This window comes from Dehalobacter sp. TeCB1 (assembly GCF_001707455.1).
GTDB lineage: Bacteria > Bacillota > Desulfitobacteriia > Desulfitobacteriales > Syntrophobotulaceae > Dehalobacter > Dehalobacter restrictus.
Map to the genome: position 1 here is coordinate 1 of NZ_MCHF01000022.1, position 57,671 is coordinate 57,671.

The following is a 57,671-nucleotide window of genomic DNA, read 5'->3' on the forward strand; positions in this document are numbered from 1 at the left end:
TTTACGGCAAACGCTGGGACATAGAAGTTTTCTTCAAAGTATGCAAGTCGTATTTGGCTCTGGCTAAAGAATACCAAGGACGAAACTATGATGCTCAGGTAGCCGCAACATCCATCGTATTTCTAAGATACATTATGTTAGCAGTTGAAAGCAGAAATACTCAGGATGATAGGACAATTGGAGAACTATTTTACTATTACAGTGATGAAATGGAAGATCTCAAACTTTCTCAAGCATTAGTATTGTTAATCGACACTCTCAGGCGTGTTCTAAGCAATTTTCCTGTCATAAGCCAGGAATTAGCCAATATGATTATGGATACTTTTCTTAGCACTATTCCACGGTCTTTCAAAGAACGATTGTTGTTTGCAACCTGATGTGTCAGAAAAATCATGGCTTTAACCATTATTTAATGGTGGGAAAGTTGAGTCATTTATTTAAAATACGCTCTACTTATACTTATTTATTATTGATGGAGGCACCATCCGCACGCGAGAATGAATACGTATTTGATTCTGAAATAACATTATTGAGGCTGTCGATCATCTTTAAAAGAAGCTTGACCGGCTCAGTCTCATTCTGGATTGATTTGGGCAAAGTGGCTGTTAAGACAGTATTACTTACATACTTCGTTTTAACCGGGGTATCATCAATATAAATCTGATAATCCGGTAGGAAGTTTTCTCCTTGAACCTGAATCACATCTTCACTCAGGCGAAGGACCTTTTCGATCTTGGGAAAACGTTCTCCAAGCAGGTACAAAGCATTCTGAACTGGTTTATCCCGTGGTTCCAGCTCATAGGCATACGCATTGCCAATCAGCGAATCATATTGCAGCATTTCATAGTCTGCAGATTCTGTTTCGGTGATTTTTTCATTCTGCTGATAAAGCGCAGCGGTCATAACGTCCGACCCTTTTTCATATAAGGAATAAAGAAAATCCGTCAGGGTATTTCCTTCTTTTTTGCTTTTTTCCAGAATGTAAGGCCCCAAAAAGCTCGAGGAAATACGGATATTTTCTTTATCTTTCGGGCTCGAGAAATTATCCCAGATGATAAAGGGCACCGTATATTTGTTTAAATAATCACTGTAATTATTCCGGTCCTGAAAAAAGTCAGCCTCTTTGTATACTTCCGAGCTATTGCCAAGCAAGGGCAAATGATCTCCGTAAAAAACGACAATCGTTGGTTCGTCAATCTTCTTCAGACCTTCAATCAAAGCTTTCAGGGACTGATCGACATCGGAAATTGTATTCACGTAGTTCTCCAGCAAGGTTTTACTTTTAGCCGAAAAGTTACCCTGGACCTGAATCGTATTTCCGGCATTAGGTTTCTCCGCATAGGGTCCATGAGCCTGCATCGAAATCGCATAGATGAAATCGGGTTTATCATTCTGTCCAAGCTGCTGCAGAATCTTCTTCGTAAGCTCCGTATCGCGGATATAAGTTCCTTTCTTCTCAGGATCTGTAAAAAATTCCTTGCTGATAAATTTGTCAAATCCCATCTCTTCGAAAACAATATTGCGGCGGTAAAACCAGTTATGGTAAGTATGAATTGCCGTAGCCTCATAGCCCTGCTTTTTGTAAATCGCGGGCAGGGCATCCATATCCCTGGTTGCGTACTGGACATACGGAATGATCCCTGCCGGGAGAAACTGGCAGGAATATCCTGTTAGAACCTCAAACTCTGTATTCACCGTTCCTCCGGCAAAGACAGGAACAACCATCTTTCCGCCTGAATAATTTTTTTGCAGATAATGAAAATACGGAATTGGATCTTCGCTGAAGCTTACTTCTTTCATCAGCGTCGGATCCCAGAAAGCTTCACTTTGCACATAGATGACATTTGGGGTGAAATCCGGATCAACCGTGTAATCAGTTTTGGTCTGAGTAATAATCTTTTCAATTTTTTCTTTTTGGTAAGAAGCCGGAGCATCATCCGAATAGGCTTTATAATTCATCATAAAGCCGATAATCAAGCCATTTTCTTCATAATTGGACTGCTGGCTCCAGTTTACAAGCCGACAGTTGAAGGTCTTTTGCATAGAAGTATGGGCAACCAGATTAAACAGCAAGAGAAAAGACAGTACCGCAATGGGGACTTTTTGAGCCGAAAGGTACTCTTCTCTTGGTATGTAACGAATGATCATGATGATCGCAGCGATGAGCAAAATCACGAGTCCCAACATAAAAGCGATCGGCATATCCTGAAAGCTCTGGGAAATATTCGCGGCTTCCTTCCCAAGGTTTAAATCCCAGGGCAGCAAAGGCTCTCCTCTTAGGAGTAGTTTTTCCCTGCTGACCAGTGCAATAAAGGAAAGGCCGGTTAGAATGACTACTGCAATGGACAGGTACAAACGCCGGGGCAAAAGATAAAAAGCATTAATCAGTCCAAACAGCATGGCATACGTGGCAATGAATTGATTCGGATAGTGTACGGACCAGACCAGCGTATCGGCGAGACTTCCGCGTGAGACCGTCTCAAACAATATTAAAACCATTAACGGAATTATAGCCAGAAATTTAGAATTAGACACTTTCTCCTCCATAGAATTCCTCATAAATTTTAAAGAGGATGTCCGTTGGACATCCTCTTCCCGCTTTGCCGTTAGACATCTGGTTTTCTGACCCTGCACATGCAGGTGGGAACCTGGACAGATCTTTCCATCTTCTTTTTACAAAGCATGATGTACACAAGCTGCCACTACTCAGTTCCCGAGAAAAAAATAGGATCAAAACCATGATAGTCCATACAAACAGAGCAGCATCATAGCTATTATAACACCGGGGTGAAGAAAAATCCTCTAGAAACAACTGGAAAACCAATATGTTTTAGCGATGCACTCTATCTTCTAAATCAGCAAGTCTGTCCAAAATCACAGAGATCGTCATCTCCTGGGTACGCACCCTCTGCCGCAGCTGTTCGACGAGACTGGACATATTCTTGATTTGATGCAGTGTCCCTGGATTCACCGTTCCATCATCCACTAAAGCAAGCGTTCTTGTTCTATTAGCGGGATCTTTTGAATTGGAATTCAATTTATTTAAGTACCTGATCTTGCCGTATCGGGTATTTCTGCCCTGGTTAATTTCAATAACCTTGTCGTCTTCCAGCACTTTCAGCGCTTTTTTCAGGGTAATACTTGCTACTCCTGTTTCACGTTGTATTTCGGAATAGGCAATCTCAAACTGATCTTCTTCATGTTTCTTGGACACCTTCTCGAAAAATTCCAAGAACTTATTGTACGTCTTATCTTTCAGCTTCAATGTTATTCATCCTTCCAAGCAAAAATAAAACAACCAAATAGTTTATTGTATTATATCATAAATTAATGATTATTTTCACTTAAATTGTAAAAATATATTAATTTTTTAAGAATAATATTAAGCCTGCTAAACTATTTCGAAAAATCAATAAATTATTTGTCTGTTAGGTCAGCTTGCTTAAGACCTCTTGCTTCATGGAAAAAGAATGTTTGTCGGAAGGAAACGCTCTGTCTTTGACTTCCTCGCAATATTTTTGAACAGCATCAACGATCAGGGGTTCAATCATTGCGTATTGTTTGACGAAAGTCGGTACAGTCTTGTCTGAAGCGCCAATCATGTCATGAATAACCAGGACCTGGCCGTCGCATTGATTCCCAGCACCGATGCCAATGGTCGGCACGGATATCGACTGTGTGATCTTTGCCGCGAGTAGCGCCGGTATTGCTTCCAGGACCAGCATAAAAACACCGGCTTGAGCCAGCATCCCGGCATCACGCAAAAGTTTGGAAGCGCTGTGTATTTCTGTTCCCTGGACTTTATATCCGCCCAGCAGGCCGGCCGTTTGAGGCGTTAAACCAATGTGCCCGACAACAGGAATCCCGGCTTTGGTCAGAAAGCTGACAATCTCGCGGTATTCCTCCCCGCCCTCGAGTTTAACAGCGTCAGCTCCGCCCTCCTGCATCAGCCTTCCGGCATTGCGCAACGCATCTTCAGGCCTCGCATAGGTCAGATAAGGCATATCCACAATCATGAAAGTATTTGGAGCACCCCGGCGGACAGCTTTGGCATGATGCAGCATATCCTCCATTGTCACTGGAACGGTTGAGTCATATCCTAAGACGACCATCCCAAGCGAATCACCCACAAGGATTACATCGACGCCGGCTTTTTCCATGATTCGTGCCGTTGGAAAATCATAGGCTGTCAGCATCGTGATCTTATTTTCCTGTTCGCTCATCTTTTTAAAATCTGGAATCATTTTTTTCATCGTGATCGCCTTCTCCCTAAACCTTCTTTATTTCAAACTTTGTCTAAGCTTTTAAGTCATAAGTTATATGGGCCAAGCATATGGTGTACAGAAATTGGAGAAAAGGGAGGCTGCCGTATGTCAAAATCGTTTCAGCTGTCGTTAGTTACCAAAGGTATAGCGCTGGCCATCGTCATTTCATTTCTGCTGACCGTTGTTCTGAGTCTGGTCTACTTTTTTACTTCGGTGCAGGAATCTTTCCTTTACTCACTGCTCGCTGCCGGAATTGGAGTACTCATCGCCAGTTTTTACATTGCGTATCAATCCGGAGCAAGAGGACTTCTGTACGGACTGGCTGTCGGAATCGGTTTTTTTGTGGTCACTATATTGATTTATTACATTTTCTATGCGGGTGATCCTTCTTGGAAAATACTGCTCGAGAAAGTCCTGATTAGTCCCATAGCGGGTGCGATCGGTGGGAGTATCGGAGCCGTGATGAAGAAATAACGCGGTCCATGTAGTGCGTTAAACCACTCTCCTGAACTATTCACCCTCCAGAACATGCTGTTGGGTGAAAAAACGGGACAAGTACGGCTGTTTCCCACTATACTGCTGGGTGTATACTCCTTGACTCTTTCCACCTAGGCCCTTGGCCTATCGCCCCCAGCTGGGGGTTTTCTTTTTTTTATCTGGCGAGCGCAAATTTGTTGATCCAGTTGACGATAATACGGTCTCCCTGATTCAGCTCGGTCGTAAAATGAGCTTCACTGCCATTGACCTGCATTTCCAGTTTTCCGCCCGAAATTGAGTTTTCAGCAAGATTGATATACGGAAATAGTTCCGACAAAATGGGCTTGCGCGAAAAACCTTCCACTCTGATTTCCATACCGTCTTCAATAGGCTCATCTTCCTGAATGACCCTTCCTTTGCAGTAGATCTTTGCTTCAAACGGCGGTAAACTGAACGCTTCTCCGTTAACCGTAAAAATCATCGGTTCGGCTTCCAGCGCCAAATCCCTGATCAATATTTTTTTTTCAAGAATATCGATACGGTCGTTGTTATTAATAACACAATCAATGGTTACAGCGTGACCATTGACGATAATCTCCAGATCCGATACCAGTTCCCGGGGCTGGTTGTTGACTTTGATTTTCTTTTTGTTGATTTTATTGATATTAATGCCTTTCATGGCCAGTAAATCATAGAGCGTTTCATTCATTTTTACAAGCAGGCTGCAGCCATCCTCAAGCCAGTCTTCTTCATTTGCCGGTTTATTGTTCAGATAGATGAACGGATTGAATTCCTCTTCCTTGCCATCCCAGATAATCTTCTTCGCTGTGGGCCGGGAAATGACATCTTTGACCTGCGCTTTGGCATCTTCTCCGGAATGACCCGGCCTAAAGGTGACCATGTCACCCTGACTAAGCCTCTGATCCAGCTTGGCCGACTGGCCATTGACTGTAATCACCGCTGGACTTCCCAACTCTCCTTTAATAACCTGAATCTCACCGTTTAGCTTATAGATCAGCGCCGATCCCGGACGTCCAAAAAACGTTTTCGGCTGGATGCCTGCTGCGAGAAGCCCTTCCGCCACTGTAGCAAGCTGCAGTTCAAACAACGGAATATTCGTGTTATTCACATTGACTGCATAATAATGGAGACCTTTATTATCCAGCGCGGAAATTGCAATTCCTATCGGCGTAATGACATCCGAACCAAACAAATCTTCTTCCTGGCCGGAGACCGCGGACAACCTTTCCCTGACTTGAATGCCGATTCTACCCCGGGAAAGATTAATCACCTTTGACAAAATATCTCCCATTAAAGGAGTAAGGCTACCTCCCCCGACCATGATCACAGCCTGGGGCGAACAGCTGTTATTCAGCAGCAGGATTTCTCCGCCGATCCTTTCGGCAATCACCTGAACGGTCGGTTTAATGACATCCAGTATTTCCTGACGTGTGACGGAGGACCTGGCACCGAAGAAATTGACGATGTCAATCAGGCTGTTTGGATTTGGATCGTTCCCGTTCAGCTGTTTTTTAATCCTTTCGCCTTCCTGAAAATCGACCAGATAATTGGAACAGATTGCTTCTGTGACCTCATCGCCGGCCATGGGCACCATTCCATAAGCAAAGAAAGTGCCTTCCTTGGTAAACGCAATATCTGCAGTCCCTGCCCCGATATCCACGAGGGCCAGATTAAGTCTTCTCATATCTCCGGGAATTGCGGCCAGTCCGGCGGCAATCGGTTCCAGCGTCAAACTGGCCATCTCAAGTCCCGCCCTTGCTAAAACTGCAATAAGGCCATCGACAACCGTTCTCGGTAAAAACGAAGAAATAACCGTAATTTCTGCTTTTTTCCCTCTCTGCCCGACCAGCGTTGTAATCTGCTGGTCTTCGAGCAGCTGCTTCACCGTACTGTATCCGACACAGTAGAATAGGATATTATCTGTCTCTTCAGCTGAGATTTTCTTCATGGCCTTTTGGACAGCTTCCATTTCCATGGCCAGGACTTCTTCCTGTTCCCAGTGTGTCGGCAGAACTTCCTCTCTCGTGACCGTCGCTGTTTCGGTACAAAGCGCCCTGCCTGCTGCAGCCACAGCCACTTTTGTCAATTTGCAGTTTAGTTTATGCTCAAGTTCATGCTTTACAAATGACACGGCTTTAGCGACTTCGTTCACATCGTGAACCTGTCCGTCATACATGGCTCTTTGCGTATGTTCGGTTCGCGCACTGGCTATGACTTCATATCCCGATACACTCTTTTGCACCACAAGTCCAATAACGACCCTGGTGCCGATATCAAGGGCAAAAACAGTCTCCACTTCTCTTCCCACCTCGCAAAGTTATATATCGTTAAATAGCCAGCTCGTTAGCCAGCTCATAGAGTTTACGGTTAAACATTTTCTTTTCCTTAAAAGCAAGTTCCAGTGGCCTGTCCACAATCTCATTTTGAAAATGTGAGATCATCACCTCAGATTTTCCCTCCATCAGTGCCTCAATGGCCTTGCCGCCCATCATTGCTCCGAGCAAAGAATCGGCTGCCGAGGGTGCTCCTCCGCGTTGAATGTGGCCGAGAATCGTCACTCGGTTTTCCAATCCGGAATAATTCTTTAAGCCTGAAGCAATTTCACGGATATCCCCTGCTCCTTCAGCACAAATAATAATACTGTGATTTTTTCCTCTCCGATATCCCCGCAGCAGTTTCTCACTAATTTCTTGAAGATCAAAAGGGATTTCGGGCGTCAGGATCGATTCGGCGCCAATCGCGAGTCCTGAGTGGAGGGCAATATCCCCGCAGTTTCTGCCCATGACTTCGACAAGAAAAGTCCGTTCATGGGACGAAGCGGTGTCTCTTAATTTGCTTACAGCCTCGACAACGGTGTTCACCGCCGTATCAAAGCCAATTGTTGAATCTGTTCCGGCAATGTCATTGTCAATCGTACCGGGCACGCCAATGACTTTGATACCCAATTCAGCAAGTTTTTTTGCTCCGCGGTAAGAACCGTCTCCGCCGATGACCACGAGTGCTTCGATTCCTTTGGCCTTTAGCTGGTCCGCGGCCAGACGTTGGCCTTCAGCCGTAAACATTTCTTCACATCTGGCAGTTTTCAGAATCGTTCCGCCGCGATGCACAATATCTGCAACTGAGCCCAGCTCCATTTCTTTTATTTCACCGCGCAGAAGCCCATCATAACCATGGAAAACCCCATATACCCGGAGATCATGGTAAATGCCCTTGCGAACAATCGCCCGTATCGCGGTGTTCATTCCGGGAGCATCCCCTCCGCTGGTTAAAACTGCAACCTTGCTATCCGCGCCCATAAGATCTCTCCTTTTCAGCATTATACAGTTTTTTACATAAAGTTTCAAACAACACCTGTTTTCTCTCCCGTATCTTTTCAGACTGATTTGTCAGACTGCCGGTGTTTTTTCGAAAATAGGATGCAATATCGCGATAGGGGTACTGAAATATCTCATGCAGCAGGAGATACACCATCTGCCTTGCTTCCACAATCTCCCCTTTTTTCGTACTTCCCAGGACTTTGTCTTTTTCCAAACCGCAGTATTCACAAACGATAGAAACGACGAGATTGGCCTGTTCTCCGATGCCGGGAAGGTGAAATAATTTTTCGGACTGAGGTACATGGATTTTCTCCTCCGCAAAGTTTGTCGGCTGAATGTCTTTTTTTAGCTGTTCAGCGATCTTTACAGCCTGCTTCATATTTTTAATACCGGAAAGAAGCGCCGGCTGGCAGGGCCGGATCTCCTGAAACAAATCTCCGGTAAGACGATATGCGATGAAATGCTCGAGCTCCTCGGCTGCCGGGTCCTTTAAATAGAGGAAAAATCCGCTTTTAAGCCTTGATGCAAACCGCTGGTTCAAAAAGTCAAAGTTGGGTGTACTGCCCTGATATGTAATGACCGTCTTTCCGCCTTGAGCCAGAATGGTATCTACTGTATGGAACAGTTCTTCAAGCGTTTTCTTCTTTCCTTGCAGCACATTAATATTATCAAGCAGGAAAAGGTCATTGGAACGCACAGAACGGCGAAAGCTGTTAAGGCTGCCATTTTGGGCCGCAAACGCAAATTTCTTAGAGAATTTATCCGCATCGATCAGGACAATCTTCACCTTTTGCGGTTTCATCTTTTGCAGGATACAATTCAGTAGCTGAGTCTTGCCCAGTCCTTCCTGGCCGGCAATTATCGTAACCGGGGGCGCCTTTTGTACTTCATAATTCTCTATGTATTGAAAAGCTAATTGGTTGAACTGGCTGATAAACACTGTTTAGAATACCCCCTGCGAGAAAACTTACTCACCAATTTTTTATGTTAGTGTCATGGAGGGCCACAGTTCCGCTTTAGGCGGAGCAGGATAGCTACCATAATTCAGCAACGCGGTACCAGGGAAGAATAAGGGTTAAGGAATATATCCCTAACCCTTGCCTAGGTTGACAATTTTAGCCATCTATCATTACACGTGCTCTGGCTAATATATTTCGAGATATCTGTCGATTTCCCATTTATGCACGGCGATGCGGAAGCTGTCATATTCTTCGGTCTTTGCTGCAACAAATCGGGAATAGATGTGCTCGCCAAGGGCATCTTTGATGACTTCATCATTGCTTAATAGCGTTAAAGCCTCTTTGAGATCTCCGGGAAGCGAGTCAATCCCCATCTCTTTTCTTTGCCTGTCATCCATGGCAAAAATATTCAAATCAACGGCTTCGGGCGGGTTAAGTTTCCGTTTGACCCCATCCAGTCCGGCCTTAATCTGGACCGCTAAAGCCAGATAAGGATTGCAGGAAGGATCCGGGCTTCTTAATTCAATACGGGTTGAAGAACCCCTCTTGGCCGGAATACGTATCAACGGACTCCGGTTGCGGCCCGACCAGGCAATATAGCAGGGTGCTTCATAGCCCGGAACGAGCCTTTTATACGAATTGACCGTAGGATTGGTAATCGCTGTGAAAGCCTTGGCATGCTCCATAATGCCGGCAATATAATGATACGCTTCGCTCGAAAGGTTCATCGGTCCTTCCGGATCATAGAAAACGTTTTTGCCATTTTTGAATAAGGACTGGTTGACATGCATTCCAGAACCATTGATCCCAAAGATCGGTTTCGGCATAAATGTCGCATGCAGTCCGTGCCGCTGGGCAATCGTCCGGACGACAAATCTGAAGGTGACCATTTTATCAGCCATTTCCAAGGCATCGGCATATTTGAAGTCAATCTCATGCTGTCCGGGAGCAACTTCATGATGGGAGGCTTCAATTTCAAAATTCATCTGTTCCAGCGCCAGAACCATATCTCTTCTGGCACTCTCCCCTAAATCAACCGGTGTCATGTCAAAATAACCGGCTTTATCATGGGTAATCAGGGTCGGTCTGCCCTCAGTATCGACATGGAACAGGAAAAACTCCAGCTCCGGTCCTATGTAACATTTGAAACCCATTTCTGAGGCTTCTGCCAGTACTTTTTTTAGTGTATTGCGGGGGCAACCGTTGAATGGCGTCCCGTCAGGATTATAGACATCACAGATGAGTCTCGCTACCCCACCTTCAGCAGGCCTCCACGGGAAGACGACAAATGTGTCAGGGTCGGGTCTCAGGTACATGTCCGACTCCTCAATACGCACAAAGCCTTCAATGGAAGAACCGTCAAACATCATTTCTCCGTCCAGGGCTTTCTCAAGTTGTTCTACCGGAATAGAGACATTCTTTAATACTCCGAAAATATCGGTAAACTGAAGTCTCATGAATTTTACGCCCTTTTCATACGCCTCTCGCAAGACATCTTCTTTCGTATAATTCAATTCTCAGCGCTCCCTTCAATTGTTTAAAATTTTTACTCCTACAATACCATGTCAACCATAAATCTTATATTTTAAATTTTATGGTTGACATGGTTCTAAATACTTTTTCAATGCTGGGTGAATATATAACAACTGACGGCTTTCCGTAACCGCAGAAAATCTTTGAATATCTTTCCCGTCAAATTGCTGCGAAAAAAACAGTTTAATCGTCGTCCTTTCGTCGTTTGTCCGCAATTCCACCTTATCAGGATAAAATAAGTAATTATACAGTTCATCGCGCCAGCTAAGCTGTAAATTTCCTGTGGAGATCTTGATAATACCAAATTTTTCCACGAGGATGTCCCCTATTCCGGAGAAACCCTGGGTGATATTCTCAGCTTCCACCGCCATCTGACCGGACTTAAATTTCAGGGACAGGATATGCTCAAGAATAAACCTGGCCGGCAAGGAGATTTCCTCTATCATCATCGCATACGCTTTGATTTCATCCTCCCACTGGCGAATTTTTTCGGCATAGGCCGACTTGATCTCCGTTAAATTTTGGGTTTCTTTTTCTAAAAGACAATAAATCCGTTCAAAGCTTTCAAGCAGAACCTGATCATGATGATTCAAGTGAACATCTCCACCTTATTTTGGCTTATAATCTATTCTAACCTATTCCCAATTTTTTTCACAGTCCTTTTTCGGTATATCAGAAAGTATAATTACATTCTGAAAGTTCTAAGCGATTTTACCGATAAAATCGGGAGGTCTTTTTGTGATATCTGATAGTCTGGGACAAATCCTGAATCAGCAGCTCAATTTCTTTTGTTTCATCCTGCAGCGACCTGGCGTACACCAGCGCGATCCAGCCGCAGCGTAGCGCTTCCATATTTTTGCCTTTCTTCATCAAAAGATTGGCAAGCTTTAACATCGCTTCTCCTTTCGGCAATTCCGGCTCGTCATAAAACCTTTTGCCGAGCAGTTTGTACAGATTCTCCTGAAATAAAGTATCCTCATAGCGGATAAGATATGTTAATTCCTCGCTGATTTCGCCGATCTTGGAGCTGTCACCAAAGAACTGAAAATACTTCAGAGCTTCCAGATACTGTTTTTTCGCCTCCGAGTAGTCCTGTTTCATAATCAACAGGATGGCCAGACTGTAATAGCGCACAGCAAAGCCGAATTCGCTTCCTTGATGGTATTGAATGGACAACTCAAGGCTGCTGATTGCTTCATCCAGCAATTTCAAACATTGAAGAAGATTACTTAACATGAAATAACTTTCACTGACTTCAGGATCACGGCCGTTTTTCAAATACAGCGCGACAACTCTCTGCTGCAAAAGCAGGGCTTCCGGCAACCTGTCTTTTTCAAAGTACAAGAAGGCGATATATTGCAGCGCATTAGCCAGAGAAACTTGTTCGCCTAACCTGGCATAGATCTTCGCGGCATGATAAAATCTTTTCTGCGCCGCAATTCTCTGCGCCTGACTGTAATAGATTTCTCCCAAACAGAGGTTGATCTCTGCCTCCCCACTCAGATAACCATGTTTCCGGCAGAGATTCTCGGCATGCAGAAAATTCTCTTCTGCAGCCTGCCACTCTTTAATTTTTATATAAACCTGGCCCAGATCGGAGTACAAGGCCGCTAAACGCAGGGATGATGCTTCTCCCGGATAGTCCCTGATAGCCTGCTTATATAAATAAATGGCTTTGGCATTCTTCCCCTGGCTGAAATAAACACTCGCCAGTCCGGCCCTGGCTTCAGCAATCCCCTTATTGTTATGCAGCTGTTTGCAGTAGACCAGTGCCCTTCGGAATCCAGCTTCGGCATCATTAAATTTGTTATTTTTCACCTGGACCGTTGCTAGCAAGCGCTGGGAAAAAGCGATAATCACCGGCATTTCCAGCGCTTCAGCCTCGAGAAGGCTTATCTGCAGACTTTTTTCAGCTTCTTCAGTGTTTCCTTCACCCAAGCATTTGATTCCATTTTCCAGATACTTCCTCCATACTTCCAGTGTGGTCTCCATGGTATCCCTCCTGAATTTTCATCAAAATATATGAATTTTCTTCACAATACCTGAATTTTCTTTACAATATATGAGTTGGGGCAACTTCATTTGGTCTATAATATGCTATACTGAATCTAAGGGAGCAAATCGGTGCTATGAATGTTTTTGCTCTTGAAAAAATGAAGTAAATCATCCTGCAGGAGGGATTGTAATGAGCACAAAAAGCCCATCTTCAAAAAATATTCTCTGGATCATCGCCAAAGTCCTGATTTTCATACTCTGCATTTATCTGGCCTACCTGGTATTAAAACCGCTGCTCGGCATCATCCTGAGTATCGGCTTTTGGATTATCAAGGTTGCCGTGGCCATTTTCATTTCTTTATTGGTATTACACCTGCTCCTCAGAATCATTTTCAAGGTCGATCTGCTGGAAATCATTTTTGGGGTTCGCTGGCCAAAATAATGCCACCGCGATACACGGTGGATAATATCGGACATTTAAACTTTAAATATAAAAGGAGGCGTCTTTATCGACACCTTCTTTTATATTTAACATGATTTACGGCTCCCCGGAATAATCATGGTTCTAAGGGGGGATAAACAATGAGCGTCTTTGTGGTGAACAGAAAAAAGCTGGCGGTGGGGACCGTGATCCTGATGCTGATTGCGGTTTTGGCCGTAAACAAAGAACAGGTTGTATCCGTTGTTACCGGAAATTCAAAGCCGATTTACTCCGTCAAGACCGAAACAAAGCAGGTTGCGCTTACTTTTGATATCAGCTGGGGCGAAGAAAATGTGCAGCCGATTTTGGATATCCTAAAAAAAGAAAATATCAAGGCCACTTTCTTTCTTTCATCTCCGTGGGCCGAAACAAAACCGGAGCTAGTCAAGCGCATTGCCGCGGACGGCCACGAAATTGGCTCCCACGGGCGGCGTCATGTTGATTTGAACACCTTGACAGCTGATGCCCTCATGAAAGAACTCGATACTTCCAAAGAAGTCCTGGAACGTTTAAGCGGCCAGAAAATCAACCTGCTGCGCGCTCCGAACGGGGCCTATGACAACCAGGTCATCTCGATCGCAAACGAGAGAGGCTACAAAGTCATCCAATGGAGCGTTGATTCCCTGGATTGGAAAAGACCCGGAGCCGACGCAATCATCAATTATGTGATGAACGGGCGCTCCAAAAATAAAGGAGCCTCCCCCGGCGACATTATCCTTTTCCACGCTTCTGATTCCGCGCCGGATACGCCCGAGGCGCTCCCCACTGTTTTGAAAATGCTCAAAGAGAAGAACTATGAAATTGTGACAGTCGGCAAGATGCTCAGCAATGCCCAGGAGAGCTGTCCACCCGGTTCAAGCCTGTAATGAGCACTTGTATCGCGTTCTCAATTTACTCGCTAAATCTGCCGACATAATCCTCTTTATATTACAAGACTAGTATGTTAGGGCTAGTCTCCTTAATGGATGGCCGGCACCAAGCGGAGCATGGATTGCGCAGCGCGGCTTTTTGTGCCACGGATGGCACAATAGCCGAAAGCGGCCATCCATTAGGGAGACTAACCCGAACAAAACAAACGTTTCTGTGTTGACGGGATTTACAAATCGCTTTACTAATGCCCTTTCCAACTTTGGAACCCTTCGCCGACGACCTCTGAAACATCGCCGATGGCCACAAAAGCATCCGGGTCATATTTGTGGACTATTTCTTTGACCTGGGTCAGTTGTGCTCTATTTACGATACTGTAGACCACTCTCTTTTGAAAGCGCGAATAAGCCCCTTCAGCTTGAAGATACGTTACACCTCTGCCGACGAGATGGATGATATCCTCAGCAATCTCGTCCGGCTTTTCTGTGACGACCATGACGCTCTTGGAATAATCCAACCCGACCTGGACGAGATCTATCACTTTGGTAGCGATAAACATATAAATCATTGCATACATGGCCATTTCCGGGCTAAAGATCAGTGCAGCTCCGATAAAGACAACCGCATCGAGGATTAGGATGATCTGCCCGACACTGAATTGTATTCTTTTATTCAACACGATCGCCAGGATATCGGTGCCGCCTAATGAGCCGCGACAGCGAAAGATGATGCCCATTCCGATACCGGATATAACACCCCCGAAAATAGAGGCCAGCAGCGTATCTGTTGTTATCGGAGCCAAAACATCTGTAAACTTCAGCGCAGCAGATAATGTCCCTACGCCCAGGATACTCCAATATAACAGCTGTCTGCCGACTGACTTGTAGCCGAGAATGAATAACGGAATATTCAGAAGGGCCACCAGAATGCTTATATTCCATTGAAACAGATAATGCAGCAGAATCACAATTCCTGTGACTCCGCCGTCAGCAATCTGGTTGGGCAGGATCAATGTATTAATGCTGACAGCTACAATCACTGCGCCTATAATGATTCCAAAAAATCTTTTGAGAAAATGCCATGGTATTTTTTTCAGATTCATGTTTTACCTCAAATTAATCTGGTCATCCAATTAATCTGGTCATCCAAGCTTTCTCCGACAATTTGCTCTTAGCTCTCTTTAACATTATTCTTGACAAAAAGAATTCTATTTAGTAAAGTAATGAAGCAGTTTTATTGCGCTCGTAGCTCAGGGGATAGAGTGACGGTTTCCGAGGCCGCAGGTCGTTGGTTCGAATCCAACCGGGCGCACCATTAGAAAAAATAGACATTGCAAGTTCTTGCAGTGTTTTTTTAGTATCATATATTTTTCACGGCATTTTATTGTTCTCAAGCATAAAAACAGATAAATCGTTAAACCTACTATATAAAAAGGAGGATTTAACGATGAATATTCTAGAAAAAGCGACCGCCAAAAGCAATTCCATTGTTCAAAATATAATTGATCACGAACCTGTTAATTATATTGAGGCGGGTTTGCAGTATCAGATTGTCTTGATGGGTCGTTTTCAAGCCTCAATTATTACCACCCTGTATAATCATGCTGAAGATCCGGAGCTCAGAGTACTGCTTAAAGATGCACGCGATTCACTGGTAGAAAGAACTGTCAAAATGAGTGAAGATTTTTTACGATCCGAGGATGTCAAGCTGCCAACCATACAGTTTCCCGAACGGTCCCTGGAAGAATACCAGGACATCCCAGACCACTTGCACTTCAGTGATATGGAAATTGCGCTGCTGCTGCTGGAAATGAGCGCTTCCAGCCAAATGGCCTTATTGACAGCCATTAATCAAAGCTATCACCTGGAAATTGGGAATCGTCTCCGCAAGGAGCTGAACATGGGATTTGATTGGGCTTACCGGCTGGAGCAGCTGATGCTCCAAAGAAACTGGCTTCCCAAAATTGCAAAAATCGTTCATTAACAACAACGTAAAATTCATTTTTTAGTATTCCATATACATTTAATATGCCAGCCTCAAAGAGACTGGCATTCCTTATATTTTGTGTCCTTTTCAGAATTTAATAACACTTACTCCGGAAAATATAATTGGAAAGCCGCAATGATGTCTTGCTGAACCAACTCCGGCTCCTTTTCCCCATTGATTTCAACAACCGGTTCCCCATTTTTTTGCCACTGTTTGTACAGCTTCTGGTAATTATCTGCAACGTGCCGCAGCGTCTCACTGTTTTCAAATATTTCAGTCTGGAATCTGCCTGCCGCTATTCTCTTGAGCGATGTTTCCGGGCTTACCTTAATGAAAAGTGTAAGGTCCGGTTTTACCGCATATTGGTTGATTTCTCCAATCCAGGACTCATCATTTTTCATTCCCTGATACGCAAACGAAGACCATATATATCTGTCACAGATCACATAGTTTCCCTGCTCCAGAGCAGGAATGACCAGATTGTTGTTGTGATCAAGCCGGTCGGCAGCAAACAGCAACGCCAGACAGTTGTCATTCACGCCGTTGATCCGGCCTGAAAGTACCTGGCAGATCGTTGTCCCGAGCGGACCCTGGCTTGGTTCTCTGGTTAGAATGGTTTTTACTCCGCGTACTGTTTCAAGATATACCTTCAGACGCTCAATCTGCGTTCCTTTGCCTGATCCATCGATGCCTTCGAGCACAATGAACTTTCCTTTCACCTGCACGATCTTTTCAACTCCTTCAGGATTCATTGTAATCTATTTCAGCGCAAATAAAAAGATGCCTCCTCTCTGAGACATCTTTATACACTGAGTGTTCGTTTGTTCGTTTGTTCGTTTGATCGTTCGTTCGTTCATTTATCCAACCTTACTCATCACCCGAAGCTTATCAGCGAGCAGTGCAATGAATTCAGAATTAGTAGGTTTTTGACGTTCTATGTTCATCGAATATCCGAAGATCCGCTTCAGCGTTTCCATATGTCCGCGTTCCCAGGCCAGCTCAATGGCATGTCTGATGCCTCTTTCCACCCTGCTGGGAGCCGTATTGTATTTCTTAGCAATTGCCGGGTACAGTTCTTTGGTTACCGCCCCGAGTAAAGAAACATCTTCGATTACCATGAGTATTGCATCCCTGATGTATTGATATCCTTTGACATGAGCTGGAATACCGAGTTGGTGCATCATTGTCGTTACTTCTACGTTGATATTGACCCCTCTTCCGACCGACGTAACAGAGGAACAAGTCTGCAGCAGCGGTGGATTTGTGATTTCCAGATCCTGCGTCAGCGTCCTGATGCGTTTTCCCAGAATTTCCAGGTCAAATGGTTTCAGGATAAAATAATCAACCCCCATGACCATGGCCTGATGCGTCAGTGTTTCATGCCCGAAAGCCGTTAATAATATGACTTTGGGTTTCCTGACTGATGTTCTGGCATTGATTCTTTCCAGGACTTCCAAACCATCAAGATTCGGCATAACAAGATCCATAATAACGAGATCCGGGTCATGTTTTTGAATCAAATCCCAAGCTTCAAGTCCATTGTAGGCTACGCCAGCAAGCTCAAAGCTATCATCCTTTGAAATGTAATCCTGAAGGATCTGACATAGATTTCGATTATCCTCTGCTACAATAATCTTTACCTTTTTTGACATCTCTACATTTCCCCGCTTTATCATATTTTTCCCGGTTCGTTTTCCGGTAGTATCATTATAAATCAGCGGAGATGTCGAATTCTTAAAAAATAAGGAACACTTTCTAATTTTGGCATTTATTGCAAAGGCCTGTCCCATCTGCAAAAAGCGATATTTGAGAATTATTTTTTTTCGTTAAAATAAGCCAAATTATTTTTCGTCCTACATATTGTCCCGAACTTCAAGAGAATTTCAGTGTAAATATTAAAGTTTTGTCTTGTTCTGACGAGTTACCGTATCTGCATGATGTTTCAGCTGATGATAATTGCTTCCGTCGGACAACCGTCGGCTGCTTCCTGCGCTGATTCTTCAAGAACCTCCGGGACCTGTTCCTGAAGCGTCACAGCCAATCCGTCATCATCCATTTCAAAAATGTCCGGGCAGATTGCAGGACATGCTCCGCATCCAATACAGGCTTCTTTTTCTACATAGGCAATCATGTTGTTCACCCCAAACTTTTTTTGTCAATCGTCGATTGTATTGTTCCCGAGGTGACTAAAGATATGCAGATTTTCAGATTTTCTATTCGTGACTCATCTCTACGATTTTCAGACCATCGTTTTGTTGTTCTACTATAATGTGGTAAGTAAGTACTTTTCTTTGATCAATGGATGACCCCGTCGTAATTTCAACCAAATAACTATTTTGCGCAGAAGTGTTTTGAATCTCCACGTTTTGAACACTTAAAAATGGATTATCCTGAAACATCTGCTGCAGTATGCTATTCGTAGCTTCAGCCTGTCCTGATGCCAGAGCCGAAGCAAGATCAAATTGCCTGTAATCAAGCTTTTCCCAATAATCTTCAATCACTGCCTTCGGATTTGCATAACTTTGCCCATTGGCTATTGCTGAAACTGCAGTATTCGGATTCTGCCACCAGACAATGACGCCAATAAAAAAAATACTGCAGACAAGTATAAAAAAATAACGGTTCAATAACATAATTTCCCTCCTAGACCTTTTACTATAATATAGGAGGGAAATTGGAAATTCATGACACCCGGTAATTATTTGTTGAAGATTTTTTTCAGAAGATTAAGTACGGACTGAGGCAGCTTGATATAGTACATTTTCATAGGATTTTTCCTCCTTCCAGCACTGCTGTCTTGAGAATAATTTATGCGGCAGCCTGATTTTATACGACGTGGTAATTTTTAACAGCATCTTCAAGCTGTTTGACTAGTTCGATTTCCTCCGCAGTTTTTGCCGTGAAATAAAGTTTTCCTACGATTGACGTCAGCATTTTCAAAACATCTTCAAATGTCAGTTTATCTGTGAGCGCCAATTTTTCACTTGTTTCAATCATGGCAATTCCAAATTGATGTCCGACACCGTCTTTCATCATCTTCGTACAGGATTTTCCCAACAGTTTCATGACAAGTGCAGCTTCCTGCGTATCGAGCTGCCGTACGGCATCAATGGTGGTATAAAATCCCTGGACGATCCTGACGCCAACATTGGACCAATCTACCGGCTGAGCCATTTCCATTCCTCCTCAAAAAATAACCTGTGCCTTACTATATGCACTGGTTAGATGAGGGGTGAAATCAGTTCCTGAATATTCTGCGTCTTTACGCTCTTGAATTGCCGATTACGGGTACCTGAACCGATGAAACCTTTTGGAGGACGCGCTCCGAACTTCCCTGATAGAAAGAAGTAATCGGCAGGGCCTGCAGAAAATATCGGCCATACCTTTTTTTAATAATCCGGTCATCCAGAACAATCACGACGCCTTTATCCTCTCTCGTTCGAATCAAACGTCCAAAGCCCTGCTTGAAGCGGATAATTGCTTCAGGCAAATTTAACGCATAAAACGGATCAAGTCCCTGACTTTCCAACAGGCGGGCCTTCGCTTCCAGAATGGGCGTATCCGGCGGCCAAAACGGCAGTCTGACCATGATAACACAGCGCAGCATGTCCCCGGGAAGATCGATGCCTTCCCAAAAGCTGTTCGTTCCAAGCAGGACACTGCTGTTGTTCTGCATAAACTCCTGCAGAAGGTCTTCCCTGGTGCCGTCAATCCCCTGGGCCAGCACATTCAGGTGCTGGCAGCATTCTTCATTCCCCAACAAGTGGTATACCCGCTGCAAATACCGGTGGGAAGTAAATAATACCAGTGTACCTCCATTCATCTCTTCGGCAATTCTCCCAATAAATGAAGCAGTCTTTTCTGCGAGCCTATCCTCCGGTAGATTTACAGGTAAATCATTGACGACACAGAAAACCATTTGTTTTTCATAATCAAACGGTGAATCCAGCTTCAGGCTGATATAGCGTTCTACTCCGATATCCCTGGTCAAATACGTAAAATCCTCACCGACACTTAAGGTGGCAGAAGTTAAAACCGTGCAATTATTTTTTCTGAATATTTTTTTATTTAATAACGGAGCAACATTGATCAGCGTGTTTTTTAAATAGACTGTGTTGCTTTTTTCGAGATAGGTTACACGTTCTTCCTCACTTTTACTAACGATCTTGCCAAATCCGTCAACGATTTGGGCAATATCACTTTTTATTCTGCTAATCTCATATCTGGTTTCTTCCAACTGCTCACTTTCAAGGGCCAGAAAGGTATTAATTCTATCCAGCACCTCCACAATACCTTTAAACCTGATGATCAGATTTTCCGAGGCCAGCAGGATCATCTGCAGGATATCTTCGCCAACCTTTTCAGGGTCTAAGCGAAAACTCAACTGTCGGCCAAGCACGCTTTGCAGCATGCTGAAAAGTTCTTGGGCCTGATCCGCAGCCGCCCTGCAGCGATCCGGAATCTCTTCAAGATTGCTTTTAAAATAGGTCCAGTTAAAGGCAGGGAAGACCTCTGCCCAAACAGCATGATTTCTTTTCAGATAAGCGAATAGATTGCCTTTCCCACCATAGATATTGTCCGTCAGCCGCAGCATCTGTTCGAGGCAAATTTCAAATCCAAGTTGCTTGAGCGCAGTCTGGTAAATATTATGCGCTTCATCAATGATAAGATTGCTGTATTCCGGCAGAATCTTATAATTCGTTTTGATATCGGCAAGGAGCAAGGAGTGATTAATCACAAGAACATCAGCAGCCTCGGCTCTCTTCCTGGCATTATAAAGGTAACAACGTGAAGTAAAAGAACACTCTCCGGGTTGACAGGCCGGATTATCCGCGCCAAATTTTCGATAAGTCGGAACGAAGCTTTGATTATTCGGCAGTTCTCCAAAATCCCCGGTTTTCGTTTCAGAAGCCCAGGAAAAGAATGCGGCCTGCCGGAGTTGTTCATCATGGGTTGTATAATCCGTAAACAGCGATTCCTGATAAAGGCATTTCAGACATAAATAATTGCTCTTACCCTTAAGCAGTGCTGTTTCAAATGGAAAAGGCAGGATTTTCTGCAGCAGCGGAAGGTCTTTGCTGAAGAGCTGCTCCTGCAAAGTGATGGTGTGGGTCGCAACAATCACCTTCTGCTGATGCCTTTTGGACCACCAGAGTGCCGGAATCAGATATGCAAGCGTTTTCCCTGTTCCTGTACCGGCTTCAATCACAACATCTGTCGCTTCGGTAAACCCTTTTAGGATCTCAGCGGCCATGACGGTTTGAATCTCTCTGTTTTCAAACCCTGGAATATTGCTGGCGAGTAAGCCGTCCTGGCCAAAACACTGCACAGCCCAAGCCGGCGAATCAGGAATTTTAGCCAAATCATCCGAACCGGGGCTAAAAAGATTTTGTACCGTCTCTCCCCGGTAAGGTGCAATACGGATGGGCCTGTCCGGATACGTTCGCACGATTTCCTTTTTCAATTCGATTAGCACAGGCTGACAGGAAAGGCCCTTTGTATATTCTTCCAACTTGCTCAAGAAGCCCAAATCAGCCTTCAACCCCTTTTTCCAGCACTGCAGAAGCAGGTCATGGGTCAGCCGGACCTTTTTTTGGGCCGCAGATATAAACCTGTGATGTTTCTTTATCTTAAGTTTATCGGTTATTTCCTCTAAGCTTTGCTGGCTGACTGTCGGGAAAAACACTGCGGCAAGTTCCTGAACCTCAATCACGTTCTGGTTCAGATTAATTTCAAAATATTTTTTTAAATCTGGCAGGACTTTCTTCTGCTCATAAACAAATATAAGGGCATCATGGGTAAAATCTTCAAGACTTTTTTTATGCTGTTCCATCCTACCTGGGGCTTCGCCTTCGCTCTGGAACGAAAACAACAGATATTTTGGAAATACCCCTTTTCCCAAGCGCAGAGCTGCCAAGTATCCACGTTCTGAGGGAGTTCCCGGACGTATTAGAGATAGGATGACACAAGTCTGATTCAATCAGCCAAGCTCCCTTCAAAAAAAATATACGCACTTAACAATAAATCATAACATTCCTAATAAACTAAATACAGAGAAGATTCATAAAGAAAACTTGACTGGTGCCAAATCAATCAAATCATACAAATTTTAGGAGGAAAAGAATGAAGCCAATCTATTTGCGAACGGATTTCCCCGACGGCCGCTCTCACATCCTGATCCGAGATCTTGCCTCAGTGAATACAGAACTGCATCACTTTATTCTATTTTTGACCAACAAGGGGAAGCTCTGGATCGATGTTTTTTGGCCGCATGACGAGGAATCCGAAAAGTATACGGTCAGTATCTCCGAAGAAAAATTCTGGCATACTTTCCGGGAATGGCGTCTGCATGGACTTGTGCTGGGCAGCAATGAACGCGTGGCCGAAATATTTGCCCAAAGGCATTTAAATAAAAGGACTAAGCCAAAATCAGTTTAAGGCGTATCCTTTTTCGTCCCCTTCATTTTGTCCAAGCGATAAATAAAAGCCAGTACTTCAGCAACCGCCTGATAAAGCTCAGGCGGTATTTCTTTGGACATCTCTACCTGCATCAAGGCTTCTACAAGGGTGTCGTCATTTTGGACCGGAATGCCCTGCTCTTCAGCCAATTCGATTATTTTTTTGGCCATATACCCTTCGCCTTTGGCGACAATCCTCGGAGCACCAACATGATCATAGGCCAGAGCAGCAGCTTTTTTCATATTTTGTTTTTTACTACTTGGACTTTCCCTTTTCATCCTTTGATATCCACCCCTGAAAAGTTCTTTCCGGCCAGGAAATGCGCAAACTGGGGAAATTCATCGTAGGTCTTCAGCGATATTTTTTCTAAAGATAAGCCAATATCCGCGAAGCCCTGCTTGATTTGATCATAGATATCTTCAATGAGTGGATTCAGCTCCTCGCGATGATCATTTAAGAGGCAGATATGTAGTTTGTTGTCGTAAAGCGTAAGGTCGGCTCCGAGCTGGTCAAGGTGTTCCGTCTCGACCTGCAGCGCCAGATGGCAGTGTTCAATATCCATCTTATGGCCTTTGCGGGAACTCTCCACGGCAAGCAAACAATTATATATCTCATTGTTATTTTGCAGCGGGATATGCATAAGAAAATATGCGGCATTTTCTTTATTCCCGGTCTGGATCCAGATCTGCTGTCCGGTAATCTCATCCAGAAAGCCCTTCAGCGCGCTTTTTTCAGGAGAGGCAGAATCTTCAGCCAGCGCGTTTAAGAGCATTGTTTTTACATTTTCCGTTTGTTCTGCTTCCTGACCGGCATTATTTTTTAATTTAAACAGCAGCTGATTCTCGTGCTCGAGACCCAGGCTTTTGAAATAATGCAGGATATTTTCAAACTGCTCACCGCTGGTATCCTCCCACTTCGGGATAATCTTCCAAAGCAGGTCTGCAAGCGTGCTGAGCGGGGATTTCTGATCTACTGGACTTTGACTCGTTGAACTTTGATTTATTGAGCTCTGATTTGCAGAATTTTGATCCGATAGCATCGTTTTAAGAACACTGCTGTTTTGCTGATTCAGATATTTTGCCAAGATGACAGAGATCTCAGGAGTTAGGTTAATTCCCCTGTTTAGAATCGTTGTGATCTGCTCCGGGGTCAACCGAAGAGCTTGCCTGGCTGCCTGGCTGGATACCTGTCCTGCGCCGGCATTTGTCTCCTGCGGCGCTGTTCCGAAAGCTGTCTTGCTTAATAAATTACCCTGGTTTTTTCCTTCCCGCAAAATCGTCCACAGCTTATCAGCGGCCTGGTATAGTATTTCAGGCGGAGCACTCTTGCTGCCTGCTGCCGTGTTCTGATTGACCATGCTGTTGACCAGAAAGTCCGCTTCATCGGCTGAAAGGCCAAATCCTTTGGTTATCATTGAAGACAGTTGTTCCGCAGACAAGCTGCTCAACTGGCCGGTGCTCTGACTAACCCGGCTCAAAACAACGCCTTCCGTATTGACCTCTTTGACAACCGCCAGAAATCTTTCACCTTCCAGAAACTGCGGTTCCAGCTGGGCTTTAATTTTTTGCCCGGCAATGGAGATCAGTCCTTCCTGGTTCCCATTTCTGCTGATAATTTCCACCGGAAGAAGCTGTCCGGTTTTCAATTGTGTAAAATCTATCAAAGGAGAAATCTTGCCAATGCTCTGGATATTGTTTATGATCATTAGAGACTCCCTCGCAAAAAAATCTACCATAATAAAATGATAAACAAAAATTATCGTAGTCTAGAATTAAAGGAATGATTGTGTTGAGTATTTTTGAAACGATTATGCTGCTATGTTTTGGTTCGGCCTGGCCTTTTTCGATCTACTCGTCCTACAAAGCCGGAACAGCAAAAGGAAAAAGCCTGTTTTTCCTGGTTGTATTACTTATCGGCTATTTATCCGGCATCCTGCACAAGATGATTTATTCGTTCGATTATGTCATTATACTATATATCCTGAATTTTTGCCTGATCGCAGTTGATACGGGGCTTTATTTTAGGAATAAACGGTTGGATGCATTAAGGAATTTTGAATAATCCGGGGGAAGTCTGCATACCACAATACCCGCGTGCCATGGATGGCTCAATCCTTAAAAAGTCCGCGCTTCGCATCGTGCTCCGCTCGCAGCGGAACTGTGGCACACAGACTGATCTCATGCTTAAAGCACGTTTGTTATGTAATATCCCGTTCATTTATATAGTAGAATATTGAATGTCTTAATTGTAGGTTACCAACGTCTTATTTGGATAATAAGACAAAAATAAATATCAATAGGAGATATTGTGATGAATAATGAATTTAAGTTAGTGGAACCTGAGCAGTTAACGGATAACTCCTTTAAACTGGTCGGAAAGGACTGGATGCTGATCACAGCGGGAAATATAGAAAAGTATAATACGATGACGGCCAGTTGGGGTGGATTCGGAGTCTTGTGGAATAAAAAGGTATGCTTCTGTTTTGTCCGGCCTTCGCGTTATACCTATCAGTTTATGGAAGAAAACGATACTTTCACGCTTTCGTTTTTTGAAGAAGACTATCGAAAGGCTTTATCTTTCTGTGGAGCAAATTCCGGAAGAGATGTGGACAAAGCTTCCGCTACCGGGATTACACCCGTTGAAAGCATGTCCGGATCCGTCTATTTTGAAGAAGCAAGGCTCGTTCTGGAATGCAAGAAGCTGTATTATCAAGATTTAGACCCAAGTCATTTTCTTGATCCCGCGATTGAAAGTAATTATAAGCAAAATGATTATCACCGTGTTTATGTCGGCGAAATCATTCAGTGCTATGCTAAATAACAAGCTGCTGGCATAAAAAACTTAAATATTGTTGACTTACACAGCGACGTGAGCCAAATTGAAAGACGCCTCATTTTTTGAGGCGCCTTTAATCATACGGATCTTATTTTATTTGCTTACATCTTCGCTTCAATGGCTTTAACCAGATCCGGTTTTCCTCTGAAGCCGACGATCTTATCAACGATTTCACCGTTTTTAATCAGCAGCAGTGTCGGGATACTCATTACGCCGTATTTCTCGGCGATTTCTCCCTGCTCATCCACATTTAATTTGCCGATGGTTACTTTACCGGCATATTCATCTGCCAGTTCTTCCACTACAGGAGCTATCATTCTGCAAGGTCCGCACCAGGCAGCCCAAAAATCGGCCAATACCAGCTGGCTTGAACTGAGTACGTCACTCTGCCAGTTTCCGGCTGTAAACGTTTTGACATTAACACCTGCCATCTTAAATCCCTCCATTTCTTAACATCACCATAGAAAAATTCGTTTGTTTGTCCGTATGATTAATGGACAAACCGGTTCATCATATCAATCAGATCATCCAGGGCTTTATCATTTTCCGCTTCAAGCGCACCTTTCAAGCAGGTTCTGGAGTGCTCTTCAAAAATCATAATGCCAACTTTATTAATTGCTGCTTTGACTGCCGCAACCTGAACCAGAATATCAGAACAGCATTTTTCTTCATCAAGCATACGCTGCAACCCTTTGACCTGTCCCTCAATCCGTTTCAATCTGATCATGATATCGTTTCCCGGCCCACTTTTTTTCTTTGGTTCCATCTTACCCCTCGCCTCTATACCCCATAGGGGTATGTTCTAAGATTATTATATGGTCAGTCTGGTTATTCTGTCAAGAGGCTTTGCAGGATATTTCTGGACATTTCAGGATATTCAAAGATATTACATAGGCTTTGCCGGATATGAAATATATTATGCCTGTTTTTTATGAATAATAAACCGGCAAAGCCCTTATCGAAAGTTCTTTTAATAAGATAAGATGAATTAAATTAATAGTTAATTATGATAAATGATTAATTAGAAGGCTGTTTTGCTTTCAGGTCCAGTTTAATATGAAGCTCTTTGAGTTGGCTGTCCACGACCGGTGAAGGCGCCTGGGTCAGCAGACATGAAGCACTCTGGGTCTTCGGAAATGCGATGACATCGCGGATATTGTCCCGTCCGGAAAGAATCATCGTAAGTCTATCCAGCCCAAACGCAATTCCCCCATGGGGTGGTGTGCCATATTCGAACGCTTCAAGCAGATAGCCAAATTTTTCTTTGGCCTCTTCACTGCTCAAACCAATCAGGTCAAAGATTTTTTCCTGAACATCCCTTTGGTGAATCCGGATGCTTCCTCCGCCGAGTTCCATTCCGTTCAGGACCATGTCATAAGCCTTTGCTCTTACCTTCAGCGGATCGGAATCCAGGAGGGCAATATCTTCATTCATCGGACTGGTAAACATATGGTGAATCGCCACATAGCGTTTTTCTTCTTCATCATATTCAAAGAGCGGGAATTCCGTAACCCAAAGACAGTTAATCATATCTTCCCGAATAAGCTCCATTCGTTTAGCCAGCTCTAGTCTTAAGTTTCCAAGCGCATTATGAACGACGGCTTCCTTATCGGCAACGAAAAATAGGATGTCTCCGGTTTCTGCTTCCATCGCAGCCAACAGTGCGTTAATCTCCTGTTCGGTGAAGAACTTCAGAATCGGTGATTTCATTCCTTCAGGATCCATCACGATGTAGGCAAGCCCTTTTGCACCGTAAATGCTGACAAATTTGGTTAGCGCGTCAATTTCCCGCCTCGGCATACCGGCACAGCCTTTGGCGCAGATTCCTTTAACTCTGCCGCCCTTTGCGACAACGTCGGCAAATACTTTAAATCCGGAATCTTTGACAACCGGAGCCACATCAATCAGTTCCATGGTAAAGCGGGTATCCGGCTTGTCCGAACCATAGCGTTCCATCGCCTCCTGATAGGTCAGCCGCGGAATGGGAAGCGGAATCTCAATACCTTTGACTTCCCTGAATATCTTAGCAATCAGGTTCTCCATCATCGGCAAAAGGTCTTCAATCTCAATAAAGGACATCTCCAAATCGAGCTGGGTAAATTCCGGCTGGCGATCCGCACGCAAGTCTTCATCGCGGAAACAGCGGGCGATCTGAAAATATTTTTCCATGCCAGCGACCATCAACAACTGTTTAAAGATCTGCGGTGATTGGGGCAGCCCATAAAATGTTCCCTGATTCACGCGGCTGGGCACGAGATAGTCTCTGGCCCCTTCCGGTGTTGACTTAGCCAGAATTGGCGTTTCAATTTCCAGGAACCCCTCACTGTCCAGAAAATCACGCATGATTTTCGTGACCTGGTGTCTGATCTTAAAGATGTTCTGCATTTCGGTCCGGCGGAGATCAAGATAGCGGTGTTTCAGCCTGACACTTTCATCGACATCCACATTGTCCTGGATATAGAAAGGCGGAGTTTTCGCTTTATTGAGTATTTCCAGGTTTTCAATCACAACTTCAATTTCTCCGGTAACCATATTCGGATTTTCTGAACCTTCAGGTCTCACCCGAACGAGACCTTCGGCCTTTATCACATACTCCGAGCGGAGTTTTTCAGCCTGATTAAAAGCGTTTGCAGGCATATCCGGATTGAAGACAATCTGGACGATACCGGACCTGTCGCGCAAATCAACGAAAATGACGCCTCCATGGTCTCTTCTGGTCTGAACCCAACCCAACAACTTTACTTTTTCGCCTGCATTTTTCCTGTTCAGCGTACCCGCTCCGATTCTTTCTGCTAACATGGACATCCTCCTACATTTCACATTTCGTATGATTCAACAAAAAAGCTTTGATTTGATCCAGCGGGATTTCCTGCTGTTCTCCCAACCGCATATCGCGGACGATCACCATTTTCCGGGCAAGCTCATCGTCACCCAATATTAGTACATAGCGGGCTTGTTCCCTGTCTGCATATTTAAGCTGACCTTTAAGCCCTTTTCCAAGAAGGTCCATGACTGCCGGCATCCCGGCCTGCCGCAGATCACCTAAAAGTCTGAACCCTTCCTGTCTGGCCGCCTCACCCAGCGCTGCAATCACGACCGGCGCTTCAACCTCAGGCAACATTTCAACACTCTGCTTTTCCATGACACTCAGAATACGTTCCAGTCCCATGGCAAAACCAATTCCCGGTGTGGCCGGACCGCCAATTTCCTGGACAAGACCGTCATAACGCCCGCCACCACAAATCGCGTTCTGGGCGCCGATACCTTCAGCTGTGACTTCAAAGGCTGTTTTTTGATAATAATCCAGCCCGCGAACCATTCTGGGATTAATCCGGTAGGCAATCCCAGCGATATTTAAATATTCCTGAGTCTTCGCGAAATGTTCCGCACAGTCTACGCAGAGCGTATCCAGGGTCGTCGGAGCATTTTCCGTCAGCTTTTGACAGGAACTGTTCTTACAGTCTAAAATCCGCATCGGATTTTTGGTAAAGCGGTTCTGGCAATCCGGACAAAGATCATCCTTGCGTTCCTGCAGGAACTCTTGCAGCCTAATCCTGTGCTCAGCCCGGCACGTTGGACAGCCCACGGAATTGATCTCAACCACGAGTCCCTTAAGGCCGATCCTGCCAAAAAAATCCCAGATCAGACAGATGATTTCAGCATCGACAAGTGGATCCTCTCCACCGAGCACCTCTGCTCCGAACTGGTGGAACTGCCGGAAGCGTCCGGCCTGGGACTTCTCATAGCGGAACATCGGGCCGAGGTAATACATTTTGACCGGCTGCTGCAGCGCATAAAGCTTGTTCTCGGTATACGCCCTGCAGACGGAAGCCGTCCCTTCAGGACGCAGTGTGATGGATCTCTGCCCTTTGTCCATAAAGGTATACATTTCTTTATTGACAATATCCGTTGTCTCTCCGACGCCGCGCTGAAAAAGTTCGGTCGCCTCAAAGACCGGTGTTCTGATTTCTTTATATCCATACTCGGAACAAATCTTCCGGATTTGTTCTTCGAGAAACTGCCACTTTTCTATGGTACCCGGAATGATATCCTGTGTACCTTTCGGCCGTTGAATCGACATGATCATTTCCTCCTGCACAACGGTAGATCACCAGATCATCCGGCGTGTCCAATCTAAAAAATAAGCTTATCTATTATAACACAATTATCCTTCAGTCTCATCAGGATTCTGTATTTTTTCATAAAACAGGCAAAAAATCTGTTAATGATTGCTTTATTTTTTGGTGGACCTGCATCAGTTGGTCCTCATAACACTGCAGGTCCAGCGGATGATAGATATTCTCATGGCCGGAACCCCTCTTCCGTATTTTGCTGACACTGCCTGCGCCAAGACCAATGATATTTTGCTGTTCTTCGATCACCGCAATATTATAGCGGCATTCTTTGCCCTGCAGGGCATAGCCGATATTCTCAAGGTTACCGGCAATATACTTTTGTCGGTACAGATAATACGGAATATATCCGCGCTGTTGAATCCTGCGATGGACTTCGCGCTGAATATCCTGCCAGTCTATAGCATCTTCACGGTTTGAAGCCGAATGGTTCTCCCAGGCCGCAGAGCCTCGTTTCAGCGCCAGGGCATGGACGGTAATGTTATCCGGTTGCAAAGCCAGTACTTTTTCCACACTGTCCAGGACTTCCTCAGATCCTTCACCCGGCAGTCCAAGGATCAAATCCATATTGATCACCCAGTCGGAAACATCTCTGGCTAGAAGAAAACATTCCCGGATATCGGCGGCCGTATGCCTGCGTCCAATCACGGGCAGGGTTGCCTCCTGCATGGTCTGAGGGTTAACGCTTATCCGGCTCACCCCAAAATTCTTCATGACTGTCAGTTTGGTATAGTCAATCGTATCTGGTCTACCGGCCTCAACAGAATATTCACACCGCTCAGCCTGTGGAATCTCGTCACGGATGGTTTCCAGCAGCATCTGCAGGTCGGCAGCGCTTAGCACCGTCGGTGTACCACCGCCGATATAAAGGCTATCGGCCTTCATACCCAGTCCCCGCATCATTTCCCCGGTTAGTTTGACTTCCTTCTTCAGAGCTTTCAGATACCGGCAAAGCTGTTCGCTTTGCTTCCCAGCCAGGGAGTTGGACGGAAACGAGCAGTAGAAACAGCGGGACGGACAAAAGGGTATCGCAAGATAAACGCCGGCAAAATGCTCGGCTTCTTTCATCGTTTGACGGAAAGGCTGCTGAACCTGTTCGATCTGGTGAAGCAGGCTCACCTTTTCCTGGTCAACGAGGTAAAGTTCTCGCAGGATTTTATTCTTTTGTCCTTCGTCATATCCGAGATCGGTCATTTTGCCGATGATTTTACCAGGCCGTATCCCGGTCAGACTTCCCCATGGAAGCTTTTTTCCGGTATATTCGGATAAAAATGTACATAATCCTCTCTTTAAAATGATCTGGGACAGCGGTTCTTTGCCGGGAAGCTTCAGTCTGTAGAAATCATCCGCTGATCCCGTCTGCACTGCCTTCGCATATTTTTTTCCGGTAGTTCTGTCGGTTAGGCAGATTTCATAAACCTTTTCCGAGGCAGTATTCACGGACTCTATGTTCAAGCAAAAACCTTCAGCATCAGACCGTTCATTATCAGCGGCAGACCGCATTATTCCAGCATCGGATCGAATGGCGGCTGATGGCATGTCATCCGATAGTACGTCGGAAGATAACTCTCCTGCCATGAGATTTCTGCCTGTTCTAAACTTTTTTCCCGGAAAAAAAGCTGCTATGATTTGTGAGCAGCTGGTCAGCATTTTCGGATCGATTGTGGAACTGCAAAGAAGAATGCTTTCCTCCATCAGGCCAGGTCTCCACTGATATATGGATTTCTGGCCCTTTCCCGGCCAATGGATGTAAAGGATTCATGTCCGGGATAGACCAGGATTTGGTCATCCAAAACCATCAGTTTATCATGGATGCTGCTGAGTAGTTTATGAAAATCCCCCCCTGGAAAATCCGCTCTGCCGATGGAACAGTCAAAGAGCGTGTCCCCGCTGAACAGTACACCGTCCGTCAGCAGGCAGATGCCGCCCGGTGTATGTCCCGGTGTATGGATTACTTTCATTTGAACTTCACCAATAAAGAATTCCTGACCGTCTTCCAGCAGTATTTCAGCTGGGGACATCACATAGTCCTTACTGAACATTCTGGAAAGGTTTTTCTGAGGATCCGTCAGCATCCCTGCATCCTCCCTGTGGACGGCGACTTCAGCATGCAGGGTTTTTCTCAATTCTTCAGCTGCCCCGATATGGTCATAATGTCCGTGCGTCAAGATGATCCGTTCAACCTCGAGGTTATGCCTCCTCAGCAAATCCTTGATCATCGCACTACCCGATCCGGGATCGATGATTGCAGCCTTTTTAGTCTTGTCACAAGCCAGCACGTAGCAGTTCACACCCAAGACAGGCATAACTATTCTTTCAATCAAGCGATATCGCCACCTCTAAATAATATACTTTCATCAATATACTGCTAACCCGAGCCAAAGCTAAGTTGATAACCGTATTTACGAATCAATCTACTAGTTAAAACTGTTTCTTACTGTCCAGCAACAGCGTAACCGGTCCGTGGTTAACCAGTTCGACGTCCATGTCGGCCTGAAAAAGGCCCGTTTCAACCTTAATCCCGGTTTTTTGCAGGTACTCTGTCAGGCTTTCAAACATTGCTCTGGCCGTTTCCGGGGGAGCTGCCTCAGAAAAGCTTGGCCTCCTACCCTTCCGGCAGTCACCGAACAAAGTAAACTGGGACACGAGCAGTAGTTCTCCGCCGACATCGGCCACCGACAGATTCATTTTAGCCTGATCATCTTCAAATACTCTTAAATTTAAGATTTTATCAGCAAGCCACTTGACATCGTCCCTGTTGTCTTCCTGTCCGATCCCGATCAGAACCATGAGTCCTACCCCAATCTGGCCTACAGTCTGATTCTCAACCCGTACGGCTGCGCTTTTGACCCTTTGTACAACACCCCGCATCAAGTGTTTCCTCCACCCTGAATTCTCTCGACTACGGTAACATCTTTGACTTTACGGAACTTGTTAAGAACAAAGTTTAAATGGTCAAGGTTTTTCACTTCGATTCTCAGACGGATATGGGAGACGCGGTCTTTGCCTACCCGGGCACTCATTCCGAGCATATGGGTCCGTGTTTCGGTAATTACGTTCATGATATCGCTGACCAAACCCACGCGATCCAGACCGATAATCTCGATGTCTACAGGATAGATTGACTCGACAGCGGCTTCCCACTCAACCTCAACGATCCGCTCCTGCTCTTCTGCCGTAAGGCCAACGAGCTCCGAGCAGTCCGCCCTGTGGATTGATACGCCGCGCCCTCTCGTTATATAGCCGATGATTGAATCTCCGGGAAGCGGATTGCAGCACCGGGAAAACCGGATCAGGATATTGTTTACCCCCTTGACCGATACTCCCTGAGAATGCTTCACCTGGTGCTTGTGTTCTGCCTGAATCGGAAGAAGCGGTGTTTTCAGCTCTTCTTTCAGGATTTCTTCCTTCAAACGGCCCAGGGCCTTTTTAAAAGTAATCGCACCATCACCCATTGCCGCATATAGATCATCAATGTTGTTAAAACTGAAGCTCTTGGCTAATTTGATCATGTTTTCTGATTTTAAGGCTGTTGACGGTTCAAGACCAAGCTTCCTGGCTTCACGCTCGAGGCCTTCACGTCCTCTGATAATATTCTCTTCTCTTTTTTCTTTCTTAAACCACTGGCGGATTCTATTTTTGGCCTGAGAGGTCTTTACGAGGCAGACCCAGTCCCTGCTTGGGCCGGTGGGCGTCTTGGTTGTCAGAATTTCAACAATATCCCCGTTTTTCAATTTGGTGTCAAGTGGAACAATTCTTCCGTTGATTTTAGCACCGATACAGCTATGACCGACATCCGTATGAACCCGATACGCAAAATCGATCGGACAGGAATCGGCCGGCAATTCAACGACATCGCCTTTGGGTGTAAATACAAACACAGTATCCGCAAACAAGTCTATTTTCAGCGATTCCATAAATTCGCCGGCATCGTCCTTGGAGTCATGCTGTACCTCCAGGAGCTGGCGAATCCAGGATAGTTTCTGTTCGAAATTACTCTCAATTTTTTTGCCTTCTTTGTATTTCCAGTGGGCAGCAATCCCGTATTCAGCCGTCCGGTGCATTTCCCAGGTCCGGATCTGGATTTCAAACGGGTCCCCGTGGTTTCCGATTAATGTCGTATGCAGGGACTGGTACATATTCGGTTTCGGCATCGCAATATAATCTTTAAACCTTCCGGGAATAGGCTTCCATAGGGTATGAATAACCCCCAGTGCTCCGTAGCAGTCATTCACAGTTTTGACAATGACCCGGACTGCCGTCAAATCGAATATTTCACTCAGATCTTTGTTCTGATCGAGCATCTTTTTATAGATACTAAAGAAATGCTTCGGACGGCCGGCAATATCGGCTTCAATTCCGACTTCATCGAGCCTGATTTTAAGCTGTTCGATCACCTCATCGATCTGTTCCTGTCTTTCTTTTCTCTTTAAAGAAATACCTTCAACTAAATCGTAGTATTCCTGCGAATGCAAATAGCGAAAAGCGAGATCTTCCAGCTCCCACTTGATCCTGAATATCCCGAGCCTATTGGCTAAGGGCGCATAGATCTCGATCGTCTCCTGCGCAATTTCCTTTTGTTTAGATTCAGACTGATATTTCAGGGTCCGCATATTGTGCAGGCGGTCGGCCAGCTTGATTAAAATAACCCGAATATCCTTGGCCATTGCCAGAAACATTTTCCTTAAGTTCTCAACCTGAACTTCAACCTTGCTCTTGTACGAAATTTTGCCGAGTTTGGTTACCCCATCGACGAGTCCCGCAACTTCATCGCCAAAATTCTTACGGATATCTTCAAGCGTCCTGTTCGTATCTTCAGCGACATCATGCAGCAGCGCAGCAATGATCGTCGAATCGTCCATCTCCAATTCGGCAAGAATCGAGGCGACTTCCAGCGGATGATAGATATACTTTTCGCCGGAATTGCGGAGTTGGCCGCGATGGGCAAGTTCCGCATATTCATAGGCCTCTTCAATTTTTTCCAGGTTGTATTGCGCATTATTGGAAATCAATGTTTCCTTCAGTTGTTGAAAATTCATTAAGCCACCTCTGGGTTCCTATTCGCTCCAGACTCTGAAACGCAAAGAAGTCTGCAAGTAGGTTTTCTCGATATTGTTTAATTTAAATAAATACGGGCCTGTTCCGCCATACCAGCTGATGATGCCAAGTTCCTCGAATATTTTCATGATGTTCAGCTGCATTCCAGGTTTTTCCGCAGACGGTCCCCACCAAATAAAACCGCGTTCATCCGTTATGTGCTTAAGGTTTCGATAGAAATCCGCTAGCATCTTTCTGGAAAGACGCGGTGCCGAAATCTTTTCTTTGAAAGCGGCAGTCTCGAAATCCGGAAGGCTCCCACTAATGGCTGGCTCCGATTCGGAATATCCCTCAGCCGTACAGGCGATTTCCTGCTCGGCTTCGACACCGGAAGGACGGAAATCCTTGACAACGGCCTGGATGGTTTCGACATTACCGTAGCTGTTCAGCTCAAGATTATAAATAATATCGATCATATCGATGTTTTTGACCAGATCAAATTCTTGTCCCTTTTTAAACGCCATAGCTTCCCGTTTAAGCTTTGCTGCTGCGAGCGTCATTTTCAAATGTTCCCGGCCTTTACCGACAACAGAAACGCTTTGGACGGCAAGGCCGTCCGTTCTTAAGACAGGTGCTGGATTTCCTGCCCCAAACGGAGCCATTTGTTCCAGCTCTTCCAATAACTGAACATTCAATTCATCCCACGATATAATAGAATCGATCTGAAAACGTTCCTTAAAGATGATCCCAAGTTCAAGAAAACTATTGTTAAGTCCTTCCCTGAGCTGCGGGATCTGGTCAACAGGAACCGTAAATCCGGCTGCCTGCTTATGACCGCCAAATTTACTTAAAGTATCCGCCTGTTTTTTTAATTCGTCCAGAACATGATAGTCCGCGATTCCCCTGGCTGAGCCTTTCCCAGTATCTCCTTCCTCGGCAATAAGGAAGACCGGCCGCTTGTAGCGCTCCACGAGCCGCGAAGCGACAATGCCGATCACCCCGTGATGCCAGTTTGGCGAGGACAAGACAATGACATCGGGTATCGGGCCTTCAGCCAGTATGCGTTCGGCATCACAAAGGAGCTCCTTTTCGGTAAGCTGTCTCTGATTGTTTTCCTTGCTAAGTTCCCTGGCCATCTCCAGCGCATCATCATAGCTCTCTTCAAGCAGTAGGTTCAGTGCCAGCCTCGCCGTATCCATCCTCCCGGCGGCATTGATTCTCGGGGCAACAATAAACGAGATCTGACCTGCCTTAAGCTTCTTGCCGAGAAGGCCGCATTCCTCCAGCATCGCCCTGATCCCGGAGTGCCTGGTATTTTCCATCACGGTCAGCCCGTTTTTGACAAGGATTCTGTTTTCCCCGACGAGTGGGACAATATCCGCAATCGTTCCGAGTGCGACCAAATCAAGATAATCGTTCTCCGAGCCAAATGTCGCCTCAGAATAACCTAAATGTGCGTATAAGGCCTGCAGGAGTTTAAAGGCTACCCCGACACCGGCCAAATGCGGAAACGGATAACCTGAATCTGCTATTTTGGGATTTAATATTCCAACTGCGCAAGGCAGTTCGTCCGGCGGTTCATGGTGGTCCGTGACTATGATGTCGATGCCGCAGGTTTTAGCAAAGGTTATTTCCTGGACAGCCGAGATTCCGCAGTCAACAGTGATAATCAGCGAGATATTGTTCTGGCTTGCTTTTTCGATCGCTTCCAAATGCAGGCCGTAGCCTTCTTCCCGGCTCGGGATATAGACAACGACCTGATACCCAAGACTGATCAGGCCCTTATACAGTAAGGCTGTTCCGGTTACACCATCGGCATCGTAATCCCCGTAGATCAAAATCTTTTCCTGATCTGTCCTGGCCTTGGCAAGCCTTTGCAGGATGACCTCCATATCTTTAAACAAGAACGGAGAATGCAGGTCCAGCAGCGACGGCTTCAAAAATTCCAAAACACTGTCTCTCGAAGAATAACCCCGGTTATGAAGAATACTCAGGGTACTGCGGGAGAGTCCCGCTTTTTCTAAAAATGCTTCACCAGAATACGTTTTTTGTGATAAAATCCACAAGTTGTTTTCCATAAATCATTCCTATTTCTGATATTCAGAAGCGCCGGCAGTATTTTCTTTGGCAACAGTTTGACTGTCTTTGTTCTGACTATCCTTCTGCGGTATATCAATCGGATCAGCATCCGAAGCTGGAGCCCTTTTGCTGGTAAATCGTTTATTGACTTTGGTTTCTTTCCTGCACTTCAATTCCCGGCGGAGTGCAAGGCAGAACATCAGTAAGGCACCGGCAAAGACCGAACAGAAAATAACGAGAACCAGCGGCAAATCTGCTGTCCAGAATAAGAAATGGATTGGAACAACTGCTGCATTTTGAACCGCAAAAATCACCACAATGAGCGCAATAATGATTGAAACTAACAAAATGACCATACTTTTCCCTCCTTTGTATCATTAATTCGTATCATTAATATAGTATATTTCCTATAATAAGCCAACCTGTGCAAAAAATAAACTTAAAAATTGCTTGAAGCACAATCGCTCTGGAAATACTCCGATAGTTGAAAACGAGCGGGATGCCTATAATAGCAGTCCAAATCAGGATCGCCGGTATAAACGGCAGTAGCATTCCAAACAGGAACAGCGAAGTAACACTTCCGCCAGCTACCTTGAGGACACGAAAATTGTGTGTTTTCCTATTCAACAGATACGCCGTAATTAATCCAAAACATATATAGGCAAGAATGATGATTTCCCAGAACAGAATACTTCCTGGTTCATTCACCACAAAATTGACTGCAGATACAATTAGGCCCGCAATCACGAGACCGGAGTAGTTACCAAGAAGCGTTATACCCGCCGCACAAATCAGGATTGATTCCAAACCCAGCAGATTCCAAAACAACAATCCGTCACCCTGCTTTTTGTCAATGTCTAATCTTGTATAGTATTGCCCCGTTCGCGCTGGAATAATTATACTTTGCGGTCAAATCTTATAAACTCTTGATGAAAAAATAGTCCCTGCTACTATTCGAGCAAGAACTACATTCAATTAGAGATCAATTTAAAACTTTAGATTTTAGATGTCTTACTTCTCTTTCAGGTACAACTCATCAAGGTTAAGCCAATAATTGATCCGATCTTCACGGGGGTCCATGCTAATATCAATGTTGCTGAAGACCAGCAGTACGCTCACTTCCGGTGTCTCCAGCTTCAGGCACATATCATCCAAAGCTGCCTGATAGGTTTCCGCCTTACCCGGCGGGAACTTTGCAGCAATCTGGTCGAGATAACCGTTCATATCCTGTTCGAGAATCACACGGTCATCCTTCATAATTTTCAAAGACGGGATATTGTTATTGGCAGGGTACGTCCAATAGATGCTATAGGTGCCTTTGTCGCCGTCAATTGTGATATATTCCTTCCCATTTACAGTTCCCATCTGCTTTACAGATTCCATCTGCATATTAATAGCCCAGCGGTAACCGCTGATATCTACGGGTTCGGCCGGTAACATCAGGGATGTTGCGATATAATTGTCTTTTCCCGGCATATCCTCAGGTTCCGGCCAGGTTTTATCAAAACCTAGTTTGTCTTTGAAGACATCGCTCTGGGCAAGACGTCGATCAAACCAGGACGGCAGCTTTGCCTCACTGGCACTGGCCAAATAGTCAACTCCATCGGTAATCGATTCACGTACTGCGCGTTCCGGTTGGACAGCTGAAGGAGTCAGCTGGTTATCCTGCAGTATTCCCTGGCTGACCAAGATCTTTTCCAGTCGGTTTACCTGCGCAGTGACCGGCAGTGCCTGATAGCCAACGACTGGTAATACGGAGAATACCGCAAGCACACAAGTCAGGACAGCAATTACAGCATGTGATCTGGCCTTTCGTATCATCAGCAGGACAGCCGCTGCTAAGGCCACAATCCAGATCAGTATGAAGGAATATTCAATCGTTTTAAGTCCTGACTTACCCAGCTGGATCACGACTGCCCAGGCTTCGAAGGCAAGAATCACCAGGGCGGCAATCGGATAAATTCGGCGATAGAATTTTGCCAGTGCGGATTCGTAATTGGTGACCATCATATGGAGCCAAATCCCGCCGATAGTATAAGCTGAGGCAATGCCTGAAAGCTGGACGAAAGACGATGCACCTATGCCGCTCATCGTCGTTTTGCCCGCCCATAGAAGCAGAACTGCGGTCAACGCCAGGATAATCGGAATCATGATGCTGCCAAACAGAATTTCAACAAACCGCGGCTGTTTCTGGGCCACTTCACGATGTTCGTCGACTTTTCCTTTGCGAAAATCCGGAAAATAGCCCACAAAAATCGTAAAAACCAAAAAGCCGGTCAGGGTCCCGATAACCATATAAACCTTGCTGCTCATGCCGTGATACAGCAAGGCCTGGACAGCACCTGCAACCCCGGAAGCCCCGCCCATAATCACTGCTCCGTAAATGATAGCGATAAAGAAGGCTTTTTGCGTCATGAATAAGGACCTGGAGAAATCAGACTGGTCTTTGGGATATCCGGCCAGGATGATAAAAACCAGAAAACTGACCAGCATTGCCATACTCACACGGGTAGCAGCCAGAGTTGTAACTATAGCATAGCGGGATCCCTCCGGGGTCGTTCCTCCAAACTGGTAAAGCGCCAGGAAGGTTACAGCTGCGGCCATGACACCGAGCAGGTTGGCAGCCAAAAACGCTTTTTTCTGGTTGATCCGGCTTTGGGCAGCCGTAATTACGGTCAGACTGAATACCGCACCCATTGCAAAGGCCCAATGCAGACAGTTAAACAGAAAGTTATAAGGTTCTTGTTGCGGCCAGTCAAGCTGAATCCTGATCAACGTTACGACGGCAAAACCGAAAGCACAGGCAATTGCAGCTGGAAAAGTTTGAAAGGCCTTCGCTGACCCACGCAAAACCTGGACAATTGACCGGGTAAAAGCATTCATCCGTATACCTCCTTGCTGAAAAATTCCATTCAAAGTAACAAATCAATTTTGAGTTAGTCTTAACAAATTTTCTACATACATACGCTTATCCCTTCTTCATCGCCGGGGCCTCGTTTATTACGAATATGACAGCAACTACAGACCATCTGGGATCCGCAGTTGCAATTCAATATTTGGTTAGACGTCTTTGGCGGCTTTTGGTCCCCGGCAGATGGCTATCTTGCCGGTCCTGACGATTTCGATGATTCCGTAGTCATCAAGCAGTTCGCAAATCGCATCAATTTTGACATCTTCACCGGTCAACTCGATGATCATAGTCTCTTTATTAACATCGACAATATGGGCCCGGAAGATTTCGGCAAGGTTTACAATTTCCGCCCTGTTCTCCGGCGAAGCCTTCACCTTGATTAAGGCCAGGTCTCTGTGTACCCTGTCCTTTCCGGTAAGATCAATGATTTTAATCACATCAATTAGCTTGGAGAGCTGATTAACAACCTGTTCCAATTCATATTCATCATCGGCATCAACCTCAATAGTGATTCTGGACATGTCGGCTTCCTCGGTATAGCCGGCGTTAATGCTTTCAATATTAAAATTCCTGCGGCTGATCAACCCGGAAACATGGGTCAAAACACCCGGTTTATTTTCCACCAATACGACTAAGGTATGTTTCATTTTCAGCCCCCCAATATCATTTGGTTTAAACCGGCCCCGGTCGGAACCATCGGCAAAACATCCTCTTCTTCAGGAATACGGATATCTACCAGGAATGGGCCTTCCGAGAAGATTGCTTTTTTCAGTACAGCTTCAATTTCTTCTTTCTTATCAAGACGGACGGCAGGAACGCCCATCGCTTTGGCGATCTCGACGAAATCTGCTTTCGTTCTCATACAGGAATGTGCATAATGGCTGTTGTAAAATTCCCGCTGCCATTGGGCAACCATCCCCAAGGATTGGTTATTTAAGATCATGACTTTGACAGGCAAATTTAAGTCGGCAATCGTCATCAGCTCCTGGCAATTCATCATAAAGCCTCCATCGCCGCATATGCAAATGACCTTCTTATTTGGTTCCCCGACCTTGGCTCCCATGGAAGCCGGAAGGCCGTAACCCATCGTTCCAAGTCCTCCGGAAGTCAGCAGGGATCTTGGGTGTTTAAAACCGTAGAACTGGGCGGTCCACATTTGATTTTGCCCTACATCCGTAACCATAACTGCATTTCCTTCTGTGATTTCACAAATCTTTTCAATCACAGGCTGTGGCAGTATTTCATCTGTATCCTTTTTATACGTGAGCGGTTTTTCTTTTTTCCAGCCAGACAGCTTTTCCAGCCACGGTTTAAACTGATCCTTCCATTCTTGGGCAGGTTTCTCCTGCAGTTTTTGATAGAACTTCTCGAGTGTCCAACGCAAATCGCCAATCACCCGGATATTTGCCCGGACATTTTTATTGATTTCAGCCGGATCAATATCAAAATGCACGATTTTAGCGTTAGAAGCAAACTGATCCAACCGTCCTGTGACCCGGTCATCGAAACGCACGCCGATCCCAATCAGCAGGTCCGTCTCGGTGGTGGACATATTCCCGGCATACGTGCCGTGCATCCCGATCATGCCAAAAAAATGCGGATCATCGCTCGAGACGCAGCCCAGCCCCATCAGGCTCGAGACCGTTGGCACCCCGGTATAGGCTACTATTTTTCGCATGATCTCAGAAGTGTCCGACAGATTTAGGCCGCCCCCGACAAAAAACAAAGGCTTTTGGGCGAATTTAAGCTCGTCAAATACGGCATTCATCGTCTGGCTATCTCCCTCACAGATCGGGGTATAACCTCTTAAATTAACCTCTGCGGGATACTCAAAATCTATTTCTTCAGCAAAGATATTTTTCGGAATATCAATTAAAACAGGACCCGGACGGCCCGTACGTGCAATATAAAAAGCTTCTTTCACGGTCTTCGGCAAATCCCTGACATCCCTAACCAGGTAATTATGTTTGGTAATCGGGGTTGTAATCCCGCGTATATCCGCTTCTTGAAAGGAATCCCGCCCTAAAAAAGGTACGGCAACCTGACCGGTAATCAGCACCAGCGGGACAGAATCCATATAAGCTGTAGCAATTCCAGTGATAAGATTCGTGGCCCCGGGGCCGGAAGTCGCCATACACACGCCGACCTTGCCGGTTACCCTGGCGTAGCCGTCGGCAGCATGGATTGCGCCCTGTTCATGCCTTGGCAGAACATGAGGAAATTCAGACATATACAGCGCATCATACAAAGTTAAGACCGATCCGCCGGGATAGCCAAAAACGACTTGTACATCTTCCTTTTTAAGACATTCGATGATTGCTTGTGCTCCGGTCATTTTCATTCTGCTATCTCTCCTCTCTCTTGTATGTATTATAGTACAGAACACAAATAAATGCACGAACTATATCAGTTCAGTCTATTCATTGCTCATGTTGTTTATTAACTTACTTGTTGTTTATTAACTTAAATGAAGGACGCACACTGTCTCCAATTAAAATTCTACTGTAAGATTGGTTTTTGCCAGATAGATTTTGCCGGCATAACACCGGGAAGCCTCCGCAGCCAGGTTGGCCGTCTCACCAATATGCGGAAAATGACTCAGCAGAAGTGCTTTCGCCCCGAGTTGTTTTGCCAGGGATGCAGCTTCGACAGAAGTCAAATGCCCCTGGAATAAGCCGGTTTCATGGGCATACAGGCTTGATTCAGTAATCAACAAATCTGCTCCGCCCTCAAACCGGCTTAAATCAGATGCAGGCCCAAGATCACCGGTATAGACCAGGACTTTGCCGGCATATTCGAACTTCATTGCCAGGTTGTAGGCATCATGAACGGTTGGCGCAAAGGATATTTTCAAGCCGTCAAGATTGAGAACCGCATCCGGCTTTATTTCGATACCGTTGCTATATTCACCAAAGGTTAATTCCTTAAAACGTCCCGGCTGATTACTTGCATAAACAGGAAGCGGCTTTGTTCTTTTCTTGAACGCAAACGCAAATTTACTCGCATACAAAAGGCATCCGAGGTCTGCCGTATGGTCATGGTGAAAATGGGAGATAAAAACCGCGTCGATCTGCTCGTGGGAAACATGCTTCCATAAATTTGCCAATACCCCGCTGCCGCAGTCCAACAGGACCTTATGCCTGCCTGTCTGCAGAAGATACCCTGATGTCGCCTCTCCTGCTTCGGGATATGCTCCCCAGCAGCCCAGAACTGTTAGCTTCATTATTCCACGTCCTTTCTAAGCGTATGTGGTATCTTAGTTGGGCTGGTCTCCATAATGTATAGCCGCTGCGCAATCCATGCTCCGCTTACGCTGTCTATACATTATGGAGACTAGTATTATGTAATTATGTATGAATTATATCAGCAAAAACGCTTCTCTTTGCTGTCCTTGGTACTGCTCCGGCAGCATTAACTTCTCCATGAATGTCAAAAAGACCCCGGAAAATCCGGGGTCCTCAAATGATAGCGTAAATTTAGCTTTCGACCGGATTATCTTTCTTATTGTCTTCGCTTGTTCTCTTTTTGATCTCAACGACAAGCTGGCTGGCAATGCAAATGGATGAATAGGCACCGAAGAATACGCCGATAATCATTGCCAGGGAGAAGGTTCTGGTCGATTCTCCGCCCAGGAGGAAGATCGCGAGCAGAGCAATCAGCACGGTGCAGACAGTCTTTACGGAACGGCCCATCGTCTGCCAGACAGATTTGTCCACCATATCCTTGAAGCTGTCTTTCTTTTTCATGCGTCTTTCATTCTCTCTGATACGGTCATAGATGACGACGGTATCATTAATCGAATAACCAAAGATGGTGAGAATTGCCGCGATGAACGCTGCATCAATTTCCCACTGGAATATTGAGAACAAGCCCAACGTAATAAGTATATCATGCAGAAGCGCAATGACGCTCGAGACAGCATAAACAAAACGGAAACGGAACGAAACATAAATCAGGATCAAAACAGACGCAACAGCCAGCGACTTCATCGCTCCCGATTTCAGTTCGTTGCCGATAGCAGGCTGAACAAGCTGTTCTTCAACATTTTTTATATCGAACGTTCCAGCCTGTTTCTGAATTGCCGCCAGAAGCTCGTCCCTCTTGGTCTGATCCAAAGCTTCCGTTCTGACGATAGCCGAAATGTCACCATTTGTCAGCTGTACGCTACCGGTCAGCCCAACAGAATCCATGGCCTGGTTGATATCCGCCTGGGTTACTTTTTCGTTAAACTGAATATTGAACATCGAACCGCCTTTATAGTCGATGCTGAGATTCAGTCCTTGCGTACAAAGCGAAATAATACCAGGAATCAAGAGAAGCAAAGAAAGCGCAAACCAGATATAGCGTTTTTTTACTATATTAAAATATAATCTATGTTCCTGTTTGACATCATCGTAACTGGCCTCGCTGGCGGCAGGGGTAACGACCGGGGCCGCATTTTTAGGTGTTTTTTTGTCTTTATACTTGTCAGCCACTTATTTTACCTCCTTTACGCCAAACAGCCATTTGCTCATTCGCGGGTTGATTCCGACAATCCAGCGCATAACCCAGCGGGTAAACGTGATGGCCGTAAACAGGCTCGCAACAATACCGACGATCAACGTAATTGCAAAACCTTTGATCGAAGCAGACCCGAGCAGGAATAATGCCAGGGCAGCAAAAATGGTCGTAATATTGGAGTCAAACACCGTAATGAAGGCCCGGCTGAATCCGGCATCCACGGCAGCCCGCAGCGATTTGCCAAGCTTTAGTTCTTCCTTGATTCTTTCGTAGACAATAATATTCAAATCGACGGCCATTCCAATAGAAAGGACAAATCCTGCTATGCCTGGCAAAGTAAGAACCGTCCCGATTCCGTATAAGACCCAGAGTACAATCACCGAAAAAACGATAAGCGAAAAGTCAGCGACCAACCCTGGTAAACGATAGAGCACCAGCATGAATAAGAAAATAAAGATAAGCGCAATGACGCACGCATTTAAACTCTTATTCAAAGAATCCGCACCTAGAAGCGCACCCACCTGGTTTTTTTCAACAATGCTCATGCTGACCGGCAATGCACCGGAACGGAACATAACAGCATACTGGGCTGCTTCTTCCAACGACGAATAGCCCTGGATCTGACCTTGCCCGTCCACAATCGGCACAGAAACTTCCGGATCTTGGATCTTCCTCTCATCCATATAGATACCAATCTTTTGACCGAGATATTTCGTTGTGATATCCGCAAACTTTGAGGTACCCTCAGAAGTAAACGATATTTGCACGACATAATCCGTGCGACCTCTGGAAGTATCGACCGCTGCCTGGGCATTCTTCAGCATGGAGCCGTCCATCAGGATATTTCCATCCGGATCCCGGAAAGTCAGCTTAGCGGTTGTTTGCAGAACTTTAACAGCCTCATCGGGATCAGCGACTCCGGCCAATTCAATAATAATTCTTTTTTTATCATAGTTCGTCTGAATATAGGGTTCGGATACTCCGAGCCCGTTAACACGTTCTTCAATGACAGCCCTTGCTTTATCCATATCGTCGTTGGTAATCGCTGCGCCATCTTTACCCGGTTCAGCCTGTAAAACCAGATGAACGCCACCGCGTAAATCAAGTCCTAACGGAATCCCGGTTTCAGAATTCGTCAGCGGCTGAATCGAAAAGAAAACGACAACAGCAACGAGAATGACAGTTACTGCAAGTTTTAAAGTATTTCCCCGTTTCATTCTTTTTCCTCCTAATAGAATAAAGGGACTTGCCCATACAAGCATCATTATATCCCTTTTGCATTTGAGGTGTCAATTTCAAAGCTATAAGCAAGTGTTACAGCACTTGCTTATATTTGGATACTATGCAATAGATTTCAAACTTCGCCAATAACAAATTTCCGTAATCAGAACTGTTGTTTAACGCAGTTTATTATTTAACCTCAGCATCGTTGTCTTCATCGATTACTTCAGTCTCTTCAACCTCTTCTTCAGGTTCAGGCTTATTCTTCTTATTACTCTTGACAGGTGTATCTTTGCCGCCTTCAGCACTTTTGATCGCGGACTTCAGTATTTCAATTTCAACGTTATTGGCGATCTTGATGACAAGCGTATCTTCTTTTATTTTGGTAATGGTGCCCAATATCCCGCCAATCGTTGTGACTTTAGCCTTCATTTTAATGGACTCCATCAGTTTCTGCCGCTCTTGTTTCTGCTTTCTGCTCGGCAAAACAAACATAAAGATAATCATAACTACAAATAGTACAAAATACATCATCGTTGTCGTGGTTTGATCCATAAGTAAAGAATCCCCCTTAATTGTAAATTACCTAAATATGCATACTTCATTTCATTATATCATCTTTATTCCGCAAATTCAGCATGTATTCAGATTATTTTCTATTTAAATTTTTCTATTTTAACTTAATTTCTAAGCTAGTTTTCAGAACTTTATTATCTGTACATACATTTCATATGATTGTCTTATTTTTTATAACCATAGTCCGCAAAGAATTGTTTCCGGTATTCCGGAAGCTGGTCTTCGGCAATCGCCTGGCGGACCTCTTTCATTAAATGGGTTAGAAAGTGCAAGTTATGGATCGTCATCAGCCGGTGTCCGAAAATCTCATCCGCTTTGATCAGGTGCCGGATATACGCCCGGGAATAATTCTGACAGGTATAACAGCTGCAGGTAGGATCAATCGGCGTAAAATCATCGGCATATGTGGCATTACGGACCACAACCTTGCCAAACCTCGTCATTGCTGTCCCATTTCGGGCAATACGCGTCGGCAGCACACAATCAAACATATCAATGCCGCGCATGACACCCTCGATTAAATCATCAGGTGAACCCACACCCATCAGATATCTTGGTTTAGCTTCGGGCAGCAGCGGAACGGTATAATCCAGCACTTCGTACATCATTTCTTTAGGTTCGCCGACGCTCAAGCCTCCCAGCGCGTACCCTGGCAGATCGAGTTCGGTAATTTCCTGAGCGCTTTGTTTGCGGAGATCCTCATACATTCCGCCCTGAACAATGCCGAAAAGTGCCTGCTTTTCTGTAGTCGGCAGCGTATTTTTGCAGCGCTTCAACCAGCGGAAGGTCCGTTCAGCGGATTTTTTCGTGTACTCCCGGTTTGCCGGGTACGGCGTGCACTCATCAAAAGCCATCACAATATCCGAACCAAGAGCGATTTGAATTTCCGTCGCTTTTTCCGGACTTAAGAATTGTTTGGAGCCATCAAGATGGGATCGGAATTCCACTCCCTCTTCGGTGATTTTCCGTAAATCCCCGAGACTGAAAACCTGAAACCCCCCGCTGTCGGTCAAAATCGCGCCATCCCAGTTCATAAATTTGTGCAGGCCGCCTGCGCGTTTAATCAGTTCATGACCCGGACGCAAAAACAGATGATAGGTATTGCTTAAGATCATGTTGGCTCCGAGCGCCTTCAGTTCTTCCGGGCTGACAGATTTTACGGTAGCCTGAGTTCCCACCGGCATAAACACAGGCGTCTCTATCATGCCATGAGGCGTATGAAGTCTTCCCAGACGGGCCTTGGTACGGGTGTCTTTCTTTAGTATTTCCAGTTTAACGGCCGCCAAAACATTTCTTCCTCTCTTTTTGTGAAATTAACCCGGAAACATGGTCTTCCCCATGTGTCAACCGGAACTAGAATACGTGCATTTTTCCCATGTTAAACTAAAAACATGGCGTCCCCAAAACTGAAGAAACGATATTTCTCACGGACTGCGGTCTGATACGCTTCCAAAATCATTTCCCGGCCTGCAAATGCACTAACCAGCATCAGCAGTGTCGAGCGCGGAAAGTGGAAATTCGTGATTAAGGCATCGACAATTTTGAATTGATATCCGGGGTAGATAAAAATATCCGTCCATCCTTCAGTTTCGGACAGCACATTCCCGGAAGCATCCTGACAAAGTCCCGCTGCGGATTCCAACGTCCGGACTACGGTTGTCCCAACCGCAATCACCCTGCGGCCTTCTTTTTTGGCCAGAGAGATTTTGGCGGCAGTCTCAGAATCTATGCTGAAATACTCCGTGTGCATTTGGTGTTCGGTGATTTCTTCCGTCTTCACCGGCCGAAACGTTCCCAGCCCGACATGCAGCAGGACTTCAAGAACCTCGACTCCGTTGTCCCTAATCCTCTGCAGCAGCTCTTCCGTAAAATGCAGGCCTGCAGTAGGTGCCGCGGCCGAACCGTTTTCTTTGGCATAAACAGTCTGATACCGCTCTTTATCGTTTAATTTTGCTGTGATATATGGAGGCAGAGGCATCTCGCCGAGACTGTCCAGGACTTCCTCAAACAAGCCGGAATACGTAAAATGAATGATCCTGTTTCCGTCGTCAAGAATTCCGATCAGTTCTCCGCGCAAAAGTCCTCCCCCGAAAACAACGGTTTGACCCTGTTTTAACCTTTTGCCGGGCTTAACCAGGACTTCCCAGCGGTCCCTGTCTATTCTCTTCAGCAGGAGCACCTCAATTTTTGCTCCGGTACCTTCTTTTTGCCCAATTAATCTGGCCGGAATCACCCTGGTCTTGTTCAGGACAAGTACGTCTCCCGCATTGAAGAATTGTACAATATCCTGGAATAAGTAATGAAATATTTCACCTTTGGCTTTATCCACCAGCATCAGCCTTGATGAATCCCGCGGTTCTGCCGGCGTTTGGGCAATCAGCCTTTCCGGCAAGTCGTAATCAAAATCCTCCAACCTCATTCTCTGCTACTCCATTTTCACCAAATCAATATTTTTGTAGTAATAGTTTAGGATATCCTGATAAGAATAACCTTGCATTGCCATATCATAGGCACCCCATTGGGACATCCCTACGCCGTGTCCCCAGCCCCTGCCGTTGAAAACAAATACACCGTATATCCCAGGTTTTTCTGCTATACCGTCATTGGAGCTTTTGATCCTGGAGAGCAGCGGACCAGTGCCTTCTTCCGCAGAGGTCCCTGCCAAAGAATTCCCAGTCAAAGAAATCTCCGGAGTCTCCGGGGTATTTTTCTGAAGTACAGGCATGATATATTCTACCTGAAATAGTCTTCCAAGGAAAGAATCATTTGAAAGAGGTCCTTCAGGATAAAACTTGCGAACGAAATCTCCGCCGGATACCAATTTTTCGTTGCCTAACCAGTCTTGAAGCACGACACGGTATACGCGGCCCGATACATATTTCGCCAGCTTCACCTGTCTTACCGGGGCGAGATCAAAAGCTTCTCCAAGAACATCCGCGGCAATTACAAACCTCCAGTGATCGGTATAGCCTCCAATGCCGTTGGAAAACGGATCTGGAGTGGACGTATAATGAGCGTCCTGATTCTGCCAGACATTCTGGGGGGCCTCCATATAACCACCGTTATGTGAAGAGTAGAAAATTGAAATGGGTCTGCCGGTATCCTGATCAGTCAGGACCTCTCCCGTCGTTGCTGTCACCGCCTGGCTGGCTTCCCCTTCCACTGATCTGCCGAGGTAAGCCTGATGGATATCGGGTGAATCCGTGATAACACCACCGTTTATATTTTTCAGCAAATATGTCCTTGCGGCGACCGCCTGCGCTTTCAGGGCTTCGAAACCTTTTGCGGCCCAGGCATTGCTCATCTCTATCGGAACGACGCCTTTCAAGTAGTCTTCCTGCTCAAGTGAATTATACAGCTTCCAGCAACCGTTTTCTTTCACAATGGAAAGATTTCCGCGGTAGCTGATCCAATCCTTTTCGGGTTCTCTGACCCGGAAAACGCCCTGATCTTGAGAAGTAAACTTAACTTTATTTTTCTCCAGAATCACGAACTGGTCGCCGACAGCCAGGAAATCTGCCATACTGCTCTGTCCGATCTGGCAGCGGTCCCCGGCTGTTAAACTGACGCTAACATCATTATAGTCGAGGGTATAACTGCCCTTTCTGACTTCAATTTCCAACCAGCCGGTTTCAGGAAACTGCCAGACAAGCTTCACAGTTACCTCCCTTGCAAGCGCTGCATTCGGTGTCAGGGTAATCAAAAAAAGCATTACAGTAAATAATAGGCAAAAAGCTTTAGACAAAAAAGCGCTCTGTTTAACACCGCAGCCATGGAAAAACATTCGAATCGACTCCTTCACTATCCGGCTGTTAAACAGATTGCCCAACTATCGTTCAGTATATTCAATAATTTTCCTATAGAAAGCTTGGCTTACGCCAAGCTTTTGACGCTGGCGAAAGCCTAAATTTTGCCCTTAAATGAATCAAGAAAGCTATTTACTTTCTGATTCACAAAAAAGTCCCGTCTGTACATTCGCTGGAAGATCCAATCCAAAATAGCTGTAGACCTGGTTCGTTACCATTCTTCCTCTTGGTGTCCGCTGCAGGAAACCTCTCTGCAGCAAAAATGGTTCCACAACATCTTCCAGGGTCTCGGCCTCTTCACCTACAGTAGCAGCCAGCGTTTCCAGACCGACCGGTCCTCCGTCAAAATTCCGGATAATGGCCAGCAGAATTTTCTGATCCAGACTGTCCAGGCCCATCGGATCAACTTCGAGCTTATCCATTGCTTTGGCTGCCGTCTGAGAATCAACAATCCTGCTTCCCCAGAACTGCGCATAGTCCCTTACCCTTTTAAGTAACCTGTTGGCGACCCGCGGTGTCCCTCTGGAACGCTTGGCAATCTCCTCCGCTCCGTCCGATGACAAATCCACTTTCAGAATCCGGGAAGCCCTGACGACGATCTGCAGCAGTTCCTCCGTCGTATAAAATTCCAGCCGACTGATAACCCCGAACCTGTCCCTCAAAGGAGACGTCAGCTGCCCGGCTCTGGTCGTCGCACCGATCAGCGTAAACGGAGATAGGGACAGCCTGATAGAACGGGCGCTTGGCCCTTTACCGATCACGATATCCAGACAGTTATCTTCCATCGCGGAATACAGGACTTCTTCCGCTGTCCTGCTTAGACGGTGGATCTCATCTATAAACAGCACATCGCGCGGTTCGAGTGATGTCAAAAGTGCCGCCAAATCTCCCGGCCTTTCAATCGCCGGTCCGGAAGTCGTCCGGATATTGACCCCCATCTCGGCCGCAATGATATTGGCCAGCGTGGTCTTGCCGAGTCCGGGCGGACCATAGAGAAGGACATGGTCGAGAGCCTCTCCCCTGTTTTGGGCCGCCTGGATAAAGACACTTAAGTTTTCTTTGATACTTGCCTGTCCGATATATTCCATCAGCCTGCCCGGTCTTAAGGCTTCGAATTCCCGGTCTTCAGGACGCTCCAGGGAAGTGATGACTCTTTCCAAATTTTCTCCTCCTTCAAATCAATGTTTTTTTAAATTGCTCGGGTAAAGTCTCCGTAATGGAAGACCGCTTTCGGCTATTGCGCCATCCATGACGAGTCGCTCCTTGCCATCCATGGCATCGCGACATTAGGCCATCCGTGGCCGTCAAAAAGCCGCGCTGCGCATCCATGCTCCGCTTGACGCCGGTCTTCCATTACGGAGACTTAGTCTGGAGCTAGTAAAAGCTTAATTTCAAAGTTTATGCTTCTGAATCGTTGTAGTAGTCAAATGTTATTTTACAACAGGAATGAGCTTCATTCTGACTTTCCAACATGCCAACCTGCTTGGAAACCTAAGATTAGTCTGGGGGCCACAGTTCCGCTGTGAGCGGAGCACGATGCGGAGCGCGGCCTTTTGACGGCCACGGATGGCCTAATGCCGCGGTGCCATGGACGGCAAGGAGCGGCGTGCCACGGATGGCACAACGGCCGAAAAGCGGTATTGTGGCCCACAGACTTGCCCTGATTATGGTTTTAGATATAGAGATAAGCAACAATTTGTGTAAGTAATTTGGGAATCATGTACGAGTATATCAAAGGGTATCACATATGTTCTGATGGTCCTGCCAATAAGCGAAGTGCTTCTTTGAGCTGATCCTCCATGGAAGACAGTCCTCTCTTTTCCGCCCTAGTCAGGGCGTCACGCGCTTCATAGCGGGAAAAGCCCAAAGCCAGCAGTGTCTCCAGGGTATCGTTGGCCGGAATAAAGGAGCCTAGATCTTCCGTTCCGGCTTTAATATCAACATCCTTGATCTTTTCTTTCAGTTCCAGAATGATTCTCTTCGCAGTTTTGCCGCCGATTCCGGGGACTTCGGTCAATTGAGAAACATCCTCACAGACGATCGCCGTCTTGATCTTACTGACAGAAAAAGCCGACAAAATACTCAGTGCTGCCTTTGGACCAATCCCGGTTACGCTGAGCAGCTGCAGAAACAGCTCTTTTTCATCCCGGGTCAAAAAGCCGTACAAAGACAAATCATCTTCCCGCATGATTAAATGGGTATGCAGGACAGTCTCTTCCCCCTGCCTGATCTTTACCATTGAACTTACCGGAACATGGAGTAAATAGCCTACGCCGCCGACATCTAGTACCAGGCGGTCCGCTTCGGCCGTCCACACAGTCCCCCGCAGCATTCCGATCATTTAAACATTCCTCCATTTATCCGACGTCCCATACTGTGCGCATGACATATGGCGATGGCCAGTGCATCAGCCGTGTCATCAGGCTTAGGCGTTTCCTGCAGCGACAGGATTGCCTTGACCATATACTGTATCTGCTTTTTATCTGCTTTACCGTATCCGACCACAGCCTGCTTGACCTGCAAGGGTGTATATTCGGATACTTCAATATTTCGGCGGGCAGCGCTTAGCAGAATGACTCCCCTGGCCTGTCCAACCGTAATTGCCGTCGTAGTGTTGCGGTTAAAAAACAATTCTTCGACAGCCATCACATCAGGTGAATATTCTCCCAAGAAATCCTCCAGAGATTCATAAAGCATTCTGAGCCTATCCGGCATCGGCAAGTCAGACGGAGTCCGCCAGCAGGAATAAGTGACCGGGGAAAGCTTTTGGCCATTTTTTTCGATTAATCCATACCCCATAATGGCGGTTCCCGGGTCAATGCCAAGAATTAACATCTTCTTGCTCCTTCTGTGATCCGCATTCCATTATTCCAGTATCTTGTCAAGCTTATCGTACCTATCGTCCTATACCTGTACCATGTTCAATTTTAAATTCGTTCTATCGAGGCGGAAGATACGGTTTAGAGATCAGCATCTTCCAGTGATTCGGCAAGATCAAAGTTTGTATAGACCTTCTGAACATCATCATGGCTTTCCAACGAATCAATCAACTTAATGATCTTTTTCGCTTGTTCAATATCGGCAATCTCGACGCGGTTGACCGGAATCAGATTGATGGCCACATTTTCAATCGGTATCTTACTATCCAGCAGCACCTGTCTGACTTCCTGCATGCTGTCCGGCTCGGTGAAGATTTCGTAGCTCTCATCTTCAGACGCGACATCCTCTGCACCTGCTTCAAGCGCCAGAAGCATGATTTCATCTTCATCCATCTTTAAATCTTCTTTCGGTACATCAAGCTGTCCTTTTTCTGTGAACATCCAGCTGACACTGCCGGTTTCTCCAAGGTTGCCGCCGTTTTTTGAGAAAAGATGACGCATCTCTGATGCTGTCCGGTTCCTGTTGTCCGTCATCAGCTCCACCATGATCGCTACTCCGCCGGGACCATAGCCTTCGTAACGCAGTTCTTCATAATTAGCGCCTTCCCCTGCTCCGGCACCTTTTTGGATCGCGCGCTGAATATTGTCATTCGGCAGGTTGGCTGCCTTGGCATTATCAATCGCAATTTTTAACCTAAAGTTCCCGTTCGGGTCTGCACCACCCGCACGTGCGGCCACCATGATCTCTCTGGCTAATTTTGTGAAAATCCGGCCTTTAATGGCGTCGGTTTTGGCTTTCTTATGTTTAATATTTGCCCATTTGGAATGACCTGACACAATGATTCCTCCCTGATACATTATAGCCTATATATTTTACCATGTAGCGGGAGCTCAGGCAAAAAAAAATCAGGTGATCTTCCAAATCACCTGATTTTCTCGTCTAGTCATGAATGCGGTGGCCGGCTATTCAGTTTAAGCTCATTGTCGGTCTGTTCTTTAAAATCCATTGTTCGGCTGCGTAATGAAGGGGCAGTGTACGTATATTCTCCCAATCTAAATCCTCGACTCTCCGTTCGCGCAAATCGATTTCTTTAAAATATTGGCCGCAATCTAAACAGACAACAACCTCCACTCCAGGAAACTCGGCAGAATTGAGATACGTTTGTTGAGAAGAATTTTCACTGCCGCAGTGTATGCAGCCCGATATTTTTATTGGCCTCTCGTTTCCGCAGACAAGACAATGTAGAAAGCGTTTTCCATTCAACGCATCCAATGTTGTCATAAGATTATCTTCACCACAAACCGGACATGGGCACATTGGCTGATCATCCACACTTGCAGAGATAGGCAGTTGCTGATATACCGCTTGAGCTACCCCAGCTATTGCTAAGCTCAGACGGCTGAAAAGAGGTTCGTTTCCTTGAATACGACCTGCGCTGAACTCATCTTGGAGAACGGCAAGTTTGGAGTGGTCTATCTTTTCTTCCGCAACAATGTTCAACCTGTCCCATAAATCAATGATGGCGTTTTCCGGCAAATCATTGATGGTGAATAATGGATACTGCCCGGATCTCGACGGTAATTTCAAATCCTTCAGGTTGTTTTCTTTTTGCCAGGCAGTGATCTCTGCTCTCATTTTTAAATAATTCTCTTTGACAGCAGACAAACTTGTTGCTTGTCCTCCATCGGTCTTTTCAGTACCCAAGTACATCCCTCCCAAAGGTTAAGACAGTGTCCAAATGATTTCACCGTACCGGTTCCGGCTTTCGACTATTTCTCTTGCTCCTTGACCTCTTCATACCAGGCGGCGTGATGCGCCTGCGCAAATTTTTCCGGAACGTATCCCTTTACCATACCCTCCAGAGCAACCCTTGATACTGGGTGGAGCAAAGCCAAATAGAGATGTCCCATCAATGCTGTAACCATCATAAACATCGCCAGATCGTGAACGGGATAAGCTATCCGGACCAACTGATCAGGAAAAACCTGAGGGAACCACATGATAAATCCGCTCAAGATGATGAATGCGGAACCCAGGATCGTAATCAGAGAGTTAATCTTTTCTCCGCCGCTGAACTTACCTTGGGCCGGATAGTTGGCGTGTCCTCCAAAAAACTCCTTAGGAAAAGCCATGATATGTTGGATATCCGCTTTCGTAAACCGGAAAGCAGAACGTAGCCATTCCCAGTGATATTTCGGGTCTTTGACAAAAAACATAGCCACAATGACCACCACAAAGATCACGGCAAAAACCCTGTGGAGGATCCGGGAAACATCGACGCCACCAAATATCATTAAGGTCGGCCGGAAAAATTCGGACAATATTCCCCACCCTGTAAGGAGGAGAACAAAAAAGCTTACGACATGAACCCAATGGCTCAATCTTTCCCCTTTGGTAAACCGTAGAATTTTGCCGGGAACTCGAGGTGAATTTGGTTTTTGAACAGCCATTACATTTTCTCCTCCTTCTTCATTTGATGGTGGTCTTCAAAAGGTTCTTTTTGATAATTCCCCTTGACCGCATTAATCACTACTCCAGCTACAACTGCCGCAGCAGCGCCTCCCATCACAATTTTGCCAATCGGCCGGATAATATCTTTCCATAGATAAAGCGATAAATCGGTCGATGGATTTTCAGGCAGTCCATAGGCAGCAGGTGCATCGAGCAAAATATAGCGGTAGGTTGTACCTGCCTGCCCATTCTGACCATAAAGATTAGCGTTGGGGAACTTCTTTTTAACTTCAGCCAACCGGGCCTGGGCTGTAGCCATCATTGCATCATAATCACCGTAGGACAGGGCCCCTGGTTGGCAAATTGCTACACAAGACGGCGAAAGATTGTTTTCTACTCTCGCAACACAGCCGGTGCATTTGTTCGCCTTTTTGGTGCTTTCGTCAACCTTCGGCACGTGAAATGGACAATACTGCGCACAGTACCCGCATCCAATACATTTATCTTGATCAATGACCACAAACCCGGAATCTGTTTTAGATATGGCACTTGAAGAACACGCTTTCAGGCAGGAGGGATCCTCGCAGTGGAAACACTGCGCCTTGCGCATCAGCCAGTGCATGTTATTATTTTCATACTTTTCCTCAAATGTTACATACGTATAGGTGTTTGGTGTAAAACCGGCCATACTCTGATAACTTTTGACGAGAGAGGTTTTTTCAGTCGGAAGATCATTCCATTCCTTGCAGGCTGCTGAACAGGCTTTGCAGCCGGTACATTTGGATCCGTCCACCAAAATCATTTTTTTTGCCATCTCTAAGCCCTCCTTATATTGACCAGACAACATTTATATTCGGGTGTTCCTGCTGTCGGGTCAATTACGCCGATGGTTACTTCATTGATGCTTGATCCAGGATTTAAAGATGCAAAACCCCAACTCCAAGGTACACCGATCGTTTCGGTCGGCTGTCCATGTACCTCATACGACTGAATGCGGTCTGTGACAAGACAACGAATCTCAACCTTGCCGCGTGCCGAGGATATTTCAACGCGATCTCCATCTTGTACGCCAATTTTTGCTGCAAGGTTTTTGCTGATTTCTGCAAAAGGTTCCGGCATCAGTTCGTTCAGCATCGGAATGTTGCGGGTGATACCGCCGGCACAGAAGTGTTCGCTTACGCCATACGTCGTCAGCACATAGGGATAATCTTTACGGTTACCAACCTTCTGAACATCGGGCAATGTTTTGGGCATTGCCACAATCGGATTGCTTGATACATTCGGATGGAAGATATTTTCCGCAGGGCTTTCCACCGGCTCGTAAAACTCTGGTAGCGGACCATCGTTGCAGATCCCTCCTACATTCACGCCGCCAACCGGTTTGCCGTCTGCTGAAGGCGTTGTTGGTATCCCGCTTGTATATTTGCCTGCAAACAAACGCCCTACTCCTTCCGGATTCATACGGAAAGCCAGCTTTCCTTCTGGAGTGTCAGGCCCTTTGGTCTTGTCGACTACGTCAGCACCGTCATTGCCGGCCCAAACATTTTTGGCCGCATCCCACCAAATTAATTTGCGTTTGGGATCCACAGGCTGTCCCTGGGCATCACAGGATGCACGATTGTATAAAATACGGATATTTCCCGGCCAAGCAAAGCTCCATTCGCGGAACAATCCAAGTCCGGAGGGATCTGCATCTCCCCGGCGTGCAGCCAAATTGCCTTTCCCGGTAACACCGGCATAAATCCAGCATCCGGTAGATACTGACCCGACCGGTGCTTTGAGATAATCGGCTAATGTCGGCAATAATTCCCCGCTTGTTTCATCATAGCCGTTTAATTCCTGCAAAACCTTAAGCGCTTTCGGCTCATGGCCGTAATCCCAGCGCGCATCGAGAATCGGTCTGTCTTTGGGATTAGTACTGCCTTCATATAAGCTTTTCACCCGCTTATACAACAGATCGAGCATATCCAAATCCGGTTTGCATTCGCCAAGGGGCTTGAGCGCTGCATCCTTCCACTGAACCCAGCGGCCTGAGTTCGTCAGCGTCCCGTCTTTTTCATAGACAAAGGCAGCCGGTAAAAAGATTACTTCCGTCATAATTTTAGATGGATCAACACCGGGCTCCCGCCAGAACTGGGCAGTCTCAATTTCAAATAGATCAGAGACAACCAACATCTCTAGTTTGGGCAAAGCCTGGCGGACCACTTCGAGGTTTGGTACGGATACCAATGAATTGGAGCCAATATTCAACATCATCTGGAATTGGCCTTTATTCACCGCATCCCAAATTCGAACCAAACTTGAATTAACATTGGAATCATACTTTGGCAGATAATTGAAACAATAGTCGTTTTCCTTGGTCGCTTTATCTCCGAACCAGGCCTTCAATAACGATACGAGATGTTTTTCCCGGTTGGAGCCGTTTCGTACCAAATAATCTTTGAGTGTCTTGTCGGAATGGGAGGGGGCCGGAAGATAACCTGGCAGATTATTATAGAGATTGGCCATATCCGTGGAACCCTGGACATTCGGCTCGCCGCGCAAAGCGTTGATACCGCCTCCCGCTTTGCCGATATTGCCCATCAACAGCTGGATAATGCCGTAACACCGGATACCTTGCACGCCCGTTGTGTGATGGGTCATCCCCAATGCATAAAGGATGGACGCGGGTTTGGCACTGCAGAAAGCATCAGCAATTTCCTTAATTTTTGATGCAGGTATCCCTGTAATATTCTCAGCAGTTTTCATATCATAACGGGAATAATGCTCTTTCAATTTGCTGAAGACGCTGTCAGGATCAGTAAGGACCAGAGCTTTAACCGGTTTGTTAGATTCGTCTAGCTGATAACCCCAACTATCGGTTTTGTATTTTTTCTTTTCGG

At 45.7% G+C, this 57,671-nt stretch carries 54 protein-coding genes, 1 tRNA gene, 1 other RNA gene and 1 pseudogene (1 of these 57 running past the window's edge); 9 read left to right on the forward strand and 48 right to left on the reverse strand.

Translation table 11 applies throughout. From position 1 onward, the window contains the following. Positions 1–377 (forward strand): annotated as a pseudogene (locus A7D23_RS16015) (IS4 family transposase); the annotation flags it as partial. An 82-nt stretch (positions 378–459) separates the two neighbouring features. Here A7D23_RS16015 and A7D23_RS06005 read toward each other — a convergent pair. From A7D23_RS06005 to panB, 4 genes are all read right to left on the reverse strand, one after another. Beyond that, the gene (locus tag A7D23_RS06005) at positions 460–2,535 is read right to left on the reverse strand and encodes an LTA synthase family protein (protein ID WP_242871505.1); all 2,076 of its coding nucleotides are present in this window, start codon (positions 2,533–2,535) and stop codon (positions 460–462) included. Between the two features lie 53 nt (positions 2,536–2,588). Next, positions 2,589–2,769, reverse strand: a non-coding RNA gene (gene ssrS, locus A7D23_RS06010) — 6S RNA. A gap of 61 nt (positions 2,770–2,830) precedes the next feature. Further along, the gene (locus A7D23_RS06015) at positions 2,831–3,265 is read right to left on the reverse strand and encodes a hypothetical protein (RefSeq protein ID WP_019225985.1); all 435 of its coding nucleotides are present in this window, start codon (positions 3,263–3,265) and stop codon (positions 2,831–2,833) included. 163 nt (positions 3,266–3,428) lie between these two features. After that, positions 3,429–4,253 carry a 3-methyl-2-oxobutanoate hydroxymethyltransferase gene (panB, locus tag A7D23_RS06020; protein ID WP_019225984.1) on the reverse strand — a complete coding sequence of 275 codons (825 nt, stop codon included), beginning with the start codon at positions 4,251–4,253 and terminating at the stop codon, positions 3,429–3,431. A gap of 117 nt (positions 4,254–4,370) precedes the next feature. Here panB and A7D23_RS06025 point away from each other — a divergent pair, with 117 nt between their 5' ends. Further along, positions 4,371–4,739: a TIGR04086 family membrane protein gene (locus A7D23_RS06025; protein WP_019225983.1), complete on the forward strand. Its 369-nt coding sequence runs from the start codon at positions 4,371–4,373 to the stop codon at positions 4,737–4,739. 178 nt (positions 4,740–4,917) lie between these two features. Here the strand turns inward: A7D23_RS06025 and A7D23_RS06030 are convergent, their stop codons facing one another. From A7D23_RS06030 to A7D23_RS06055, 6 genes are all read right to left on the reverse strand, one after another. Beyond that, a complete protein-coding gene (locus tag A7D23_RS06030) occupies positions 4,918–7,059 on the reverse strand; it encodes a cell division FtsA domain-containing protein (RefSeq protein ID WP_019225982.1) in 2,142 nt (713 codons plus the stop codon). A gap of 31 nt (positions 7,060–7,090) precedes the next feature. Beyond that, on the reverse strand, positions 7,091–8,059 hold the full coding sequence (pfkA, locus tag A7D23_RS06035; RefSeq protein WP_019225981.1) for a 6-phosphofructokinase: 969 nt from the start codon (positions 8,057–8,059) through the stop codon (positions 7,091–7,093). Further along, positions 8,046–9,020 carry a DnaA/Hda family protein gene (locus A7D23_RS06040; RefSeq protein WP_019225980.1) on the reverse strand — a complete coding sequence of 325 codons (975 nt, stop codon included), beginning with the start codon at positions 9,018–9,020 and terminating at the stop codon, positions 8,046–8,048. The genes pfkA and A7D23_RS06040 overlap by 14 nt, the downstream gene beginning before the upstream one ends. A gap of 204 nt (positions 9,021–9,224) precedes the next feature. Continuing rightward, entirely contained in the window at positions 9,225–10,553 is a 1,329-nt protein-coding gene (gene glnA, locus A7D23_RS06045; RefSeq protein WP_019225979.1) for a type I glutamate--ammonia ligase, read from the reverse strand. 78 nt (positions 10,554–10,631) lie between these two features. Beyond that, complete coding sequence (locus A7D23_RS06050) at positions 10,632–11,165, reverse strand: hypothetical protein (RefSeq protein WP_019225978.1); 534 nt, start codon at positions 11,163–11,165, stop codon at positions 10,632–10,634. 118 nt (positions 11,166–11,283) lie between these two features. Next, positions 11,284–12,564 (reverse strand): tetratricopeptide repeat protein, encoded by a 1,281-nt coding sequence (locus tag A7D23_RS06055; protein WP_019225977.1) that lies wholly within the window; start codon positions 12,562–12,564, stop codon positions 11,284–11,286. A 193-nt stretch (positions 12,565–12,757) separates the two neighbouring features. Here A7D23_RS06055 and A7D23_RS06060 point away from each other — a divergent pair, with 193 nt between their 5' ends. Further along, on the forward strand, positions 12,758–13,009 hold the full coding sequence (locus A7D23_RS06060; protein ID WP_019225976.1) for a hypothetical protein: 252 nt from the start codon (positions 12,758–12,760) through the stop codon (positions 13,007–13,009). A gap of 140 nt (positions 13,010–13,149) precedes the next feature. Beyond that, the gene (pdaB, locus tag A7D23_RS06065; protein WP_019225975.1) at positions 13,150–13,914 is read left to right on the forward strand and encodes a polysaccharide deacetylase family sporulation protein PdaB; all 765 of its coding nucleotides are present in this window, start codon (positions 13,150–13,152) and stop codon (positions 13,912–13,914) included. A 245-nt stretch (positions 13,915–14,159) separates the two neighbouring features. Here pdaB and A7D23_RS06070 read toward each other — a convergent pair whose 3' ends face one another. Then, positions 14,160–15,017: a YitT family protein gene (locus A7D23_RS06070; RefSeq protein WP_019225974.1), complete on the reverse strand. Its 858-nt coding sequence runs from the start codon at positions 15,015–15,017 to the stop codon at positions 14,160–14,162. A gap of 136 nt (positions 15,018–15,153) precedes the next feature. Between A7D23_RS06070 and A7D23_RS06075 the strand changes: the two genes are divergently transcribed. Continuing rightward, positions 15,154–15,229 (forward strand) — tRNA-Arg (locus A7D23_RS06075). Between the two features lie 132 nt (positions 15,230–15,361). Further along, positions 15,362–15,898 (forward strand): spore coat protein, encoded by a 537-nt coding sequence (locus tag A7D23_RS06080; protein ID WP_019225973.1) that lies wholly within the window; start codon positions 15,362–15,364, stop codon positions 15,896–15,898. A gap of 107 nt (positions 15,899–16,005) precedes the next feature. Here the strand turns inward: A7D23_RS06080 and tmk are convergent, their stop codons facing one another. From tmk to A7D23_RS06110, 6 genes are all read right to left on the reverse strand, one after another. Then, a complete protein-coding gene (gene tmk, locus A7D23_RS06085; protein ID WP_083221880.1) occupies positions 16,006–16,626 on the reverse strand; it encodes a dTMP kinase in 621 nt (206 codons plus the stop codon). 132 nt (positions 16,627–16,758) lie between these two features. Further along, a complete protein-coding gene (spo0A, locus tag A7D23_RS06090) occupies positions 16,759–17,553 on the reverse strand; it encodes a sporulation transcription factor Spo0A (protein ID WP_025205791.1) in 795 nt (264 codons plus the stop codon). Positions 17,554–17,843: 290 nt separating this feature from the next. After that, positions 17,844–18,032, reverse strand: a complete 189-nt coding sequence (locus A7D23_RS06095) for a ferredoxin (RefSeq protein ID WP_019225970.1) — start codon at positions 18,030–18,032, stop codon at positions 17,844–17,846. An 82-nt stretch (positions 18,033–18,114) separates the two neighbouring features. Next, positions 18,115–18,534, reverse strand: a complete 420-nt coding sequence (locus A7D23_RS06100; protein WP_019225969.1) for a hypothetical protein — start codon at positions 18,532–18,534, stop codon at positions 18,115–18,117. A 193-nt stretch (positions 18,535–18,727) separates the two neighbouring features. Next, positions 18,728–19,081 carry a hypothetical protein gene (locus A7D23_RS06105; RefSeq protein ID WP_025205794.1) on the reverse strand — a complete coding sequence of 118 codons (354 nt, stop codon included), beginning with the start codon at positions 19,079–19,081 and terminating at the stop codon, positions 18,728–18,730. An 82-nt stretch (positions 19,082–19,163) separates the two neighbouring features. Continuing rightward, positions 19,164–21,881: a helicase C-terminal domain-containing protein gene (locus A7D23_RS06110; protein ID WP_242836913.1), complete on the reverse strand. Its 2,718-nt coding sequence runs from the start codon at positions 21,879–21,881 to the stop codon at positions 19,164–19,166. Positions 21,882–22,024: 143 nt separating this feature from the next. On the opposite strand from A7D23_RS06110, the gene A7D23_RS06115 reads away from it, so the two are divergent. Then, a complete protein-coding gene (locus A7D23_RS06115) occupies positions 22,025–22,339 on the forward strand; it encodes a hypothetical protein (RefSeq protein WP_019225966.1) in 315 nt (104 codons plus the stop codon). Here the strand turns inward: A7D23_RS06115 and A7D23_RS06120 are convergent. Both A7D23_RS06120 and A7D23_RS06125 read right to left on the reverse strand, forming a co-directional pair. Continuing rightward, a complete protein-coding gene (locus tag A7D23_RS06120) occupies positions 22,336–22,638 on the reverse strand; it encodes an EscU/YscU/HrcU family type III secretion system export apparatus switch protein (RefSeq protein WP_019225965.1) in 303 nt (100 codons plus the stop codon). The genes A7D23_RS06115 and A7D23_RS06120 overlap by 4 nt on opposite strands. After that, the gene (locus A7D23_RS06125; RefSeq protein ID WP_019225964.1) at positions 22,635–24,065 is read right to left on the reverse strand and encodes a hypothetical protein; all 1,431 of its coding nucleotides are present in this window, start codon (positions 24,063–24,065) and stop codon (positions 22,635–22,637) included. Before A7D23_RS06125 ends, A7D23_RS06120 begins: the two co-directional genes overlap by 4 nt. 74 nt (positions 24,066–24,139) lie before the next feature. On the opposite strand from A7D23_RS06125, the gene A7D23_RS06130 reads away from it, so the two are divergent. Both A7D23_RS06130 and A7D23_RS06135 read left to right on the forward strand, forming a co-directional pair. Further along, the gene (locus tag A7D23_RS06130; protein ID WP_083221878.1) at positions 24,140–24,421 is read left to right on the forward strand and encodes a hypothetical protein; all 282 of its coding nucleotides are present in this window, start codon (positions 24,140–24,142) and stop codon (positions 24,419–24,421) included. Positions 24,422–24,670: 249 nt separating this feature from the next. Next, the gene (locus tag A7D23_RS06135) at positions 24,671–25,180 is read left to right on the forward strand and encodes a flavin reductase family protein (RefSeq protein ID WP_019225962.1); all 510 of its coding nucleotides are present in this window, start codon (positions 24,671–24,673) and stop codon (positions 25,178–25,180) included. A gap of 116 nt (positions 25,181–25,296) precedes the next feature. On the opposite strand, the gene trxA is transcribed toward A7D23_RS06135, so the two are convergent. From trxA to fdnG, 29 genes are all read right to left on the reverse strand, one after another. Next, complete coding sequence (gene trxA, locus A7D23_RS06140; protein ID WP_019225961.1) at positions 25,297–25,626, reverse strand: thioredoxin; 330 nt, start codon at positions 25,624–25,626, stop codon at positions 25,297–25,299. Positions 25,627–25,685: 59 nt separating this feature from the next. Continuing rightward, on the reverse strand, positions 25,686–25,961 hold the full coding sequence (locus A7D23_RS06145) for a metal-sensitive transcriptional regulator (RefSeq protein ID WP_019225960.1): 276 nt from the start codon (positions 25,959–25,961) through the stop codon (positions 25,686–25,688). A 251-nt stretch (positions 25,962–26,212) separates the two neighbouring features. Then, a complete protein-coding gene (gene aspS / locus A7D23_RS06150) occupies positions 26,213–28,000 on the reverse strand; it encodes an aspartate--tRNA ligase (protein WP_025205798.1) in 1,788 nt (595 codons plus the stop codon). A gap of 4 nt (positions 28,001–28,004) precedes the next feature. Further along, positions 28,005–29,276 (reverse strand): histidine--tRNA ligase, encoded by a 1,272-nt coding sequence (gene hisS, locus A7D23_RS06155; protein WP_019225957.1) that lies wholly within the window; start codon positions 29,274–29,276, stop codon positions 28,005–28,007. A gap of 118 nt (positions 29,277–29,394) precedes the next feature. Then, positions 29,395–31,023 (reverse strand): coproporphyrinogen dehydrogenase HemZ, encoded by a 1,629-nt coding sequence (hemZ, locus tag A7D23_RS06160; protein ID WP_019225956.1) that lies wholly within the window; start codon positions 31,021–31,023, stop codon positions 29,395–29,397. Next, complete coding sequence (locus A7D23_RS06165) at positions 31,023–31,652, reverse strand: MBL fold metallo-hydrolase (protein ID WP_019225955.1); 630 nt, start codon at positions 31,650–31,652, stop codon at positions 31,023–31,025. The genes hemZ and A7D23_RS06165 overlap by 1 nt, the downstream gene beginning before the upstream one ends. A gap of 97 nt (positions 31,653–31,749) precedes the next feature. After that, positions 31,750–32,199, reverse strand: a complete 450-nt coding sequence (dtd, locus tag A7D23_RS06170; RefSeq protein ID WP_019225954.1) for a D-aminoacyl-tRNA deacylase — start codon at positions 32,197–32,199, stop codon at positions 31,750–31,752. Then, entirely contained in the window at positions 32,199–34,367 is a 2,169-nt protein-coding gene (locus A7D23_RS06175) for a bifunctional (p)ppGpp synthetase/guanosine-3',5'-bis(diphosphate) 3'-pyrophosphohydrolase (protein ID WP_019225953.1), read from the reverse strand. Before A7D23_RS06175 ends, dtd begins: the two co-directional genes overlap by 1 nt. Before the next feature lie 18 nt (positions 34,368–34,385). After that, positions 34,386–36,443 (reverse strand): single-stranded-DNA-specific exonuclease RecJ, encoded by a 2,058-nt coding sequence (recJ, locus tag A7D23_RS06180; RefSeq protein WP_019225952.1) that lies wholly within the window; start codon positions 36,441–36,443, stop codon positions 34,386–34,388. Between the two features lie 9 nt (positions 36,444–36,452). Continuing rightward, positions 36,453–36,800, reverse strand: a complete 348-nt coding sequence (locus tag A7D23_RS06185; protein ID WP_019225951.1) for a lipopolysaccharide assembly protein LapA domain-containing protein — start codon at positions 36,798–36,800, stop codon at positions 36,453–36,455. A gap of 34 nt (positions 36,801–36,834) precedes the next feature. Then, the gene (locus tag A7D23_RS06190) at positions 36,835–37,275 is read right to left on the reverse strand and encodes a hypothetical protein (RefSeq protein WP_019225950.1); all 441 of its coding nucleotides are present in this window, start codon (positions 37,273–37,275) and stop codon (positions 36,835–36,837) included. A gap of 180 nt (positions 37,276–37,455) precedes the next feature. Next, on the reverse strand, positions 37,456–39,327 hold the full coding sequence (locus A7D23_RS06195; RefSeq protein WP_019225949.1) for a DUF4153 domain-containing protein: 1,872 nt from the start codon (positions 39,325–39,327) through the stop codon (positions 37,456–37,458). A gap of 177 nt (positions 39,328–39,504) precedes the next feature. Beyond that, on the reverse strand, positions 39,505–40,002 hold the full coding sequence (ilvN, locus tag A7D23_RS06200; protein WP_019225948.1) for an acetolactate synthase small subunit: 498 nt from the start codon (positions 40,000–40,002) through the stop codon (positions 39,505–39,507). A 2-nt stretch (positions 40,003–40,004) separates the two neighbouring features. After that, on the reverse strand, positions 40,005–41,696 hold the full coding sequence (ilvB, locus tag A7D23_RS06205; protein ID WP_019225947.1) for a biosynthetic-type acetolactate synthase large subunit: 1,692 nt from the start codon (positions 41,694–41,696) through the stop codon (positions 40,005–40,007). Between the two features lie 150 nt (positions 41,697–41,846). Continuing rightward, positions 41,847–42,578: an MBL fold metallo-hydrolase gene (locus A7D23_RS06210; protein WP_019225946.1), complete on the reverse strand. Its 732-nt coding sequence runs from the start codon at positions 42,576–42,578 to the stop codon at positions 41,847–41,849. Positions 42,579–42,831: 253 nt separating this feature from the next. Then, the gene (gene secF, locus A7D23_RS06215) at positions 42,832–43,830 is read right to left on the reverse strand and encodes a protein translocase subunit SecF (RefSeq protein ID WP_019225945.1); all 999 of its coding nucleotides are present in this window, start codon (positions 43,828–43,830) and stop codon (positions 42,832–42,834) included. Beyond that, entirely contained in the window at positions 43,831–45,072 is a 1,242-nt protein-coding gene (secD, locus tag A7D23_RS06220; protein WP_019225944.1) for a protein translocase subunit SecD, read from the reverse strand. It lies immediately after the preceding gene. Positions 45,073–45,265: 193 nt separating this feature from the next. Beyond that, entirely contained in the window at positions 45,266–45,631 is a 366-nt protein-coding gene (gene yajC, locus A7D23_RS06225; RefSeq protein ID WP_019225943.1) for a preprotein translocase subunit YajC, read from the reverse strand. Positions 45,632–45,816: 185 nt separating this feature from the next. After that, positions 45,817–46,938 carry a tRNA guanosine(34) transglycosylase Tgt gene (tgt, locus tag A7D23_RS06230; RefSeq protein WP_019225942.1) on the reverse strand — a complete coding sequence of 374 codons (1,122 nt, stop codon included), beginning with the start codon at positions 46,936–46,938 and terminating at the stop codon, positions 45,817–45,819. A gap of 92 nt (positions 46,939–47,030) precedes the next feature. Further along, positions 47,031–48,071 (reverse strand): tRNA preQ1(34) S-adenosylmethionine ribosyltransferase-isomerase QueA, encoded by a 1,041-nt coding sequence (gene queA / locus A7D23_RS06235; RefSeq protein WP_019225941.1) that lies wholly within the window; start codon positions 48,069–48,071, stop codon positions 47,031–47,033. Between the two features lie 6 nt (positions 48,072–48,077). Next, entirely contained in the window at positions 48,078–49,436 is a 1,359-nt protein-coding gene (locus A7D23_RS06240; protein ID WP_019225940.1) for a SpoIID/LytB domain-containing protein, read from the reverse strand. A gap of 150 nt (positions 49,437–49,586) precedes the next feature. Next, a complete protein-coding gene (ruvB, locus tag A7D23_RS06245) occupies positions 49,587–50,618 on the reverse strand; it encodes a Holliday junction branch migration DNA helicase RuvB (RefSeq protein WP_019225939.1) in 1,032 nt (343 codons plus the stop codon). A 581-nt stretch (positions 50,619–51,199) separates the two neighbouring features. Further along, positions 51,200–51,799 (reverse strand): Holliday junction branch migration protein RuvA, encoded by a 600-nt coding sequence (gene ruvA, locus A7D23_RS06250; RefSeq protein ID WP_019225938.1) that lies wholly within the window; start codon positions 51,797–51,799, stop codon positions 51,200–51,202. Next, the gene (ruvC, locus tag A7D23_RS06255) at positions 51,796–52,293 is read right to left on the reverse strand and encodes a crossover junction endodeoxyribonuclease RuvC (RefSeq protein ID WP_019225937.1); all 498 of its coding nucleotides are present in this window, start codon (positions 52,291–52,293) and stop codon (positions 51,796–51,798) included. Before ruvC ends, ruvA begins: the two co-directional genes overlap by 4 nt. 125 nt (positions 52,294–52,418) lie before the next feature. Further along, positions 52,419–53,174: a YebC/PmpR family DNA-binding transcriptional regulator gene (locus tag A7D23_RS06260; RefSeq protein ID WP_019225936.1), complete on the reverse strand. Its 756-nt coding sequence runs from the start codon at positions 53,172–53,174 to the stop codon at positions 52,419–52,421. Between the two features lie 130 nt (positions 53,175–53,304). Continuing rightward, positions 53,305–54,048 carry a formate dehydrogenase accessory protein FdhE gene (fdhE, locus tag A7D23_RS06265; protein WP_051008276.1) on the reverse strand — a complete coding sequence of 248 codons (744 nt, stop codon included), beginning with the start codon at positions 54,046–54,048 and terminating at the stop codon, positions 53,305–53,307. Between the two features lie 59 nt (positions 54,049–54,107). Next, positions 54,108–54,788, reverse strand: coding sequence for a formate dehydrogenase subunit gamma (locus A7D23_RS06270; RefSeq protein ID WP_019225934.1), 681 nt, complete (start codon positions 54,786–54,788; stop codon positions 54,108–54,110). Beyond that, positions 54,788–55,603: a 4Fe-4S dicluster domain-containing protein gene (locus A7D23_RS06275; RefSeq protein WP_019225933.1), complete on the reverse strand. Its 816-nt coding sequence runs from the start codon at positions 55,601–55,603 to the stop codon at positions 54,788–54,790. Before A7D23_RS06275 ends, A7D23_RS06270 begins: the two co-directional genes overlap by 1 nt. A gap of 2 nt (positions 55,604–55,605) precedes the next feature. Continuing rightward, positions 55,606–57,671, reverse strand: the 3' portion of a protein-coding gene (fdnG, locus tag A7D23_RS06280) for a formate dehydrogenase-N subunit alpha (RefSeq protein ID WP_083221879.1). It continues 982 nt past the right edge of the window; the window shows 2,066 of its 3,048 coding nt (coding positions 983–3,048); its start codon lies beyond the right edge, outside the window — the gene reads right to left on this strand; it ends in the stop codon at positions 55,606–55,608.

What these genes read in the sequence shown, in the direction of transcription:
- panB (WP_019225984.1), bottom strand. Translation starts at nt 4,253, where the DNA reads ATGAAAAAAATGATTCCAGATTTTAAAAAGATGAGCGAACAGGAAAAT.
- A7D23_RS06025 (WP_019225983.1), top strand. Translation starts at nt 4,371, where the DNA reads ATGTCAAAATCGTTTCAGCTGTCGTTAGTTACCAAAGGTATAGCGCTG.
- pfkA (WP_019225981.1), bottom strand. Translation starts at nt 8,059, where the DNA reads ATGGGCGCGGATAGCAAGGTTGCAGTTTTAACCAGCGGAGGGGATGCT.
- A7D23_RS06055 (WP_019225977.1), bottom strand. Translation starts at nt 12,564, where the DNA reads ATGGAGACCACACTGGAAGTATGGAGGAAGTATCTGGAAAATGGAATC.
- A7D23_RS06060 (WP_019225976.1), top strand. Translation starts at nt 12,758, where the DNA reads ATGAGCACAAAAAGCCCATCTTCAAAAAATATTCTCTGGATCATCGCC.
- pdaB (WP_019225975.1), top strand. Translation starts at nt 13,150, where the DNA reads ATGAGCGTCTTTGTGGTGAACAGAAAAAAGCTGGCGGTGGGGACCGTG.
- A7D23_RS06070 (WP_019225974.1), bottom strand. Translation starts at nt 15,017, where the DNA reads ATGAATCTGAAAAAAATACCATGGCATTTTCTCAAAAGATTTTTTGGA.
- A7D23_RS06080 (WP_019225973.1), top strand. Translation starts at nt 15,362, where the DNA reads ATGAATATTCTAGAAAAAGCGACCGCCAAAAGCAATTCCATTGTTCAA.
- spo0A (WP_025205791.1), bottom strand. Translation starts at nt 17,553, where the DNA reads ATGTCAAAAAAGGTAAAGATTATTGTAGCAGAGGATAATCGAAATCTA.
- A7D23_RS06095 (WP_019225970.1), bottom strand. Translation starts at nt 18,032, where the DNA reads ATGATTGCCTATGTAGAAAAAGAAGCCTGTATTGGATGCGGAGCATGT.
- A7D23_RS06100 (WP_019225969.1), bottom strand. Translation starts at nt 18,534, where the DNA reads ATGTTATTGAACCGTTATTTTTTTATACTTGTCTGCAGTATTTTTTTT.
- A7D23_RS06105 (WP_025205794.1), bottom strand. Translation starts at nt 19,081, where the DNA reads ATGGAAATGGCTCAGCCGGTAGATTGGTCCAATGTTGGCGTCAGGATC.
- A7D23_RS06115 (WP_019225966.1), top strand. Translation starts at nt 22,025, where the DNA reads ATGAAGCCAATCTATTTGCGAACGGATTTCCCCGACGGCCGCTCTCAC.
- A7D23_RS06120 (WP_019225965.1), bottom strand. Translation starts at nt 22,638, where the DNA reads ATGAAAAGGGAAAGTCCAAGTAGTAAAAAACAAAATATGAAAAAAGCT.
- A7D23_RS06125 (WP_019225964.1), bottom strand. Translation starts at nt 24,065, where the DNA reads ATGATCATAAACAATATCCAGAGCATTGGCAAGATTTCTCCTTTGATA.
- A7D23_RS06130 (WP_083221878.1), top strand. Translation starts at nt 24,140, where the DNA reads ATGATTGTGTTGAGTATTTTTGAAACGATTATGCTGCTATGTTTTGGT.
- A7D23_RS06135 (WP_019225962.1), top strand. Translation starts at nt 24,671, where the DNA reads ATGAATAATGAATTTAAGTTAGTGGAACCTGAGCAGTTAACGGATAAC.
- trxA (WP_019225961.1), bottom strand. Translation starts at nt 25,626, where the DNA reads ATGGCAGGTGTTAATGTCAAAACGTTTACAGCCGGAAACTGGCAGAGT.
- A7D23_RS06145 (WP_019225960.1), bottom strand. Translation starts at nt 25,961, where the DNA reads ATGGAACCAAAGAAAAAAAGTGGGCCGGGAAACGATATCATGATCAGA.
- aspS (WP_025205798.1), bottom strand. Translation starts at nt 28,000, where the DNA reads ATGTCCATGTTAGCAGAAAGAATCGGAGCGGGTACGCTGAACAGGAAA.
- hisS (WP_019225957.1), bottom strand. Translation starts at nt 29,276, where the DNA reads ATGTCGATTCAACGGCCGAAAGGTACACAGGATATCATTCCGGGTACC.
- hemZ (WP_019225956.1), bottom strand. Translation starts at nt 31,023, where the DNA reads ATGGAGGAAAGCATTCTTCTTTGCAGTTCCACAATCGATCCGAAAATG.
- dtd (WP_019225954.1), bottom strand. Translation starts at nt 32,199, where the DNA reads ATGCGGGGTGTTGTACAAAGGGTCAAAAGCGCAGCCGTACGGGTTGAG.
- A7D23_RS06175 (WP_019225953.1), bottom strand. Translation starts at nt 34,367, where the DNA reads ATGAATTTTCAACAACTGAAGGAAACATTGATTTCCAATAATGCGCAA.
- recJ (WP_019225952.1), bottom strand. Translation starts at nt 36,443, where the DNA reads ATGGAAAACAACTTGTGGATTTTATCACAAAAAACGTATTCTGGTGAA.
- A7D23_RS06185 (WP_019225951.1), bottom strand. Translation starts at nt 36,800, where the DNA reads ATGGTCATTTTGTTAGTTTCAATCATTATTGCGCTCATTGTGGTGATT.
- A7D23_RS06195 (WP_019225949.1), bottom strand. Translation starts at nt 39,327, where the DNA reads ATGAATGCTTTTACCCGGTCAATTGTCCAGGTTTTGCGTGGGTCAGCG.
- ilvN (WP_019225948.1), bottom strand. Translation starts at nt 40,002, where the DNA reads ATGAAACATACCTTAGTCGTATTGGTGGAAAATAAACCGGGTGTTTTG.
- ilvB (WP_019225947.1), bottom strand. Translation starts at nt 41,696, where the DNA reads ATGAAAATGACCGGAGCACAAGCAATCATCGAATGTCTTAAAAAGGAA.
- A7D23_RS06210 (WP_019225946.1), bottom strand. Translation starts at nt 42,578, where the DNA reads ATGAAGCTAACAGTTCTGGGCTGCTGGGGAGCATATCCCGAAGCAGGA.
- secD (WP_019225944.1), bottom strand. Translation starts at nt 45,072, where the DNA reads ATGAAACGGGGAAATACTTTAAAACTTGCAGTAACTGTCATTCTCGTT.
- yajC (WP_019225943.1), bottom strand. Translation starts at nt 45,631, where the DNA reads ATGGATCAAACCACGACAACGATGATGTATTTTGTACTATTTGTAGTT.
- queA (WP_019225941.1), bottom strand. Translation starts at nt 48,071, where the DNA reads ATGAGGTTGGAGGATTTTGATTACGACTTGCCGGAAAGGCTGATTGCC.
- A7D23_RS06240 (WP_019225940.1), bottom strand. Translation starts at nt 49,436, where the DNA reads ATGTTTTTCCATGGCTGCGGTGTTAAACAGAGCGCTTTTTTGTCTAAA.
- ruvA (WP_019225938.1), bottom strand. Translation starts at nt 51,799, where the DNA reads ATGATCGGAATGCTGCGGGGGACTGTGTGGACGGCCGAAGCGGACCGC.
- ruvC (WP_019225937.1), bottom strand. Translation starts at nt 52,293, where the DNA reads ATGTTAATTCTTGGCATTGACCCGGGAACCGCCATTATGGGGTATGGA.
- fdhE (WP_051008276.1), bottom strand. Translation starts at nt 54,048, where the DNA reads ATGTACTTGGGTACTGAAAAGACCGATGGAGGACAAGCAACAAGTTTG.
- A7D23_RS06270 (WP_019225934.1), bottom strand. Translation starts at nt 54,788, where the DNA reads ATGGCTGTTCAAAAACCAAATTCACCTCGAGTTCCCGGCAAAATTCTA.
- A7D23_RS06275 (WP_019225933.1), bottom strand. Translation starts at nt 55,603, where the DNA reads ATGGCAAAAAAAATGATTTTGGTGGACGGATCCAAATGTACCGGCTGC.